The organism is Curvibacter soli, from assembly GCF_029211125.1.
Taxonomy (GTDB): Bacteria; Pseudomonadota; Gammaproteobacteria; order Burkholderiales; family Burkholderiaceae_C; genus Curvibacter_A; species Curvibacter_A soli.
The window spans coordinates 57,672-102,250 of sequence record NZ_JARGEN010000018.1; the positions used below are offsets into that span (position 1 = coordinate 57,672).

General features: G+C 67.8%; 37 protein-coding genes and 1 tRNA gene (1 of these 38 only partly in view). 27 read left to right on the forward strand and 11 right to left on the reverse strand.

Features of this window, described 5'->3' with window-relative positions; genetic code table 11:
• Positions 1-722: the 3' portion of a heavy metal translocating P-type ATPase gene (locus PY257_RS04345; RefSeq protein ID WP_275739228.1), read on the forward strand. The gene continues 1,741 nt to the left of window position 1, outside the view; only the last 722 of its 2,463 coding nucleotides appear in the window; the start codon falls outside the window, past its left edge; the stop codon is at positions 720-722.
• Entirely contained in the window at positions 719-1,198 is a 480-nt protein-coding gene (gene cueR, locus PY257_RS04350; RefSeq protein WP_275739230.1) for a Cu(I)-responsive transcriptional regulator, read from the forward strand. The genes PY257_RS04345 and cueR overlap by 4 nt, the downstream gene beginning before the upstream one ends.
• On the opposite strand, the gene PY257_RS04355 is transcribed toward cueR, so the two are convergent.
• From PY257_RS04355 to PY257_RS04375, 5 genes are all read right to left on the reverse strand, one after another.
• Positions 1,152-2,126: an LD-carboxypeptidase gene (locus PY257_RS04355; RefSeq protein WP_419095651.1), complete on the reverse strand. Its 975-nt coding sequence runs from the start codon at positions 2,124-2,126 to the stop codon at positions 1,152-1,154. The genes cueR and PY257_RS04355 overlap by 47 nt on opposite strands.
• Before the next feature lie 30 nt (positions 2,127-2,156).
• The gene (gene tadA / locus PY257_RS04360) at positions 2,157-3,290 is read right to left on the reverse strand and encodes a tRNA adenosine(34) deaminase TadA (RefSeq protein ID WP_419095656.1); all 1,134 of its coding nucleotides are present in this window, start codon (positions 3,288-3,290) and stop codon (positions 2,157-2,159) included.
• A 35-nt stretch (positions 3,291-3,325) separates the two neighbouring features.
• Complete coding sequence (locus PY257_RS04365; protein WP_419095652.1) at positions 3,326-3,568, reverse strand: hypothetical protein; 243 nt, start codon at positions 3,566-3,568, stop codon at positions 3,326-3,328.
• Positions 3,565-4,194 carry an FMN-binding negative transcriptional regulator gene (locus PY257_RS04370; RefSeq protein WP_275739234.1) on the reverse strand — a complete coding sequence of 210 codons (630 nt, stop codon included), beginning with the start codon at positions 4,192-4,194 and terminating at the stop codon, positions 3,565-3,567. The genes PY257_RS04365 and PY257_RS04370 overlap by 4 nt, the downstream gene beginning before the upstream one ends.
• A 68-nt stretch (positions 4,195-4,262) precedes the next feature.
• The gene (locus PY257_RS04375) at positions 4,263-5,579 is read right to left on the reverse strand and encodes an MFS transporter (protein ID WP_275739236.1); all 1,317 of its coding nucleotides are present in this window, start codon (positions 5,577-5,579) and stop codon (positions 4,263-4,265) included.
• A 398-nt stretch (positions 5,580-5,977) separates the two neighbouring features.
• Between PY257_RS04375 and PY257_RS04380 the strand changes: the two genes are divergently transcribed.
• The 11 genes from PY257_RS04380 (at position 5,978) to PY257_RS04430 (ending at position 21,942) form a co-directional block, all read left to right on the forward strand.
• Positions 5,978-6,054 (forward strand) — tRNA-Arg (locus PY257_RS04380).
• A gap of 179 nt (positions 6,055-6,233) precedes the next feature.
• A complete protein-coding gene (locus PY257_RS04385) occupies positions 6,234-9,614 on the forward strand; it encodes a site-specific DNA-methyltransferase (RefSeq protein WP_275739238.1) in 3,381 nt (1,126 codons plus the stop codon).
• A 10-nt stretch (positions 9,615-9,624) separates the two neighbouring features.
• Complete coding sequence (locus tag PY257_RS04390) at positions 9,625-10,785, forward strand: AAA family ATPase (RefSeq protein WP_275739240.1); 1,161 nt, start codon at positions 9,625-9,627, stop codon at positions 10,783-10,785.
• Positions 10,786-10,787: 2 nt separating this feature from the next.
• Positions 10,788-11,390, forward strand: a complete 603-nt coding sequence (locus PY257_RS04395; protein WP_275739242.1) for a hypothetical protein — start codon at positions 10,788-10,790, stop codon at positions 11,388-11,390.
• Between the two features lie 6 nt (positions 11,391-11,396).
• The gene (locus PY257_RS04400; RefSeq protein WP_275739244.1) at positions 11,397-14,231 is read left to right on the forward strand and encodes a BPTD_3080 family restriction endonuclease; all 2,835 of its coding nucleotides are present in this window, start codon (positions 11,397-11,399) and stop codon (positions 14,229-14,231) included.
• A 278-nt stretch (positions 14,232-14,509) separates the two neighbouring features.
• Complete coding sequence (locus PY257_RS04405; RefSeq protein ID WP_275739246.1) at positions 14,510-16,060, forward strand: CYTH and CHAD domain-containing protein; 1,551 nt, start codon at positions 14,510-14,512, stop codon at positions 16,058-16,060.
• Between the two features lie 540 nt (positions 16,061-16,600).
• Positions 16,601-18,466: a DNA mismatch repair endonuclease MutL gene (gene mutL, locus PY257_RS04410; protein WP_275739248.1), complete on the forward strand. Its 1,866-nt coding sequence runs from the start codon at positions 16,601-16,603 to the stop codon at positions 18,464-18,466.
• Positions 18,467-18,587: 121 nt separating this feature from the next.
• Complete coding sequence (locus PY257_RS04415) at positions 18,588-19,550, forward strand: alpha/beta hydrolase (RefSeq protein WP_275739250.1); 963 nt, start codon at positions 18,588-18,590, stop codon at positions 19,548-19,550.
• A gap of 220 nt (positions 19,551-19,770) precedes the next feature.
• Positions 19,771-20,280 (forward strand): MFS transporter, encoded by a 510-nt coding sequence (locus tag PY257_RS04420; RefSeq protein ID WP_345799234.1) that lies wholly within the window; start codon positions 19,771-19,773, stop codon positions 20,278-20,280.
• The gene (miaA, locus tag PY257_RS04425; protein ID WP_419095653.1) at positions 20,261-21,268 is read left to right on the forward strand and encodes a tRNA (adenosine(37)-N6)-dimethylallyltransferase MiaA; all 1,008 of its coding nucleotides are present in this window, start codon (positions 20,261-20,263) and stop codon (positions 21,266-21,268) included. Before PY257_RS04420 ends, miaA begins: the two co-directional genes overlap by 20 nt.
• The gene (locus PY257_RS04430; RefSeq protein WP_419095654.1) at positions 21,265-21,942 is read left to right on the forward strand and encodes an ABC transporter ATP-binding protein; all 678 of its coding nucleotides are present in this window, start codon (positions 21,265-21,267) and stop codon (positions 21,940-21,942) included. The genes miaA and PY257_RS04430 overlap by 4 nt, the downstream gene beginning before the upstream one ends.
• A gap of 290 nt (positions 21,943-22,232) precedes the next feature.
• Here the strand turns inward: PY257_RS04430 and PY257_RS04435 are convergent, their stop codons facing one another.
• On the reverse strand, positions 22,233-22,655 hold the full coding sequence (locus tag PY257_RS04435) for an Hsp20/alpha crystallin family protein (protein WP_275739254.1): 423 nt from the start codon (positions 22,653-22,655) through the stop codon (positions 22,233-22,235).
• A 145-nt stretch (positions 22,656-22,800) separates the two neighbouring features.
• Between PY257_RS04435 and PY257_RS04440 the strand changes: the two genes are divergently transcribed.
• The 4 genes from PY257_RS04440 to infA all read left to right on the forward strand — a co-directional run bounded on the left by PY257_RS04440 (position 22,801) and on the right by infA (position 28,026).
• A complete protein-coding gene (locus tag PY257_RS04440; protein ID WP_275739256.1) occupies positions 22,801-25,395 on the forward strand; it encodes an ABC transporter permease in 2,595 nt (864 codons plus the stop codon).
• Between the two features lie 99 nt (positions 25,396-25,494).
• Positions 25,495-26,352, forward strand: coding sequence for a hypothetical protein (locus PY257_RS04445; RefSeq protein ID WP_275739258.1), 858 nt, complete (start codon positions 25,495-25,497; stop codon positions 26,350-26,352).
• 38 nt (positions 26,353-26,390) lie between these two features.
• Complete coding sequence (locus PY257_RS04450) at positions 26,391-27,461, forward strand: lipocalin-like domain-containing protein (RefSeq protein ID WP_275739303.1); 1,071 nt, start codon at positions 26,391-26,393, stop codon at positions 27,459-27,461.
• A 307-nt stretch (positions 27,462-27,768) separates the two neighbouring features.
• Positions 27,769-28,026 carry a translation initiation factor IF-1 gene (gene infA / locus PY257_RS04455; protein ID WP_275739261.1) on the forward strand — a complete coding sequence of 86 codons (258 nt, stop codon included), beginning with the start codon at positions 27,769-27,771 and terminating at the stop codon, positions 28,024-28,026.
• Positions 28,027-28,053: 27 nt separating this feature from the next.
• Here the strand turns inward: infA and PY257_RS04460 are convergent, their stop codons facing one another.
• Positions 28,054-29,085 (reverse strand): trypsin-like serine peptidase, encoded by a 1,032-nt coding sequence (locus tag PY257_RS04460; RefSeq protein ID WP_275739263.1) that lies wholly within the window; start codon positions 29,083-29,085, stop codon positions 28,054-28,056.
• Between the two features lie 85 nt (positions 29,086-29,170).
• Positions 29,171-29,383, reverse strand: a complete 213-nt coding sequence (gene cspE, locus PY257_RS04465) for a transcription antiterminator/RNA stability regulator CspE (RefSeq protein ID WP_275739265.1) — start codon at positions 29,381-29,383, stop codon at positions 29,171-29,173.
• A gap of 714 nt (positions 29,384-30,097) precedes the next feature.
• Between cspE and PY257_RS04470 the strand changes: the two genes are divergently transcribed.
• The 9 genes from PY257_RS04470 to PY257_RS04510 all read left to right on the forward strand — a co-directional run bounded on the left by PY257_RS04470 (position 30,098) and on the right by PY257_RS04510 (position 37,253).
• Positions 30,098-30,730, forward strand: coding sequence for a hypothetical protein (locus PY257_RS04470; protein ID WP_275739267.1), 633 nt, complete (start codon positions 30,098-30,100; stop codon positions 30,728-30,730).
• Between the two features lie 2 nt (positions 30,731-30,732).
• Positions 30,733-31,272, forward strand: coding sequence for a peptide deformylase (gene def, locus PY257_RS04475; RefSeq protein ID WP_275739269.1), 540 nt, complete (start codon positions 30,733-30,735; stop codon positions 31,270-31,272).
• 111 nt (positions 31,273-31,383) lie between these two features.
• Entirely contained in the window at positions 31,384-31,938 is a 555-nt protein-coding gene (locus tag PY257_RS04480; RefSeq protein WP_275739271.1) for an NADPH-dependent FMN reductase, read from the forward strand.
• Positions 31,939-32,091: 153 nt separating this feature from the next.
• Positions 32,092-32,733, forward strand: a complete 642-nt coding sequence (locus PY257_RS04485) for a peroxiredoxin (RefSeq protein ID WP_275739273.1) — start codon at positions 32,092-32,094, stop codon at positions 32,731-32,733.
• 22 nt (positions 32,734-32,755) lie between these two features.
• Complete coding sequence (locus PY257_RS04490) at positions 32,756-33,328, forward strand: RBBP9/YdeN family alpha/beta hydrolase (RefSeq protein WP_275739275.1); 573 nt, start codon at positions 32,756-32,758, stop codon at positions 33,326-33,328.
• Complete coding sequence (locus PY257_RS04495) at positions 33,325-34,326, forward strand: sulfate ABC transporter substrate-binding protein (RefSeq protein ID WP_275739277.1); 1,002 nt, start codon at positions 33,325-33,327, stop codon at positions 34,324-34,326. The genes PY257_RS04490 and PY257_RS04495 overlap by 4 nt, the downstream gene beginning before the upstream one ends.
• Before the next feature lie 8 nt (positions 34,327-34,334).
• Entirely contained in the window at positions 34,335-35,213 is an 879-nt protein-coding gene (gene cysT / locus PY257_RS04500) for a sulfate ABC transporter permease subunit CysT (RefSeq protein ID WP_275739279.1), read from the forward strand.
• A complete protein-coding gene (cysW, locus tag PY257_RS04505) occupies positions 35,210-36,112 on the forward strand; it encodes a sulfate ABC transporter permease subunit CysW (RefSeq protein ID WP_275739281.1) in 903 nt (300 codons plus the stop codon). The genes cysT and cysW overlap by 4 nt, the downstream gene beginning before the upstream one ends.
• 16 nt (positions 36,113-36,128) lie before the next feature.
• Entirely contained in the window at positions 36,129-37,253 is a 1,125-nt protein-coding gene (locus PY257_RS04510) for a sulfate/molybdate ABC transporter ATP-binding protein (RefSeq protein ID WP_275739283.1), read from the forward strand.
• A 155-nt stretch (positions 37,254-37,408) separates the two neighbouring features.
• Here PY257_RS04510 and PY257_RS04515 read toward each other — a convergent pair whose 3' ends face one another.
• Genes PY257_RS04515 through ettA form a run of 3 tightly spaced genes read right to left on the reverse strand, consistent with a single transcriptional unit; the run spans position 37,409 to position 42,432 of the window.
• Positions 37,409-38,320, reverse strand: a complete 912-nt coding sequence (locus PY257_RS04515) for a DUF808 domain-containing protein (RefSeq protein ID WP_275739285.1) — start codon at positions 38,318-38,320, stop codon at positions 37,409-37,411.
• Positions 38,320-40,728, reverse strand: a complete 2,409-nt coding sequence (locus tag PY257_RS04520) for a DUF1631 family protein (protein WP_275739287.1) — start codon at positions 40,726-40,728, stop codon at positions 38,320-38,322. Before PY257_RS04520 ends, PY257_RS04515 begins: the two co-directional genes overlap by 1 nt.
• A gap of 42 nt (positions 40,729-40,770) precedes the next feature.
• Positions 40,771-42,432 carry an energy-dependent translational throttle protein EttA gene (gene ettA / locus PY257_RS04525; protein WP_275739289.1) on the reverse strand — a complete coding sequence of 554 codons (1,662 nt, stop codon included), beginning with the start codon at positions 42,430-42,432 and terminating at the stop codon, positions 40,771-40,773.
• Positions 42,433-42,945: 513 nt separating this feature from the next.
• On the opposite strand from ettA, the gene PY257_RS04530 reads away from it, so the two are divergent.
• The coding region (locus PY257_RS04530; RefSeq protein WP_275739291.1) for a DEAD/DEAH box helicase at positions 42,946-44,579 on the forward strand (1,634 nt) is incomplete at its 3' end.

Genomic DNA, 44,579 nt, shown 5'->3' on the forward strand with positions numbered 1-44,579 from the left:
AAGGGCGCGCGCTGCGCCTGGGCAGCACGCGCTTCATGCATGAACTGGCGGTGGATACCGCCGTACTCGACGCCGCTGCCGCAGAGCAGGAGGCGCAGGGCCGCACCGTCTCGTGGCTGGCCGACGTGGACGCCACGCCGCCGGCGTTGATCGGCATGCTGGCCTTCGGCGATACGCTGAAGGCGTCCGCCACCCAGGCCGTGCGGGCACTGCACGCCCAGGGCGTCGCCACCGTACTGCTGACGGGCGACAACGCGGGCAGCGCCCAGGCCGTGGGCCGGCAGTTGGGCATCGGCGACATTCGCGCCCAGGTGCTGCCCGAGGACAAGGCTGCCATCGTGGCCGCGCTGCGCGCAGGCGGACACCGCGTCGCCATGGTGGGCGACGGCGTGAACGACGCACCCGCGCTGGCCGCCGCCGACGTGGGGATCGCCATGGCCACGGGCACCGGCGCGGCCATGCAGGCCGCCGGAGTGACGCTGATGCGCGGCGACCCGGCGCTGGTGGCCGACACCATCGATATTTCGCGCCGCACCTACGCCAAGATTCGCCAGAACCTGTTCTGGGCCTTCGCCTACAACGTCATCGGCATACCGCTGGCCGCCTGCGGGCTGCTGAGCCCGGTATTGGCAGGCGCGGCCATGGCCTTCAGCAGCGTGAGCGTGGTGGGCAACGCGCTGCTGCTGCAGCGCTGGCGCCCGCGCCCGAGGAGCCCGGAATGAACGAATCCATCGCCGCCGATGCCGGCCCCTTCGCCATTGGCCAGGCCGCGCGCCTGTCTGGCGTGACCGCCAAGATGGTGCGGCACTACGAAAGCCTGGGCCTGCTGCCGGCGGTGAACCGCACCGATGCGGGCTACCGGCAGTACACGGGGCGCGAGGTGCACACGCTGCGCTTCATCCGCCGCGCCCGCGACCTGGGCTTTGGCATGCGCGAGATCGCCGAGCTGCTGCGGCTCTGGCAGAACCAGGGGCGCTCCAGCGCCAGCGTGAAGGAGATCGCCCTCGCGCACATCGCCGACCTGGACCGCCGCATGGCCGAGATGGCTGCGATGAAGCGCACGCTGGAACACCTGGCCCGCTGCTGCCACGGCGACCAGCGGCCCGACTGCCCCATTCTCGAAGAGCTGGCAGCACCGCAGCCCATCCCCGTCAATGGGCATGCTCCCAGACCACGAGTGCGTCCCGGCCCTCGCTGACCAGCGATACCTTGGCACCCACGGGCAGCAGCACCTTGGTGGGCACGTGGCCGAACGGCAGGTGCGTGAGCACGGATGCCTTGACCCGCGCGCGCAGCCACTCCACCACGCTGCGCATGCCGAAGCCCTTGTCGTGCGGCGTGGCCGCGAAGCCCGTGAACTGCCCCATCAATATGGCCTTCTGCCGCCCCAGCACCCCCGCCAGCAGCAGTTGCGTGAGCATGCGCTCGATGCGGTAGGGGTGCTCGTTCACGTCTTCGAGGAACAGCACACCGCCGCGCACGTCGGGCAGGTAGGGTGTGCCGGCCAGCCCGGCCAGCACCGCCAGGTTGCCACCCCAGAGCACGGCCTTGCGCACCTGCACGGGCGCGTGCCCCTCGCATTCCTTTGGCAGCCGCCAGCCCGCGCCTTCGCCCTGGCCGCACAGCAGGTCGTCGAAGCAGGCTTCCATGATGTCGTCGGGCGCGCCTTCCACGCCGAAGTCCGCGCACAGCGCGGGGCCGGCCCAGGTGGTGGCGCCGGTGCGCGCCAGCAGCGCGCACTGCAGCGCGGTGAAATCGCTCAGGCCCACGAAGCGCGTGCCGCGTTCCGCCGCCTTGGCAAGCGCCTTGTACGGCAACGCCGGCAGCAGCCGCGTGATGCCGTAGCCGCCGCGCGAGATCAGCGCCACATCGGCCCCGCTGGTGGCGGCGCGCCCGATGGCGGCCAGCCGCGTGGCGTCGTCGCCCGCGAAACGCTGGCTGCTGGCGAGCGCGTCGGGGTCCACTTCCACGTCATGGCCCAGCGCCTTCAGGCGCGCCACGCCGCGCTTGAACGCGGCCTTGTCGCGCACGGCGCCCGAAGGGGAATAGATGTAGATGTGCCGCGCGCCTTGGCCGGAGCTGTCGGCGTGGCGGCGGTGCGCGTCGTGATGGTGGGGGTGTGGCAAAGTGTCCGGGCCGCGCGGCCCGCTCCGAAATCAAGGCCGGAAGTATTCCACAGCCCGCCGCGCCACATCCTCGCCGGGCTCGGCCACCGGCACCGGCCACGCCAGCGTGCGGCCCTGCCAGTCCGGGGGCGGCGCGTAGACGGGTGCGGCGAAGGACGCGAACGCAAGCGGCGCGGCGCGGTGGCCCGCGTCGGGATACGGCGCCGCGTAGGCCGGGGCATCCAGCCCGCCGTCGTCCGGCGCGCCGGGAATGAACAACGCCCCGCTCCAGCGCTGCGGCTGTGCCGCCAGCAGCGCTCGCGCCAGCGGCGCCGCGCCGCCATGGGCTACGAGCACGGCGTCCCGCAGACCGAGCCGCTCCGCCAGTTCGCCCAGCACCCGGACATGCCAGTCCAGGCCATGGCCCGCCGCCTTCTTGGGCTTGTCGCTGCGGCCAAAGCCGACCAGGTCCGGCACCACCACGCGCGCGCCGGCAGCAACCAGCACTGGCAGCATGCGGCGGTAGAGGTAGCTCCAGGCCGGTGCGCCGTGCAGGCACAGCCAGGCCGGCTGGCCCGGCGCGGGCTGGGCGGACGCTGCATCGAGGTAGTGCAGGCGCAGCCCCGCCAGCGCGGGCAGGTCGCTCACGTAGTGCGGCGGCCAGGGATAGCCGGGCAGCGCCTCGAAACACGCGTCGGGCGTGCGCAGTGCATCGGGCCGCAGCGGGTGGGCGGCCCGGGCCTCGTCGCGTTGCGCAGCCCGGCGCTGCTGGAAGAAGCCTGCGAGCAGCGCCGCGCTTTCGCCGGCCAGCACGCCGCCGCTGACCTGCGTATGGTGGTTGATGCGCGGCTCGGCGAACAGATCGAGCACCGAGCCCGCGGCGCCGGTGCGCGGGTCTGCCGCGCCGTACACCACGCGCGCCAGCCGCGCGTGCAGCATGGCACCCGCGCACATGGCACAGGGCTCCAGCGTGACGTAGAGCGTGCAGCCTTCGAGCCGGTAGTTGCCCAGCGTCTGCGCAGCGGCGCGCAGGGCGGCGATCTCGGCATGCGCGGTGGGGTCGTGCCCGGCGATCGGGGCGTTGCGGCCCGTGGCGACGATGCGTCCATCCTTCGCCACCACCGCGCCCACGGGCACCTCGCCGGCCTGCGCGGCCTCGCGCGCCAGCGCCAGGGCGCGGGCCATGCAGGCGGCGTCTTCGGCGCTGACGGTGCCGGCGGTCACTTGGCCTCGTCCGGCTCCTGGCGCTGCGGCTGCATGGCCGCCTCCACCGCCTGCTTGTACTGCTGCTGGATCTGCTGGCTCTGCGCGCGCACCGTGCCCGTCGCGGGCGCGGCGCCGGGCACTTGCGCCTGCAGCGCGGGCACCGGTGCGGTCGTGGCCGCGAGTTGCTTCTTCACCAGCACGCCCACGATGAGCAATGCCAGCACCAGACCGATCAAACCGAATCCGCCACGCATCATCCGTTCTCCTTCACCATGTCCAGCGTCCGCATCCATGCCGCCAGGGCCTGCTCCTGCGCGCCGCCCCGGGCGTAGGCCGCGTGCATGGCCGCATGCGACTCGGGGCGGTGCTGGTTGAGCTTGAGCTTGCTCTGCAAGGCGGTCACCTGCAGTTCGAACCCGACGATACCCGCGAGCATCTTGCGGGCGAAATCATCCCCCAGGCCGCGCCACTGGGCGGCGTAGGCGGGCTCGTGGTCGGCGATGAGCTTCTTGAGCAGCGCGTCCTTGGCCTCGGCATCTTCGACCAGGCGCGCCTCCACCGTGCAGTGCACGGCCAGGTAGTTCCAGGTGGGCACGCGCGCGAGATCGGGATAGACGCCGGGCGAAAGGTAGGCATGCGGGCCCATGAAGGCCGCCACCGCGCGCGGGCGGCTTTGCAGGTAGCGCCACTGCGGGCTGGGCCGGGCGCAGTGGCCCCAGAGGGTGAGCGCCCCCGCCGCGCCCTGCTCCGCATGCAGCGGCAAATGGGTGATGAAGGGCAGCCCCTCGTCGTCGGTGGAGACGAGCGAGGCGAACGGGTGCGCGCGCATGAGCGCCAGCGCATGGGCATGTTCGCGGTCGTCGAATTGCGGCGGCAGGTACATATGGCGAGCTACTCTATCCGCAATCCGGCCATACGGTCGGCTACCGGGGCGAGTTCTTGGCGCGCGCTTTACTTACTGGTAGCGCAAGAGGAAGGCGCGGACAGCCCTGCGGCCACCGGCAACGCGCGCTTTTGCGCACGATCACTGGCCAGCGCCGCACCGAACACCACCATACCGCAGAGCGCCAGCAAGGCACCGACCCAGCCCGTGGACGTCCAGCCCAGCCCCGCCGCGATGGCCAGGCCGCCGAGCCAAGCGCCCAACGCATTGGCCAGGTTGAAGGCCGAATGGTTGAGCGCCGCGGCCAGCGACTGCGCGTCGCCAGCCACGTCCATGAGCCGTATCTGCAACGCCGGGCCGATGGCCACCACGGTGCCGATCAGCAGCACGTTGATCGCCGCCGCCGCCGCATGGTGCGCCGTGAAGCAGAACGCCAGCAGCACCAGCGCCGACCACGCCAGCACCCCGCCGATGGTGGGCATGAGCGCCTTGTCCGCCAGCCGCGAGCCCACCAGATTGCCCAGCACCATGCCCACGCCGAACAGTGCCAGCACGAACGGCACCCCTTGCAGCGGCATGCCCGCCACCTCGATCAGCGTGGGCTTGATGTAGCTGAACACCGCGAACATGCCGCCGAAGCCGATGGCGCCGATGCCGAGCGTGAGCCAGACCTGCCCGCGCCTGAGCGCCCCCAGCTCGCGCAGCGGGCTGGCCCCCTGCACGGGCGGCATGGAGGGCACTTCGCGCCGCACCAGCACGACGGCGAACAGCGCAACCGCAGCCACGAACACGAAAGCCGCGCGCCAGCCGAACAACTGGCCCAGCCAGGCGGCGATGGGCACGCCCGCGAGCGTGGCGGACGTGAGCCCGAGCATCACCAACCCCACGGCGCGCGCCCGCTGCGTAGGCGGCGCGAGCGCCGCCGCCACCAGCGACGCCACGCCGAAATACGTGCCGTGCGGCAGCCCCGCCATGAAGCGCAGCAGGTTCAGCGACAGATAGCCCGGCGCCAGGGCGCTGGCTAAATTGCCCAGCGCATACAGCCCCATGAGCGCCATGAGCAGCCGGCGCCGGCCCCACCCCGCGGTGAGCACTGCAAGCACGGGGGCGCCGACCACCACGCCCAGCGCGTAGGCGCTGATGACGTGGCCCGCCTGCGGAATGGTGACGCCGAGGCTGCGCGCCACCTCGGGCAGCAGGCCCATGATGACAAACTCGCCCGTGCCGATGGCAAAGCCACCGACACCCAGCGCCAGCACCGCGCGCAACAGCACCCGCTGGCTCCGGGCCTCATCGGCCAGCGTGACGGCGGCAGGTGAATGGAGCGCCGCTCCACCGATGCGTGGCGGCGTGGTGGCGGGTACAGGGGGGATGCCGTGGCTCATGCTTTGAACCTAGAAACGGCAGTTGACCGCTTTGTATCCCTTGACAAGCCGCATGAAATCAAGCGTTGACGGCTTCAATGGCGTTCACCTCGTGGGTGAGAGCGCTATGCACCTGCCAGCACCGCGCTCGGCGCGCCATGCGGCGTTGCTCCTCCTTGCGGGCAGTAGCCCGCCGCGTCGTCGCGCCTTGCCTGGCACCCCGATCACGGCACCGGCAGGCGCATCCAACTGCCGTTTCTAGGTTGAACGGATTGAACGGGAAATCGAAAAGACTTGCCGCAAGGTCGGTTACCAGACGGATACAGCCATTGCCGGATGCCCGCACCCGCACGTGAATCGCATGGCACTGCGGCTATGATGCGGCAGCCGCGCCATGCCCTTGCGCATGGTCATCCCACCTGCCCGTAGCTCAACTGGATAGAGCAACGGCCTTCTAAGCCGTAGGTCGGGGGTTCGAGTCCCTCCGGGCAGGCCAAAAGCGACTGCACGACGCCAGTTGACCGATGCAGAGCGTGCGGTGTGTGCGACCCACATCCTCAACCATCCCGAGTCTTCGCCCGCGTATGGGCCCTTGAGGGAATTTCTGAAACGGGCTTTGGGCCGTGATGTCCTGCTATAACTTCCCTCTTATCGAGATCAGAGGGGATGGGGCGAATGACCAACGAACAACAACAGCTTCCAACGCTGTTGCTCAACCTGCTGCCGGCAGACCACACCACCGTGGGCAACATCACGCTGCTGGAGCAGTTTTTGGCAGCCGCCCGGGCCGCCGGGTACCAGCCGCCCGCCACTGAAGACGACTTCAAAACCGCGCGCGAAGCGCTGGTGGCCGCGGGCCTGGCCGTCAAAGGCAAAGGGCGCGGCGGCTCCACCGCCCGGGCCACGGGCGCGCAGCGGCCTGACTTTGCACTCGACACCCCCGCAGCGCCCTCACCCGCCCCGGCTGCTGCCACCAAGCCAGCCAAACCCGCCAAAGCCAAAACCACACCCAGCCAGAGCGACACCGGCAGCGCCCAGGTGCTGGCCTACCGCCACCCCGACCGGCGCAAGAACAACCCCGAAGTGGGCCTGGTCAACACCGAAAGCGACCCCGAGCAGCCCAAAACCCGCTGGGCCTACGACCCGCACCTGGACCCCGCGCTGCAGTTCGACAGCGCCCGCGCCCAGGCCGACGGCCTGATTGCCGACGCCCTGGCCGGCAACGACCTCGCCGCCATGCGCCACGCCTTGCAAACGCTGCAGCGCATGGGCGCGCCCTACCTGCAATGGACGGGCAAGGCCGAGCGCACCGCGTTTGAGGTGGACACGGTGAGCCTGCACGTGCACGAGCGCATCGACGCCATGAGCATCTTGAGCAGCGTGGGCAAGCGCCATAATGCTACTAATTCCATAGCTGCCAGCGCAGGTGGGACGGGCGCTAGAGGCCAAAAACACCAAAACTTTTTCCAGCCCGGCCTGTTTGAGGCACCGTTCGAGAACGTGCCCCTGCGCTCGGCGCTGGACTTCTACAAACACGACCGCGGCTGGGCCAACCGGCTGGTCGCCGGCGACAGCCTGCTGGTGATGAACAGCCTGCTGCACAAGGAGGGCATGGCCGGGCAGGTGCAGATGATCTACATCGACCCGCCCTACGGCATCAAATACGGCAGCAATTTTCAGCCCTTTGTGGGCAAGCGCGACGTGAAAGACCGGGCCGACGCGGATTTGACGCAAGAGCCGGAAATGATCAAGGCCTTCCGCGACACCTGGGAGCTGGGCATTCACTCGTACCTGACCTATTTGCGCGACCGGCTGTTATTGGCGCGCGAGTTGTTGAGTGAATCGGGCAGCGTGTTTGTGCAGATTTCGGATGAGAACTTGCATCATGTGCGGGAGTTGTGTGATGAGGTTTTTGGGGTACAGAATTTCGTTTCTTTGATTACGTTTCGTAAGAAGACCATGCCTCTTGGGGCAACACACTTGGAAGGCATGGCGGACTATTTAGTCTGGTATGGAAAAGACAAGACGAAACTTAAGTACCGTCAGCTGTATTCATACCAAGATGTAGAAGGTGACGGTCACTGGAGTTGGCTCGATAAGGACGGAGCTCGGCGCAAGCTTGTTGCTATCGAAAAAGGAAACCACTCGTTGCTTCCAGAGGCCAGCCGACTAGGAAGGCTAGTTTCAATGGCACCGCCTACGTTCTCTCCAGCCAGTGTTTTCCCGATTTCATTTCGGGGAAAAGAACGGCTTCCGAGAGGCAATGGATGCTGGATCACTGGCGTTGAAGGAATGCAGCGATTAATCAAAGCTAATCGTATCGAAGCAGAGGGTGAGTCGCTTCAATTTTTGCTGTTCCTCGATGACTACCCTCTTTCCAAAATCACAAATTTGTGGGACGAAACTATTGGAGCCAGGGACAGAAGTTACGTCGTCCAGACATCCAATGACGTGATAGAACGCTGCCTCCTCATGACCACCGACCCCGGCGATTTGGTGCTAGACCCCACCTGCGGCTCCGGCACCACGGCCTATGTCGCCGAGAAATGGGGCCGCCGCTGGATGACCTGCGACACCTCGCGCGTGGCCATCACGCTGGCCAAACAGCGGCTGATGACGGCCAGCTTTGATTACTTCGCCCTGCGCTACCCCAACGAGGGCTTGCGCGGCGGCTTTGTCTACAAAACCGTGCCCCACGTCACGCTCAAAAGCATTGCCAACAATGCCGAGATTGACGCAATCTACGAGCGCCTGCACCCCGGCATCACCACTGCGCTGGCCGGCCTGAACGCCGCGCTGGGGGCAGCGGCTTCGACAAGCTCGGCCCGAACGGATGGAGGCCCAGCCCGAACGGGTTTTGCCTTCACCGTGACCGAGGGCGCCCGCAAGGGCCAGAAGCTGGTGCTGGGCCTGAAGGGCCAGGACTTGCTCGAATGGGAAGTGCCCTTTGACCTGCCCCCCGACTGGCCCGCCACCTTGCAGGCGCCGCTGGCAGCCTTCCACACCGCGCGGCAAAAGATGCAGGCCGAGATGGACCGCAGCATTGCCGCCAACGCCGACAACGAAACCCTGTACGACCAACCCGAGCGCGACAAGGCCAAGCTGCGCGTGTGCGGCCCGTTCACCGTAGAGGCCGTGCCCTTCCCCACAGTGCTATCACTTGAGGAGCTGCCAGCGCAGTCTGCGCAAGGGCTGGAGGCCAATTTGACCAATATTTCCGATAGGGCCGATTTGGCAGACAGCAGCCTGGCCCGCAGCGGCCACACCAGCCGCCAGCACACCTGGCGCGATGAACTGTTGAAAACCGGCATCCGTGGCAAGGGCGGGCAGATGCTGCGCTTTGCCGAGCTGGAGGTGCTGCCCGGCACCGCCAGCCTGCACGCCAGCGGCAGCCTGGACACGGGCGAGCGCGTGGTGGTGAGCTTTGGCCCCGAGCACGGCGCGCTGGAGCAGCGCCAGGTGGAGCGCGCGCTGAACGAGGCAGGCGAGCTGTTCCCCCGGCCCAAGATGATCGTGTTCTGCGCCTTCGCCTTCGACCCCGAAGCCGCCAAAGACATTGACGCGCTGCGCGGCATCACCGCCCTGAAGGCGCAGATGAACACCGACCTGCTGACCGAAGACCTGAAAAAAGCGCGCAGCAGCAACCAGAGCTTCTGGCTCATGGGCCAGCCCGATGTGCTGCTGACCGCACTGCCCGATGGTTTGTGGCAGGTGGAGGTGAACGGCTTTGATTACTTTGACACCGCCAAGGGCGAACTGGTGTCGGGCGGCAAGGCCAGGATTGCGGCCTGGCAACTGGATACGGATTACGACGGGCGCAGCCTGTTCCCGCACCAGGTGTTCTTTCCCATGGCGGGCAAGGACGAGGGCTGGATGAAGCTGAAAAAAGACATCCGCGCCGAGCTGGACGCCGAGCTGCTGCAAGCGTTTACCGGCACCGTGTCGCTGCCTTTTGCGGCGGGTGATAACCGCATGGTGGCAGTAAAAATTGTGGATGACCGGGGCATCGAGTCGCTGAAGGTGATGCGGCTGGATGCGTTGGAAACTACGGCTTGAGGAGAGCGAGTTGCTGATTTCAAGACTCAAACTGCAGAACTGGCGCAACTTCAAAAAAATCGAGGTGGATTTGCGCGACCGGGTGTTCGTGATTGGACCCAACGCTGCAGGCAAATCAAACCTGCTCGATGTTTTCCGGTTTTTGCGTGATGTGGCCCAACCCAAGGGCGGTGGCCTGCAGCGCGCCGTGGAGGCGCGCGGCGGGATGACCAAGGTGCGCTGCCTGTTGGCGCGGCGCGACCCGGAGGTGCTGATCGAGGTCGATCTGGCAGAAAAAATAGATACGCCTGCCATCTGGCGTTACTGCCTGGCTTTTCGCAGCGAGGGCAAAGGCAAGCAGCGGGTGGTGGTGAGCAAGGAGCGGGTGGAAGATTTGCGCACAGGCGCAGTTTTGCTGGACCGGCCCCACAACCCGGAAGACCAGGCAGACCGTGAGCGCTTGACGGAAACCAGCCTGGAGCAGGTCAACGCCAACAAGGACTTTCGGGATATTGCGCAGTTTTTTGGTGCACTGACCTATCTGCATCTGGTGCCGCAATTGCTCAAACATGCCGAGCTGGGCGCCAGCGTGTTACTGGAAGGCGACCCTTTTGGCCAGTCGTTTCTGGAGCGCATTGCCAAAACCCCGGACCGCACCCGTGATGCCCGGCTGAAAAAAATCGAATCAGCCCTGCGGGCCTGTGTGCCCAATATGCGCGACCTCAAATTCAGCCGGGACAGCACCACAGGCACGCCCCACCTGGAAGCGCTGTACGAACATTGGCGGCCCGACGCGGGCTGGCAGCGTGAAGACCAGTTTTCAGATGGCACGCTGCGCCTGCTGGGCATCATGTGGAGCCTGCTCGATGGCGACTCTTTGCTGCTGCTGGAGGAGCCCGAGTTGTCGTTGAACGAGTCGATTGTTCGGCAAATTCCGCCCCTGCTGTGGCAAATGCAGCGCCAGGCCAAGCACCGCCGCCAGGTGTTTGTGACCACCCACAGCGAGGCCTTGCTGGAGCACAGCAGCGTGGACCCGCGCGACGTGCTGCGGCTGGTGCCATCGGCGGAAGGAACGCGTGTTGTGCCTGCCACCGCCCAGGAGCTGGAACTGGTAGCGGCAGGCTACAACGTGGCCGATGCCATGGTGCGCAAGGCGCCGCCGGGCGAGTTAACCCAGCTTTCCATTTTTTAACCATGACCGAGCCGCTGGAAATCGCCTTGGTGGTGGAAGACGTGTTGAGCCTGGTCTTGATGGAAAAGCTGCTAGCCCATTGCGGGCGCAGCTATACGGTGCTGCGCCCGCTGGTGGAGCGCGGGGTGGGCAATATTTACAAATCCATCGCCAAGTACCTCAGCGCCAGCCGGGCGTTGCCCCATGTGGTGCTGGTGGACCTGGACCAGAGCGCGTGCGCCCCGCAGCTGCGCGAGCAGTGGGGGGTTGCCAGCGTGCCCAAGTCCATGCTGTTTCGGGTGGCGGTGCGCGAGGCGGAGGCCTGGGTGCTGGCCGACCGGGAAGGTTTTGCTGGCTTTGCGGGCATACCCGTCAACAAAATTTCAGCGGCGCCCGAGTCTTTGGCCGACCCCAAGCAAGAACTGATCAACCTGGTGCGCCGCAGCCGCAACAAGCGGCTGGCGGCCGAACTGGTGCCGGTGCAAGGCAGCGCGGTGTCCATGGGGCCGCTGTACAACGAGCGCCTGGGCCAGTTTGTCCGTGAGGGCTGGAGTGTGGACGCTGCCATGGAGCACTCCCCCAGCCTGGCGCGCACTTTGAATCGCCTGCAAACCTTTATGAAGTGAAGCGCCTTGACTGCCCCCACCTCCCTCATCATCAATTCGGCCTTCACCGAGCCGCAGCAGTATTGGGCCGAGAACCTCGACCGCACGCTGCGGCGCGAGCCCACGCGCCGCCCGGCAGGCTACGAGATCATCGACACGCGTGAGAACACGCGGCGGCAGGTTTCCATACCGCTGGTGGACACCATCCGCGACCGGGTGCGCCTGTGGCGGGCTGATGGCTGGCCGGGCACCACGGCTGTGACGCTGGGTCTGCTGCAGCACTGGTGGGATGCAGAAAAGGTGTCGCGCCGCCAGTACCCTTTCTACTTCTGCCAGCTCGAAGCCATCGAGACGCTGATCTGGCACCTGGAGGCGCTGCCCGAATACCGCCAGGGCATCTACATCCAGGGCGACGGCGGTGAGTTTGAGCGGCTGTGCAACAAAATGGCCACGGGCAGCGGCAAAACCACGGTGATGGCCATGATCATCACCTGGCAGGTGCTCAATGCGCTGACCTACCCCAAGTCGCCGCGCAAGTATTCGAGCGCCATTTTTCTGGTGGCGCCGGGCCTGACGGTGAAGTCGCGCCTGCAGGTGCTGATGCCGGGCCATGAGAACAATTACTACGACCAGTTCGAGCTGTGCCCCTCCGAGGCGCTGCGGCAAAAGCTCAACCGCGCCGACATCCTGATCGAGAACTGGCACACCCTGATGCCGCTGAAAGAGCCAGAGCGCTCGGTGGTGAAAAAGGGCAAGGAGAGCGACGAGGCTTACACCCGGCGCGTGCTGGGCCCGCTGGCCAACGCCAAGAACCTGGTGGTCATCAACGACGAGGCGCACCATGCCTATCGCAAGCCCGCCGACATCAAAGTGAGCAAGGCCGAGGCCGAAGCCTTTGGCATTGACCTGGACGAGGCCACCCGCTGGGTGGAGGGGCTGGACCGCATCCACAAAACCCGGCGCATTGCGCGCTGCTTTGACCTGTCAGCCACGCCGTTTGCCCCCACGGGCCGCAACAACACCGAAGCGGGCTTGTTCACCTGGGTGGTGTCTGACTTTGGCCTGAACGATGCCATCGAGGCCGGGCTGGTGAAGACGCCCCGCGTGGTGGTGCGCGACGATGCCCTGCCCAACGCGCAGACGCTTCGCCCCAAGCTCTATCACCTGTACCGCGAGCCGGATGTGGCCGAAGACCTGAACCGCAAGGCCGAGGCCCACGAGCCCCTGCCTGCGCTGGTACAGCAGGCGTACACCCTGCTGGGCGCGGACTGGCGCGCCACCGCAGCCGAATGGGCGGCCCAGGGGCACCTGTCCCCACCGGTGATGCTGACGGTGTGCAACCGCACCGAAACAGCGGCGCGGGTGGAACATTACTTCACCAGGGGCCACGCGCAGTGGAACGAGTTGCACGATGCCAACCGCACGCTGCGGGTGGACTCCAAAGTGCTGGAAAAGGCCGAGTTGGGCGAGGCGGCCAGCGCCGACAAAGACTATGACGCGCGCCTGCGCAGCATCGTGCAGGCGGTGCGCACCGAGCCACTGGTCAAGGAGCACTGGCTGGCCAGCAGCACCAAGAAGGAAGAAGTGCTGCGCGAGCTGGTGGACACCGTGGGCAAGCCAGGCCAGATCGGGCAAGACCTGCAAAACGTGGTGTCGGTGGCCATGCTGTCGGAGGGCTGGGATGCCAAGACAGTGACGCACATCATGGGGCTGCGCGCCTTCACCAGCCAGTTGCTGTGCGAGCAGGTGATTGGCCGGGGCCTGCGCCGCGTGGCCTACGACATCGACCCTGAAACGGGCTTGTATGCGCCGGAGTTTGTGAACGTGTTTGGTGTGCCGTTGTCGGTGGCCCTGCCGCCCGGCGGTGAGGGGCCGCCACCTCCACCGCCCAAGCCCAGCGTGCAGATAAAGACGCTGCCCGAACGGCAGGTGCATGAAATCAAATGGCCCAACATCCTGCGGGTCGATGAGGTGGTGCGCCCGCAACTGGTGGTGCAGTGGAGCCAGGTGCCGGTGCTCACCATCGACCCGGCCAAAGTGGCGCTGCACGCGGACATTGCGCCCGCGCTGGGCGGCGCGGCCGACTGGAGCCAGATCACCACCATCAACCTGGAGCTGCTGCCCGACGAGTTCCGCCAGCAAAGGCTGGTGTTCAAGGCCGCACAGAAGGCGTTTGAGCAGTTGCAGTACCAGTTCAAAGGGCAGCGCGAATACCTGCTGTTCCAGTTGGTGCGGCTGGTGGAAACTTTGCTTGCGTCAAACAAAATCGATATTCCGTCGCTGTTCCACCAAGACCCGCTGCGCAAGCGGATTCTGTTCTCCATGCACATGGACGCCATCGTCCAGCACCTGATGGCCTATGTGATCGAGCAAAACACCTTGCGGCTGGAGGCGGTGTTTGATGGCGAACGGCCCGTGGGCAGCACGCGCGACATGCGCACCTGGTACACCACGCGGGTGGCCGAGCCCACGCAGCGCTGCCAGATCAGCCATATCGTGGTGGACAGCGGCTGGGAAAAATACGCCGCCAACGTGGCCGAGACGCACCCGGATGTGGCTGCCTGGGTGAAGAACGACCACCTGGGCTTTCACATCCTGTATTTGTGGAATGGCACGAAGCGCAAGTACATCCCCGATTTTCTGGTGCGATTCAAATCGGGCAAGACCCTGGTACTGGAAATCAAGGGCGAGGATTCACCACAGGACCAGGCCAAACGACGCGCAATGGACCAGTGGGTGCAGGCCGTGAATGCGCAAGGCGGTCTTGGCACCTGGGCGTGGGATGTCGTCGTGGGCAGCATGTCTGCCATGCAAGACGTGATGGGCAAGCATGCCTCACACGCTGGAGTGAGTGAGACTTAGCCTGCCGCTTTGCCTCGTTCCATCACACCAAACCAGACCTAGGGCGGCCGACTTATGAAACAGCACCGTGAGAGGCCCCTAGTCGCTGCGGTGCGAAACACCGCACTGTCTCCCGAAACTCGTCGCGCTCTGAAAGTGACTGGTATCGGCGCGACAGCGGGTGTTGCGATGGGTGCAGCAGTCGGAGGCTCCACCCCACGGCGCCGGGTCTGCGTCCGCGGCCCTGGTGTCCGGCAGCGAACCCCGCCATGAGGCCGTGACAAGGAGATACAAGCACCATGCCATCTGCCACCCACCCGGGCCCGGGAGTAGAACTCGAAATCAAGCTGGCCTTGCCCCTGTCCGACCCCACAGGACTGGCCGAGCAGTTGGCGCGCCTGCCGGCCCTTGCGCAGCACAAGCCCGTGCACAAGCAGGTGGACAACATCTATTACGACACCCCCGCAAAGTCCTTGCAGGCCCAGCGCATGGCCCTGCGCCTGCGGCGTGTGGGCGGGGACGACGCACCGCAATGGCTGCAAACCTTCAAGACCAGCGACAGTGGCGATTCCGCACTGAGCCTGCGCGGTGAATGGGAGGTGCCGGCGCCAGGGGGTGCGCTGGTGCAGGCTGCCCTGCAGGCCGCGCCGCCCTGGCAACGCCTGGACCCTGATGGCGCAGTGTTCGCCGCGCTGCAGCCGTGCTTTCGCACGGCCTTCGAGCGAACGGCATGGACGGTGCGCCAGAGCGATGGCAGTGCCATCGAGGTGGCGCTTGACCTGGGGCAGATCACCTGCGGGCAGCGTAATGCGCCCATTTGCGAGCTGGAACTGGAGCTGCTGGCCGGTGCGCCCGCCGCGCTGTGCGATCTGGCGCAGCAGATTGCGCAGCATATCGCCGTGCTGCCGCTGGCGGCCAGCAAGGCGCAGCGCGGTTATGCGTTGTGCGATGGCACGCTGGACGCCCCGGTGCGCGCCCGCCCGCAGCAACTGGGCCGCGAGGTCTCGTTGCGCGGCATGGTGCAGCCCGTGCTGGGCGAGATGTTTGCCCAGTTCACCGCCAACCTGAACGCCTGGGTCCATAGCGACGATCCGGAACTGGTGCACCAGGCGCGCGTGGGCTGGCGGCGCTTTCGCAGCGCCTTGCGCCTTTTCAAGGCGGCCGTGCCGGTGCAGCAGATACCCGCGTGGCCGCAGATGCAGCCCATGCTGGTCTTGCTGGGCGAGTTGCGCGACCTGGATGTGGCGTGCACGCAGACCCTGCCCATGCTGCAAAGCGCCTATGTGGCTGGTGATGCCGGGCGGGCAGAGCTGTGGCAGGCGATGGAGCAGGCATTCCAGCAGGCCGTGCTGCGCCAGCGCCAGGCGCTGCGCAGCGCATTGCAGGAGCCGGCGGTGGGTGCCGCTTTGCTGGCCATCACGCTGTGGCTGGACGAGCTGAGTCGGCCGCAGGCCTGGGGGGAATCGCAGGACCTCCCAGGTAAAACCGTGCGCCACTGGGTGCGCCAGCGCATCACGCGGCTGCATGCGCAATGGAAAAAGGCGCTGCGCGACAGCACCCATGCCGAAAGCCAGCACCGTGCGCGCATTCTGGCCAAACGCCTGCGCTACAACATCGAAGCGTTGCGCCCGCTCTTGCCCGCCCGCACACAGCGCTGGCTGCAGCAGGCAGCCCAGGTGCAGGCGGGAATTGGCGCATCGCGCGATGTGCTGCAGGCCGGTGTGCTGGCCCAGCGGCTGGCGGTGGACCGGGGCATCGTGGAGTTTCTGCGCGGCTATGCTGCCGGCCGGGCCGGTGTGCCAGCGGTGCCGCCGGCCCCGCCGGCCCCGCCGGCGCAGGGTGGCGTATAGGAGAACATGTTCACGATCTATTGATCGCTAAAAACCGCAGTTGAATCCCCAAAATTCGAGCAAGTGCCTGTCTCGCATTGAGTTTCCATGCCTTTCAGACCCACCCATTGGAACTGCTCTGCTGTCACTTGAAGTCTTGGGAAACCCGCATGGATATTGGGCTTCTTCAGTTTTTCGGTTGACTCAACTGCGGTTTGGCGTTCTTCAACCTGGAAACGGCAGTTGGATGCGCCTGCCGGTGCCGTGATCGGGGTGCCGCGCTGCGGCTCCAACAGCACCTGCGTGCTGTTGGACAGCGCGAAGAAGGCCTGTCTCCGGCAGGCCTGCGCCCTGCAAGGGAGACGGCGCGGCGGGCTACTTACTGCCCGCAAGGAAAAGCAACGCCGCATGGCGCCCCGAGCGCGGTGCTGGCAGGCGCATGGCGCTCTCACCCACGAGGTGAACGCCAACCTTGCAGCCCGCTTCACCTGCGCGCAACCCTGAATCTGGGCTGACTTGGAAACCCCTGCATGGAGCACAATCCCTGCCGTGAACGCCGCCATGCCCCCCCTGACGCCGCCCGCCGTCCGCCGTCCCATCCGCGACCTGCCTGACGAATTGGTCAGCCAGATCGCCGCCGGCGAAGTGGTGGAGCGCCCCGCGTCCGTGGTGCGCGAGTTGGTGGACAACGCACTCGATGCCGGCGCCGCGCAGGTCACCGTTCGGCTGCTGGCGGGCGGCGTGCGGCTCATCAGCGTGGAGGACGACGGCGACGGCATCGCGCGCGAGGAACTGCCGCTGGCCCTGCGCCGCCACGCCACCAGCAAGATCGCCAGCCTGGCGGATCTCGAATCCGTGGCCACCATGGGTTTCCGCGGCGAGGCGCTGGCGGCCATCGCCTCGGTGAGCGAGATGTCCCTGCTTTCGCGCTCCGAAGGCCAGGCCAGTGCCTTTCTGCTCGACGCGCGCAGCGGCGAGCTGCGGCCCGCCGCGCGCGGCACCGGCACCACGGTGGAGGTGAAGGAGCTGTTCTTCTCCACCCCCGCGCGGCGCAAGTTCCTGAAGACCGACGCTACCGAGCTGGCCCACTGCGTCGAATCCGTGCGCCGCCACGCGCTGGCGCGGCCCGATGTGGGTTTCGCCATTTGGCACGAAGGCCGGTTGGTGGAGCAGTGGCGCGCCCAGCCGCTCGCGGGCGGCGATGCGCTGGCGCGGCGGCTGGCCGACGTGCTGGGCGAGGAATTCATCGCGCAATCGGTGCCGCTGCGCCACAGCGCGGGCCCGGTCACGGTAACGGGCCGCGTGGGCATCCCGGACGCGGCGCGCGCGCGCGCCGACTGGCAGTTCTGCTACGTCAATGGCCGCTACGTGCGCGACAGGGTGCTAACCCACGCCGCGCGCAGCGCCTACGAGGACGTGCTGCACGGCCAGCGCCAGCCGGTCTACGCGCTGTACGTCGACATCGACCCCGCGCGCGTGGACGTGAACGTGCACCCCACCAAGATCGAGGTGCGCTTTCGCGACAGCCGCGAGGTGCACCAGGCCGTGCGCCACGCCGTGGAAAACGCCCTGGCCGCGCCGCGGGCTGGCGCGGGCGTGCCGCTGCTGCCCACCGCCGCGCCGCCGCAGGAATATGAACAAAAAACGGCTCCAGCGCAGGAAAAATGGGCGCAGGCAGCTATCAATCTAAGAGCATACGAGCCTCCCTCCGCCATCGGCAACAGGGTGGAAGACCTGGCCGCGCTGTGGCAGCCGCGCGGCGTGCCCGATGGCGATGCCGGCAGCAGCGCGCACCTGGGCCGCGAAGGCGCAGAAACCGCCCGCGAGGACAGCGACGGCGCTTGGCCATTAGGCCGCGCGCTGGCCCAACTGCACGGCATCTACATCCTGGCCGAGAACACGCAGGGCCTGGTCATCGTGGACATGCACGCCGCGCACGAGCGCATCGTCTACGAGCGGCTCAAGACGCAGGTGGACACGGCGCAAGGACTGGCGAGCCAGCCGCTGCTGATCCCGGCCACCTTCGCCGCCACGCCGACCGAGGTCGCCACCGCCGAGGCCGGCGCCGAAGTGCTGCACACGCTGGGGCTCGAAGTGGTGCCGTTCTCGCCCAAGACCCTGGCCGTGCGCGCCGTGCCCGCCACGCTGGCGCAGGGCGACCCGGTGGCGCTGGCGCGCAGCGTGCTGGCCGAACTGGCCGCGCACGACGCCAGCACCGTGGTGCGGCGCGCGCGCAACGAGATACTCGGCACCATGGCCTGCCACGGCGCCGTGCGCGCCAACCGCCGCCTGACCATCGACGAGATGAACGCCCTGCTGCGGCAGATGGAAGTAACCGAGCGCTCCGACCAGTGCAACCATGGCCGGCCCACCTGGCGGCAGTTGAGCATCGGCGACCTCGACACGCTGTTCCTGCGCGGGCGTTGACGGCGGCGCCGCGCCAACGGGTGCGATTCTTGCAGCAGTTTCCGCCGACGCACATGTAAAACAGCGTCGCAGTCCTGCCCGCGGGCGAACTTTTTATCGGCCCAACGACTCACTCCACACCATGAAACGCTGGCATTGGCCCGTCACACTCGGCTGCTGCGCGGTCGCCGTGGCGGCGCTCGCGGGCTGCGCCACGCTCGACGACAAGCAGCGCGAATGGATCTTCCAGCCCAGCGACACCGCCTGGGGCAACAGCGCCGCCGATGCCGAGGGCATGGATGGCGTGTGGATCGACTTCCACTCCCAGGCCACTGGCCAGGACGCACGGCTGCACGCGCTGTGGATCGCCGCCGCCGCGCCCGCCGCCGCCGAAGGCACCGACCTGATGTCCGCCGTGGGCAGCGAGGCCACGGCGATCCTGCCCGGCGGCACCGCCACGACTACCCAGGCCAGCGCCCCGCTGCCGCCCACGCCCGCGCAGACCCCCGTGCTGCTGTACCTGCACGGCGCGCGCTGGAACGTGGAAGGCTCCTCGGGCCGCATGCGGCGCATGCAGCAGATGGGCTTTTCGGTGCTGGCCATCGACTACCGCGGCTTCGGCAAAAGCTCGCCGGGTCTGCCCTCCGAGGCCACCGCCGCCGAGGACGCCCGCGCCGCCTGGGACTGGCTCGCCACAAAGTACCCCGGCCGGCCACGCTACATCTTCGGCCACTCGCTGGGCGGCGCCATCGCCATCGACCTGGCGTCCAGCGTGCGCGACGAGGCCGGCGTGATGGTGGAAGGCACGTTCACCAGCATTTCCGACGTGGTGAGCAGCTATAAGTGGGGCTGGCTGCCGCTGTCGCCGCTGATCACGCAGCGCTTCGACTCGCAGAGCAAGGTGCGCGGCATCGGCTCGCCACTGCTCGTGGTGCACGGCACGAACGACTCCACCATTCCCCCATCGCTGGGCCGCAAGCTGTTCGACGCGGCCACGGGGCGCAAGCAGTTCCTGCTGGTGGAAGGCGGCTCGCACTTCAACACCAACGCGGTGGGGCAGTCGCAGTACCGGCAGGCGATCACGCAGCTTTTCGGCATGCGCTAGTGCAGTGCTCAACGCTAAGCAGCACATAAAACCGCGCCTTTTGACGCATGGCGGCGTTGCAAATCCTCGCGACTATGGAATCCATATCCATGGATATCGTTGTCTCGCATCCATTGGCACCGCGAAGCCTGACGTTCCGGGGCTGCCGCACCGAAGCCTATGAGCAGGCCCCAAACAACAGCGGGCCGGTCGACATGCCGCGTCTGCTACCCTCCCGCGCATGTCCCCCGTGTCCCCCACCGCCGGTGAACGTCCGGCCGCCGCCATGCCGCCAGGGCTCGTCATCCTCGTGCTGGCGCTGCTGCTGGGCATCCAGCCCATCACCACCGACATCTACCTGCCCGCGCTGCCGCAGCTCACCGAAGGGCTGGGCACCACGGTGTCGCAGGCGCAGCTCACGCTCAGCGCACTGATGCTGGCCTTCGGCGTCTCGCAACTGGCGTGGGGGCCGCTGTCGGACCGTTTCGGGCGCCGCCCCATCCTGCTCTGGGGCGTGGCCGCCTATACCTTTGCATCGCTGGGCTGCGTGCTGGCGCCCGGCATCGGCGCGGCGGTGATGTGCGGGCGCGCCATCGTGTGCGACGACCTGTACCAGCCCTGCGGCCAGAGCGGCGTGGTGGGGCCGTTCCCGCGGGCGGCGGGCACGGCGTCGGCGCGCAACGGCTTCTTCATGATGCTCACGGCCTGCGCCTGGACGCTCGTGCAGCAGCATGGCGAGCCGCGTGACTGAGCCGGGGCTGCCGGCCATCGCGCTGGCCGGGCCGACGGCCTCGGGCAAGACGGCGGCGGCGCTGGCGATCGCCGAGCGGCTGGGCGCGCGCGGCATGCCGGTGGAGATCGTCAGTGTCGATTCGGCCCTGGTGTACCGCGGCATGGACATCGGCACGGCCAAGCCCACGCCGGCAGAGCGCGCGGCGGCACCGCACCACCTGATCGACATCCTGGACCCGCGCGAGCGCTACAGCGCAGCGGAGTTCGCGGCCGACGCGCGGCGGCTCATCGCAGAGATCCGCGCGCGCGGCGCGCTGCCGCTGCTGGTGGGCGGCACCATGCTGTACTTCAAGGCGCTGACGGAAGGCCTGCACGACATGCCGCCCGCCGACCCCGCCGTGCGCACCGCCATCGACGCCGAGGCCGCCCTGCGCGGCTGGCCCGCGCTGCACGCCGAGCTGGCGCGCGTGGACCCGTCCACCGCCGCGCGGCTGGCCCCCGGCGACAGCCAGCGCATCCAGCGCGCGCTGGAGGTCTGGCGCATCGCAGGGCAGCCGTTGTCGCACTTCCATGCTATCGAAAAAAGAGCTGCTAGCGCAGGTTCTGCAAGCGCTGGAGCCATTTTTTCCTTGGAGCCCGCGAGCCGCGCCTGGCTGCATGAGCGCATCGCGCGGCGCTTCGACGCCATGCTGGCCGAGGGCTTTCTCGACGAAGTGCGGGCGCTGCGCGCGCGCGGCGATTTGTCCGCGGCCCTGCCGTCGATGCGCTGCGTGGGCTACCGCCAGGCTTGGGAATTCCTGGACACCCACGGGGCGCGCGGATTGGACGGCCCGTGGCCGATGGAGGAGCTGCGCGAGCGCGGCATCGCCGCCACGCGTCAGTTGGCCAAGCGCCAGATCACCTGGCTGCGCGGCATGCCGCAGCGCACCGTGATCGCCAGCGACGCCGACGACGCGGTGGCGCAAACGGTGCATGCCGTGGAGCGCCTGCTGGAGCAGCGCGCATGACGGCGATGGCGCCGCACTCACTGCAGGTGCGGGGCCTGGCCAAGCGCTATGGCGACGCCACGGTGTTCGCCAATGTCGACCTGGACGTGGCGCCCGGCGAGTTCGTCGCCATCGTCGGTGACTCGGGCGTGGGCAAATCCACGCTGCTCAACTGCCTGGCCGGGCTGGACACCTGGGACGCGGGAACGGTCGCACATGGCGGCACCGGCATCGGCGCGCTGGACGGCGACGCCCGCGCCCGCTGGCGCCGTGCACACGTGGGCTTCGTGTTCCAGGCCTTCCACGTGCTGCCGCACCTCGACGTGGCGCAAAACGTGGCGCTGCCGCTCCTGCTGCTGCACCGGCCCGACGACGCGCGCGTGCAGGCCATGCTCGACGCCGTGGGTCTGCATGGCCTGGGCGCGCGCCTGCCGCAGCAGTTGAGCGGCGGGCAGTTGCAGCGCGTGGCGATCGCCCGCGCGCTGGTGCACCGCCCCGCCCTGCTGCTGGCCGACGAGCCCACGGGCAACCTCGATCCCGGCACGGCGGCGCAGGTGATGGACCTGCTGGTGCGCGAGACGCGCGGGCACGGCGCGGCGCTGGTGCTGGTTACGCATTCGGGCGCCGCAGCGCGGCGCGCGGACCGCGTGCTGCGGCTGCGCGGTGACGGCATCGTGCCCGCCACGCCAGCCTGAGCCCGCCACGCTTGCCGGCAGGGCAGTTCGGCTTCCACCAGGTGAGCGATATGGTGACCACCTGCACCAGCTTCGGCGGCGACATCGTGCGATCACCATGGGCCTGCGCGTCATGGGCATCGCCAACGAAATCGTGCAGGCGGCCTTCGGCCTTACGCTCGGCGCGCCATCGCGGTGGCGGTGGCGCTTTCGTTCGGCCTGGGTGGGCGCGAGGCCGCGGACAGGCTCATGGAACCCTGGGGCCGCCCAAGCTGCGCCGCTGACCCCGCGCCCGGGCAGTGTGCCGGTGGCTACTGGATCTCCAGGCGCTGCCTGCCGCCGCCGACCTTCTTGGGCAGCGTGAGCGTGAGCACGCCATTGTCATACTTGGCCGATGCATGGGCCGTGTCAATGTCGGCGGGCAACTGCAGCGTGCGCGAGACGGCGCCGTAGTAGCGCTCGCTGCGCAGCACCTTGTCGCCCTGGGTCTGACTGTCCTGCTGCTGCACCTCGGCGCGCAGAGTGACCACGTTGCCGTCGAGCGCAACGTCGATGTCCTCCTTCTTCACGCCGGGCACTTCGGCATGCACGGTGTAGGCATCGGCGCTTTCTTTCACGTCCACGCGGATCTGCGCGGGCAGCGGCTCGCCATGCAGCGGGCGCACGTAGAAGCCAGGGGAAAAGTCGCGGAAGAACTCGTCGAGGAAACCGCCACGGGATGTCAATGCATTCATCGATAATCTCCTTTTCAATCTGAAAAAACGCAAGAGCACGACGCTCCTGCATGCCTCATATATGGCTGCATCCGCTCGGTTTATCAAGGGTCAGGCGACTTGCGTTTGACGCAGCGCAAACATGCGGGCGGCACAATGGCCCGCCATGCTCGCGCTCCTTCGCACTTTCTCCTGGCAGGAACTGCGCCGCCACCCCTGGCGCAACGGCGCCGCCGTGGCGGCCATCATGCTGGGCGTGGCGCTGGCGCTGGCGGTGCAGTTGATCAACGCCTCGGCGCTCGACGAATTTGCCAGCGCCGTGCGCACCACGGGCGGCCAGCCCGACGTGGTGCTGCGTTCCGCGCAGGGCTCGTTCGACGAGCGGTGGTTCGCCGAAGCGGCGCGCCAGCCGCAGGTGGCATGGGCCGCACCCGTGCTCGACATTGCGGTGTGGGCATCCGCTGTTGCCGCCACCGGCCCAGCCGCAACCAGCGTGCCGCTGCGCCTGGTGGGCGCCGACGCGCTCGCCCTGCCCGCGCTGGCGCCCGAGTTGCTGCCGCGCCCGGTGGCGAACGCGGGGCGCTACGCCCTGTTCGCGCCCGCCACCGTCTTCCTCAACGCGCCCGCCATCGCCGCCCTGGGCCTGGACGCGGCGCGGCTGCCCGCACTACTGGATCTGCGGGAAGGCACCGGCCCCGCCCACGCGGTGCAGGTGGCAGGCACGGTGGCCGCGAGCGGCGCGCCGCTCGCGGTGATGGACATCGGCGCCGCGCAGGACCTGTTTGGCCGCCTGGGCCGGCTTTCGCGCATCGATGTGCGGCTCGCGCCCGGCGCCGACGGCGCGGCCTTTGCCGCCGCGCTGCGCGCGCAGCCGGGCTGGCCGCGCGAGATCGACTTCGATGCGCCCGGCGCGGCGGTCGAGCGCATGGACAACCTCTCGCGCGCCTACCGCGTCAACCTTACGGTGCTGGCGCTGGTGGCGCTGTTCACGGGCGCGTTCCTGGTGTTCTCGGTGTTGTCGCTGGGCGTGGCCAAGCGTGCGCAGCAGTTCGCGTTGTTCGCGGTGCTGGGGCTCACGCCACGCGAGCGGCTGCGGCTGGTGCTGGCCGAATCGCTGGCGCTGGGCGCGTCGGGCAGCCTGCTGGGCGTGGCACTGGGAACGGCGCTGGCCGCGCTGGCGCTGCGCCTGCTGGGCAGCGACCTGGGCGGCGGCTACTTCCAGGGCGTGGCGCCACGCCTGCACTGGAGCGCCGGCACTGCGGGCCTGTACGCCGCGCTGGGCCTGGCCGCCGCGCTGGCGGGCGGCTGGTGGCCCGCGCGCCGTGCCGCGCGGCTGCCGCCCGCGCAGACGCTCAAGGGGCTGGGTGCCACGGATGCCGGCAGCGCAGCGGGCACGGCGCACGGCGCGGCGCTGGGCTCCGCGCTCATGGCCACGGGCGCGCTGCTGGCGCTGGCGCCGCCCATATACGGCGTACCGCTGGGCGCCTATCTGTCGGTCGGTCTGCTGCTGGTAGGCGGCATAGCGGCGCTGCCGCCGCTGGTGGCGCTGGTGTACGACCGTCTCGCCCCCCACGTCGCGCAGCGCCCGCTGCCGCTGCTGGCCGTGGAGCGCGCCCGCCGCATGCGCGAAAGCGCCGCCGTGGCCGTGAGCGGCGTGGTGGCCAGCCTGGCGCTGGCCGTGGCACTGACGGTGATGGTGGCAAGCTTCCGAGACTCGGTGGCGCGCTGGCTCGATGTGGTGCTGCCCGCCGACCTGTACGTGCGCGACACCGCAGCCGATGGCCCCGGCTTCGCCCCCGCGTTCGTGGACGCGCTGGGCCGCCTGCCCGGCGTGGCGCGCACGGCCACGCTGCGCGTGCGCGCGCTGCAGCTCGACCCCGCGCGCCCCACCGTGGCGCTGGTGGCGCGCGCGCTGGACGACCCGGCGCGCACGCTGCCGCTGCAGGGCGCGCCGCTGCCCGTGCCGCCGGGGCGCATCGGCATCTACGTGAGCGAGCCCATGGTGAGCCTGTACGGCGCCCGGCCCGGCGCGGACTGGCCCGAAATTTCCAAGGCTTTTGGGCCTCCAGCGCAGGCGATACAAGCGGGGGCAGCTATTTTTTTCGTAGCAGGCGTATGGCGCGACTATGCGCGGCAGTTCGGCGCCATCGCCATCGATGCGCGCGACTACCAGCGCCTGAGCGGCGATGCGCGCGCCACCGACGTGGCACTGTGGATCGCGCCGGGCGCGGATGCGGCGCGGGTGCAGTCCACCGTGCGCGCCGCCGCAGCCGGTGCCGGCCTGGACGGCGATGCGCTGGAACTGACGTCGAGCGCGGCAATCCGCGCGAATTCGCTGCGCATCTTCGACCGCAGCTTCGTCATCACCACCTGGCTGCAGTTCGTGGCCATGGGCATCGGCCTGTTCGGGGTGGCGGCGAGCTTCAGCGCGCAGGTGCTGGCGCGGCGCAAGGAGTTTGGCCTGTTGGCGCACCTGGGCCTCACGCGCGGGCAGATCCTGGCCGTGGTGGCCGGCGAAGGTGCGGCCTGGACGGCCATCGGCGCGCTGGCCGGCCTGGGCCTGGGGCTGGCCGTGAGCGTGGTGCTGGTGCATGTGGTCAACCCGCAGAGCTTCCACTGGACCATGGACCTCGCCCTGCCCTGGCCGCGCCTGGGCGCGCTGTGCGTGGCCGTGGTAGCCGCCGGTACGGCCACGGCCTGGGCCGCCGGGCGTGCGGCAGCGGGACGGGATGCGGTGCTGGCGGTAAAGGAGGATTGGTGAACACGGGGCCTGCCCAATTGGGACTTACACGCAAACAAGGCCCTTGGGCAGACGCCTTGCATGAACCCGCTTTGCGTAAGCCGTGCCAATAATGGCCCCATGTCTTCCTCGTCCCCGTATTCCGCGGCACCCGCATGCTGGCGCATTCCGCTCGCCATGGCGCTGGCCGTCTGCGTGCTGGCCGCATGGCTCGGCGCGCTCGACGCCGCCGCCGCGCGCCAGACCGATGCGGGCTTGCAGCGCGCGCTGGCCAGTTTTGCCACCGCGCGCGCGCTGAACGCCGTGGTGTCCGTGGCGCAGGGTACGCAACTGGCCGTGCAGCCCGCGGGTGTGGGCACGACGCTGGCGGTGGGCCAGGCGCTCGCGCCGGTGAAGGATCTGGTGGAGCAGTTCTCCAGCGTCATGCTGGTGGCCAGCGTGTCGTTCGGCGTGCAGAAGCTGCTGATCGCCATCGGCGGGTATTGGGCCGTGTCGCTGGCGCTGACGCTGCTGGCCTTGGCCTGGGCCGCCTGCCTGTGGCGGCGCGCGGTGGGCGCGCCGGCGTGGCTGTCGCGGCTGCTGCTGGGTCTGCTGCTGGTGCGCTTTGCCGTGCCGGTGGCGGCGCTGGGCAGCGATGCGGCGTTCCGGCTTTTCATGCACGAGCGCTACGAGGCGGGTCAGGCGGTGGTGGCGCAGTCGCAGCAGCGGATCGGCGCGCTGCAGACGCAGGACGCGCCGCCCGAAGCCGGCGGCCTGGGCCAGCGCCTGCGCCAGTGGTGGGACCGCGCCGCCGAAGGCATGGACATGGGCCAGCGCTATGCACAGCTCAAGCAGGCCGCGGAACAGGCAGTGGCGCGCATGGTGGACCTGATCGTCGTGTTCGTGCTGCAGACGGTGGCCCTGCCGCTGCTCCTGCTGTGGCTGCTGGGCCGGTTGGCGCGCGCACTGCTGGTGCCGCGGGCGCGCGGGGCGCCGTGAACCGCCTGCCCTGGCACCGGCGCGCCGTGCTCGCGGGCATGGCGCTGGGCGGGCTGGGCCTGGCGCCATCCGCCCAGGCGCTGCCGGCCCGCGCGCTGGCCTTTCCGCGCGACTTCGGCAGCCACCCCGGGCTGCGCACCGAGTGGTGGTACCTGACCGGCTGGGCCGCGGCGCGGCAGGAGCCGCAGCGCCTGTTCGGCTTCCAGCTCACGTTCTTTCGCGCGCGCGTGGATGCGGCGCAGGGCCTGCGCTCGGCGTTCGCGGCGCGGCAGTTGCTGTTCGCCCACGCCGCGCTGACGGACGTGCAGGGCCGCCGGCTATGGCACGACCAGCGCATCGCGCGGGCGGGCTTCGGCGTGGCCGAAGCGGACGAAGCCGACACGGCGGTGCGGCTGCGCGACTGGTCGCTGGCACGCACGATAGATGTCGGGGGCCGCAGCCGCTACCGGGCGCTGCTGCCGGCGCAGGATTTCACGCTCGACCTGGCATTCGACGCCACGCAGCCCGTGCTGCCGCAAGGCGAGGCTGGGCTCTCGCGCAAGGGACCTCAGGCGGCGCAGGTCAGCTATTACTACAGCGAGCCCCAACTGGTCGCGAATGGCGCGGTGACGCTGCGAGGCCAGCGGTTCGCGCTGGCCGGGGTCGACCACGGCCGCGCCTGGCTGGACCATGAATGGAGCGAGGAACTGCTGCACCCCGAGGCAGTGGGCTGGGACTGGATCGGCATGAACCTGCAAGGCGGTGGCGCGCTGACGGCCTTTCGCCTGCGCCGCCGCGACGGCACGGCGCTCTGGGCCGGCGGCTCGTTTCGCGCTGGCGCGCAGGCGGCAACGCAGGTATTCGGACCTGCAGATGTGGCCTTCACCCCACGCCGGCACTGGATCAGCGCGGCCACCGGCGCGCGCTACCCGGTGGCCTGGGTGGTGGCAACGCCCGCTGGCACGTTCGCCGCGGAGGCGCTGCTCGACGACCAGGAACTCGACAGCCGCGCCACCACGGGCGCGGTCTACTGGGAGGGCCTGAGCGATCTGCACGACGCGCAAGGCCGCGCCGTGGGGCGGGGCTACCTGGAAATGACCGGCTACGCCCAGCCACTGCGGCTGGGCTGAACGGCGGGGCCTGGGTGGGCGGAGCAACGCGGATATGCGAGCAATGGTAAAATCCCGCGCTTGCGTCTGCGACCTTGCCCTCCCGTTTCCTCGCACGAGGATGATGCCCGCTCCGTGGCGGCACCGGCCAGTCAATCTCTCTCATCGCGTAGCGGATCGCGCCTTGCCCGGTTGTGGAGGCAGATCTTTTTTATCCCCGCCCTTTCCATCGCCGTACTCCACGGTGTTCAGGCTGCCCCGCGCAGCCTGTCCAGTGACCGGGCGGACCCAGGCATCCCCGATGCCCATACCCATGAAAGCGGCACATATGGCCAAAGAAGATCTGATTGAAATGCGCGGCGTCGTCGCCGAAGTGTTGCCCGACTCACGCTACCGCGTGAAGTTGGAGAACGGCCACGAACTGGTGGCCTATACGGCGGGCAAGATGCGCAAGCACCGCATCCGTATCCTCGCGGGCGACAAGGTATCGCTCGAACTGTCGCCCTATGACCTGACCAAGGGCCGGATCAACTTCCGCCACCTCGACAACGCGCGCTCGCCCGGCCCCTTCAACTCGCAGCGCTGAATCGCCAAGCCATGTCGCTGGCTGGTTTCATGCAGCGATGCCCGCCTGCGCCGGCTCGGTCAGCGCGAGCAGGATGTCGGCATACCAGGCGCAGTTCAGCCCCAGCGACTCGTCGCGCAGCAGATCGCGGTGGCTCATGTCCATGCGCATGGAATGCACGCCCAGCAATTTCCAGGGCAGTTCATCCCCTCCAGCGGCGGATGCGCCAGCATCGCGCAGCAGCACGGGTGCGCCGCTGCTGCCCCGGTGGGTGCGGGCATCGGTCAAGAACTGCCCCTGCCCCTGGAACCGGATGCCGAACGCCGAGGCGACGGCGGCTTGCCGCACCACCGGCAAATGATGGACCGTATCGTGGAAACCCAAAGGAAACCCCACGATCGCCAGCGAACTGCCGACCTCGATTTCCGCGCCTGCCAAGGGCAGATGCGCAGGCGTGAAGGCACGCAGGACGCACGACGCAGGCAGCGCCTCCCTGTTGATTTCCACCACCGCCACATCCACCGGGCCAGCGCTGTCGCCGCCCTGGCGCCAGCCGGGCATGCCATTGCGGTAGAGCAGTATCGACAGGCTGGTGCAGCGCGTGAGGTCGTGCGCATCGTCGTGCAGTTCCACCTCGATGCGGCCGGGGAAATGGCAGCTTGCCTCGTCTCGCAGCACATGCAGGCTCGTGACCAGGTACAGGCGCTCGTCTCGCTGGAAGAAGAACCCGCTCGCGTTCGTCATGGCGCGCAGGCCGTCGAAGGTGCGCACGCGGGTGGTCGTCAACAGCACCGCCTCCACCGCAGCCCGCTGCGGGGGCATGCTGCCGGAACCTATGCCATCGAGCACCGCATTCGTGCGGCGCACGTCACGCTCGAAGGCGGCGATGGCATGCTCGGAAATGGGGGCGTGTAGCAGTGCCGTGCGGGCGGCCTCTGCATGCGCCTCGAAGAGCCGCCGCAGATCGGCATGCGCCGTCTGCGGCAATGCCTCCAGCAGAGCGGGAATCAGCGCATCGAGCGCCACCAACCCGCCCTTTATCTCGCATATCCGCTCGGTGGCTTCCTGCAGGTTCTTCATGGCGGCCCCTTCCCCAAAAAAAGAATCGCGGACATGCCGCGATTCTTGCAACTCATCAACGGGGCCGAAGCCCCGCGCATTCCACTCAGGCCGGGCGGATGTTCGACGCCTGCGGCCCCTTGGCGCCTTCGGTCACTTCGAACTGGACGCGCTGGCTTTCGACCAGGGTCTTGAAGCCCTGGTCGCTCTGGATTTCGCGGAAATGCGCGAACAGATCCTTACCGCCGTTGTCGGGGGCGATGAAGCCGAAGCCCTTGTCGTTGTTGAACCATTTCACGGTTCCTGTTTGTGTCGTCATATCGATTCCTTTCAGGGTATAGCAGCCGCTACATGCGGCTTCCACGCAGAGACGCCAAGAAAATCATCGATGGGGAATTCGACTGGAACTCGCCGGCGACGCCGGGAGATACTGAAGAGAGACCTAGGAGTGACGGTCTTGCACATGTCTACAGTGCATATGGTACACCCTTGGCGCATGGGCCCCGGCCATTTTCGCGACAGGGTCATGCATATGCGGACAAGAACATGAACCTATTTTCCTCAGTTACCCACTCTGCAATGCTGGCGGCAATGGGTTCGGTTTTGGCTGAAAGGCCAGTATTCGTTCAACGATGTAGCGCACCAAGGCGTACCAGCGCTGGGCTTTGCCCAACTGCGGCGCGGTCTCCTGGATATGGCGCAAACCGGCACGAACATTGGCGACGAGCCGTCTCACCCTCACCTTCATGCCCGCTGCGTCGTGCGGAGTCCGCGCGCGTGTCGGTGGATGACTGGCAGGACTCGGACATGCTGTTTAGATGAATGCGATGAGGAGGCGTGCGCATGGCCTGCCTTGCAATGAGCGGCAGCGCTACACTCTGCAGCCATGCCACATACCGGCTCCAAGCCAACAGCAAACAGGAGGATGGGCATGCGCCGTCGAGAATATTTCTACCGCCATTCTGCTGCCCTGGCTCTGGGTGCCGTGCTGTGCATGGGAGCGACGTGGGGCAGGGCGCAGGAAGTTCATTGCATGCCCGAGGCGCTCGCCGAACTCGATATCCGCATCACCATGGCACGCGACAGCGGCGACAAGGAAAAGCTGGCCGAAGCCACGCGCCAGCGGGCGCACTGGATGGGCCGCTGCAACTACTACAGCGACATCGTGGGCAATTGGCAGCAACTGCATGCGCTCGACCGCGAGGCTGCCGAGTTGCGGCGCAAGTTCGCGGCGTTGCGCGAGCAGTTCTCCACGAGTCGTCGACTCGCCGCCACGGGGCGCGAACGGCCCGTGGAGGGACTCGACCCCGCTGCGCTCGGACGCCTGCCTGTCACGGCGCCAGACCCCATGGTGGCGGTGTGGAACCAGCAGATACTGGCCGAGCGCCGTCAGGCCTGGGCCGAGCACCGCGGCCTGGGCGCCGAGCGCCTGCGTCTTGCCGCATTGGGCCGCGATGTGGAAGCGCGGCGCCAGGAACTGGCTGCGGTACAGCACGACATCGCGGTGCGCCAGCAAGACATCGCACGCATGGAGCAGGCCCTGGCCGTGCTCCAGAAGGCGCAGCAAGGCGGCGTGCTGAGCAGCGACGAGGCCGACTTGCTGGCCGACGATCCCAGACCATCCTCCACGCCTGCGGCGATACCTGATGCGCGCCGCACGTCCTGACCATGGCAGTGCGCGAGATTCTCAAGATGGGCGACCAGCGCCTGCTGCGCGTTAGCCAGCCGGTGCGGACATTCGGTACACCGGAACTGCAGGCGCTGGTGGCTGATATGGACGACACCATGCGTGCGGCCAACGGCGCCGGGCTGGTGGCTCCGCAGATCGGCGTGGACCTGCAGGTGGTGATCTTTGGCACCGACGAGCCCAACCCGCGCTATCCGGGCGCACCCGTCGTGCCGCGCACGGTGCTGCTGAATCCCACGATCACGCCTTTGTCCGACGAAGAGGAGGACGGCTGGGAGGGCTGCCTGTCGGTGCCGGGTCTGCGTGGCGTGGTGCCACGCTTCGCGCGCATCCGCTATGCGGGCTTCGACACCGGGGGCATGCCCGTTGATCGTGTTGCGGAGGGATTCCACGCGCGCGTGGTGCAACACGAGTGCGACCATCTAGCCGGCATGCTCTATCCCATGCGCGTGCGCGACTTCACGCGCTTCGGCTTCACCGACGTGCTGTTTCCAGGGCTGGACGCGGGCGACGACGATTGACGTACAGCGCCAGCGGCGAATTCCTACAGCGCTGCCGGCGATGTCCTCGCATAATCGCGCCGCAGTGGGCGGCGTATGGTGCGCAGCCCGGGGCATCAGGAGGTACCAAGCATGAGCCAGTTCAAAATCGCTGTCGTCATCGGCAGTTTGCGCAAGGATTCGTTCAACAGGAAGCTCGCGCTCGCGTTGGCGGCATTGGCGCCTGCGGAATTTACATTCGAGCATGTGCGCATTGACGACCTGCCGCTTTACAACCAGGACGACGATGGCAACCAGGCCGTATCCGTCCAGCGGATGAGGAGCGAGGTTGCGGGCGCGCAAGGCGTGCTTTTCGTCACGCCCGAATACAACCGCTCCATTCCCGGCGTGCTGAAGAACGCGTTGGACCATGGCTCGCGCCCCTACGGGCAGAGCGCATGGGGTGGCAAGCCAGCCGGCGTGGTGGGCATCTCGCCTGGTGCCATCGGTACGGCACTGGCGCAGCAGCATCTGCGCAACGTGCTGGCATACCTGGACATGCCGACGCTGGGCCAGCCCGAGCTTTTCCTGCAGGCCAAGGAAGACCTATTCGACGGCGCCGGGCACATCGCCAATCCCGGCACCAAGGAATTCCTGCAGAAATGGGTGAACCAGTATGCGGCGTGGGTGAAAAAGCACGCGGCCTGAGTTCTGCGGACCCGCCGGACGCAAAAAGAGCCACCGAGCTCTTTTTTTGACGGCTTTATATGCAAAAAACAAAATAAATTAACAAAAATATATTCTTTTGCGTTGTAAGCGGCTCTTGGGACAATCATCACTCATTGCATCCAAGGAGCGACCATGACAACTCTCAGACTCGGCGATACGGCCCCCGATTTCACCCAGGAATCCAGTGAAGGCACCATCCATTTCTACGACTGGGCGGGTGGTTCATGGGTGGTGCTGTTCTCGCACCCTGCCGACTTCACGCCGGTCTGTACGACCGAACTGGGCAAGACGGCGGCGCTGTCGGGCGAGTTCGCCAAGCGCAGCGTCAAGCCCATCGCGATCAGCGTGGACCCGGTGGATAGCCACAAGAAGTGGATCGGCGACATCAACGAGACCCAGCACACCACGGTCAATTTCCCGATCCTGGCCGACGCCGACAAGAAGGTCGCCACGCTCTACGATCTGATCCACCCCAACGCCTCCACCACCGCCACGGTGCGCAGCGTATTCATCATCGATCCCAAGCACGTGGTGCGCGCCACCATCACCTACCCAGCCAGCACGGGGCGCAACTTCGACGAGATCCTGCGCGTCATCGATTCGCTGCAGCTCACCGACAACTACAAGGTCGCCACGCCCGCCAACTGGAAGGACGGCGACGACGTGGTCATCGTGCCCAGCGTGCAAGACCCGGCAGAACTGGCGCAGCGCTTCCCCAAGGGCTTCAACGCCGTGCGCCCCTACCTGCGCCTCACGCCGCAGCCCAACAAATAAGCTGCCGCTGCTCACGCATCGTATGGCGCATGCTTCCATCGTCATCGTGCCGGGCTGGCGTGATTCCGGCCCCGGCCACTGGCAGACGCTGTGGGCCGAGCGCCTGCCCACGGCCCGCCGCGTGGTACAGGACGACTGGATCACGCCCACCCGCGCGGCCTGGGTCGCGGCCATCGAGCGCATGGTGCTCGAAGCGCCCGAGCCGGTGGTGATCGCGGCCCACAGCCTGGGCTGCATCGCCACGGCGCATGTGTCCGAGGCGGTGGCGCGGCGTGTCCGCGGGGCACTGCTCGTGGCGCCCGCCGACCCCGAACGCCGTGCGGTGCTCAATGACTTCGCTCCCGTGCCTTACGCGCGCCTGCCGTACCGCAGCATCGTCGTCGGCAGTACGAACGATCCGTACTGCCCCATCCGGCTTACGGGCGCCTACGCGCGGGCCTGGGGCAGCGAGTTCGTGCGCCTGCCCGATGCTGGCCATATCAACGTCGAATCCGGCCACGGCGAATGGCCGCTGGGCCAGGCGCTGCTGCAGTCGCTCGCCGGCGACGAGCGCGTGGCCGCCTCTCTTTTCTCTCCCCCTCTGGAAACAGCATGAATCCTCGATTGAAGACACTCCTTGCCACCGTGTTGCTGGCAGCCGGCACCGCTGCGTCCGCCCAGGGCACGCCGCTGCTCAACGCCTCCTACGACGTGGCGCGCGAGTTCTACAAGGACTACAACGCAGCCTTCATCGACCACTACAAGAAGACCACCAGCAAGGATATCAAGATCGACCAGTCGCACGGCGGCTCCAGCGCCCAGGCGCGTGCCGTGGCCGACGGACTCGATGCCGACGTGGTGACGATGAACACCACCACCGACATCGACTTCCTCGCCAACGCTGGCGTGGTGGCCAAGGATTGGAGCAAGCGCTTCCCCGACAATGCCGCGCCCACCACGTCCACCATGCTGTTCCTGGTGCGCAACGGCAATCCCAAGGGCATTAAGGACTGGGACGACCTGACCAAACCCGGCATCCAGGTCGTGGTGGTCAACCCCAAGACCGGGGGCAATGGCCGCTACGCCTACCTGGCTGCCTGGGGCTATGTGAAGAAGAAGGGCGGCACCGACGCGCAGGCGGCGGAGTTCGTGGGCAAGCTGTTCAAGAACGTGCCCGTGCTCGGCAAGGGCGGTCGCGACGCCACCACCATCTTCCTGCAGCGCAACATCGGTGACGTGCTGATCACGTTCGAGTCGGAAGTGGTGTCCATCGACCGCGAATTCGGCACCGGCAAGGTCGATGCCATCTACCCGTCGATCAGCGTCCAGGCCGAGAATCCGGTGGCCGTGGTGGAGCGCACCGTGGCCAAGAAGGGCACGGGCGAAGTCGCCAAGGCCTATCTGGACTACCTCTATTCCGAGGAAGGGCAGGAGATCGCCGCCAAGCATGCACTGCGCCCGCGCTCGTCGGCGGTGCTGAAGAAATACGCCAAAACCTTCAAGCCGCTGCAGCTCTTCACGGTGCAGGAACTGTTCGGAAGCCTGGGCGAGGCGCAGAAAGTCCACTTCAACGACGGTGGCCAGTTCGATCAGCTCTACGTGCCCGCCAAGTAAGGCAGCGAATGACCGCCATCACCTCCACGGCGCCGCCCCTGCGGGCGGCGCCCACCCGGCAGCGTGCCCGCAAGGTGCTGCCGGGCTTCGGCCTGACGCTGGGCTACACGCTGTTCTACCTCAGCCTCATCGTGCTGCTGCCGTTCCTGGCGCTGTTCCTCAAGACCTTTACCCTGACCTGGGAACAGTTCTGGGTGGCGGTGACGTCACCGCGCGTACTGGCCTCGTACCGGCTGACCTTTGGCGCATCGCTGATTGCGGCGCTCGTCAATCTGGTGTTCGGCCTGCTGGTTGCATGGGTGCTGGTGCGCTACAAGTTTGCCGGCAAGAAGATCGTCGATGCCCTGGTGGACCTGCCGTTCGCGCTGCCCACCGCCGTGGCGGGCATTTCGCTCACCGCCTTGCTGGCCGGCAACGGCTGGGTCGGCCAATACCTGGAGCCGCTGGGCATCAGGCTGGCCTTCACGCCCGCGGGTGTGGTGATCGCGCTGATCTTCATCGGGCTGCCTTTCGTGGTACGCACCGTGCAGCCCGTGCTGGAAGATTCCGAGAAGGAGTTGGAAGAAGCCGCCACCTGCCTGGGCGCTACGCGCTGGCAGACTTTCACCAAGGTCATCCTGCCCTCCATCACGCCGGCTCTGCTCACGGGCTTCGCCATGGCCTTCGCTCGCGCCATCGGCGAATACGGCTCCGTCATCTTCATTGCCGGCAACATGCCGATGATTTCCGAAATCACGCCGCTCATCATCATCGGCAAGCTCGAACAATACGACTACGCCGGCGCGACCGCCGTAGCCGTGGTGATGCTGGTGTTTGCCTTCGCGCTGCTGCTCGTCATCAATGCGCTGCAGGCCTGGCAGCGCCGCCATGCCGGGGGCCTGGCATGAGCCGCACGCGCACCGTCCGGCGCAGCCAGGCCGGCACCACCGAGGCCCCGTGGGTACGCAATACGCTGATCGGCGCGGCGCTGCTCTTCCTGGGGCTGTTCCTTGTGCTGCCGCTGGCCGCCGTGTTCACCGAGGCGCTGCGCAAGGGCGCCGGCGCCTACTTCGACGCGTTGCGCGAGCCCGATGCCTGGAGCGCCATCCGCCTCACGCTCATCACGGCGGCCATTTCCGTGCCGCTGAACCTGGTGTTCGGCGTGGCGGCGGCCTGGGCCATCGCCAAGTACGAGTTCCGCGGCAAGGCGCTGCTGACCACGCTGGTGGACTTGCCGTTCTCGGTCTCCCCTGTGGTGGCGGGCCTGATGTATGTGCTGCTGTTCGGCGCCCAGGGCTGGCTGGGTCCATGGCTGCAGGCGCACGACACCAAGATCATCTTCGCCATACCGGGCATCGTGCTGGCGACCGTGTTCGTGACCTTCCCGTTCATCGCGCGAGAACTGATCCCGCTGATGCAGGCCCAGGGCAGCGAAGAGGAGCAGGCCGCCATGGTGCTGGGCGCCACGGGCTGGCAGACATTCTGGAAAGTCACGCTGCCCAATATCAAGTGGGGCCTGCTGTACGGCGTGATCCTGTGCAATGCGCGCGCCATGGGAGAGTTCGGCGCCGTCTCGGTGGTGTCGGGCCACATCCGCGGGCAAACCAACACCATCCCGCTGCACGTGGAAATTCTCTACAACGAATACCAGTCGGTGGCCGCGTTCGCCGTGGCTTCGCTGCTGGCGATCCTGGCTCTGGTCACGCTGGTCATCAAGTCGGTGGCCGAGTGGCGCAGCGAGCAGGAGCTGAAGGCCGCGGCCAACCTGCCGCCCGAGCGCCCCACCGCGCTGCAGCCGGCGGCATGAAGAAGAAAGAACCGACATGAGCATCGAAATCCGCAACGTCAGCAAGCAGTTCGGCGAATTCAGGGCGCTGCGCGACGTGAGCCTGGACATCCACTCGGGCGAACTCATTGCGCTGCTGGGGCCGTCGGGCTGTGGCAAGACCACGCTGCTGCGCATCATTGCCGGCCTGGAAGTGCCCGATGCGGGCAGCATCCTGTTCTCGGGCGAAGACACCACCGACGTGCATGTGCGCGACCGCCAGGTCGGCTTCGTGTTCCAGCACTACGCGCTGTTTCGCCACATGACGGTATTTGAGAACGTTGCGTTCGGCCTGCGCGTCAAGCCGCGCGGCCAGCGCCCGAGCGAAGAACAGATCAGGAAGAAAGTGCATGACTTGCTCAAGCTCGTGCAACTCGACTGGCTGGCCGACCGCTTCCCCTCGCAGCTTTCAGGTGGCCAGCGCCAGCGCATCGCCCTGGCGCGCGCGCTGGCGGTCGAGCCCAAGGTGCTGCTGCTCGACGAACCCTTCGGAGCGCTGGACGCCAAGGTGCGCAAGGAACTGCGCCGCTGGCTGCGCCACCTGCACGACGAACTCCACGTGACCAGCATCTTCGTCACCCACGACCAGGAAGAAGCGCTCGAAGTGGCCGACCGCGTGGTGGTCATCCACAAGGGCCAGATCGAGCAGGTCGGCTCGCCGCAAGATGTGTGGGACCATCCTGCGAGTCCTTTCGTCTACGGCTTCCTGGGCGACGTGAACCTGTTCCACGGACGCGCCCGCGAAGGGGAGGTGGAGGTCGAAGGCATCCGCATCAAGTCGCCCGAATACGACGGCGTGCGCGACGCCAAGGCCTATGCCTACGTGCGCCCGCACGACCTGGACGTGCAGCGCTATGCGCCCGGCGCCAACATCGACGCCGAGGGGCAGCCGCGCGGCATCGTGGCGCAGCTCACGCGCGCCATCGTCGTCGGCCCGATAGCACGGCTGGAACTTACCGCCGCGGACGACAACAAACTGGCGGACAATCCCGCCAGCGAGTCCCTGATCGAAGCGCAGATTCCAGCGCAGCAGTTCAGGGATCTCGGTTTGCGCGAGGGCGAGACGCTGGTGTTGACACCGCGCAAGGCCCGCGTTTTCATTGAACCTGGAAACGGCATCTGAGCATCGATAGCCCGCGCTGCTTTCCCCCGAATGCTGTTGGCGGGCAAGGGATGCGCAGAGCCACGCCATGGCCAAACCCATCGCCATCTCCTCACGTCATATCGATGTGAGGGATTGTCGAAACCGATCAGGCGCAGGGGAAGGACGCCGGCGGCTTACCGGTTACGGCGCAGGCGCTGGGCCAGCGCCACCATGCCCAACAGCGTGGCGCCAGCCAGCATGCCGAACAGGCCACTGAGAACCGGGGCAGCCATAGCACCCACCGGATCGCCAGCGCGGGCGGCCAGTGCCTCGATGGCATGGTGCAGCGGCGCGATGCCATGCGTGAGAATGCCGCCACCCACCAGGAACATTGCTACCGTGCCCGCTACGGACAGGCCTTTCATGAGCCAGGGCGCCGCCGCCACGATGGCGCGGCCAAGGCCGCGCGCAGCGGCGGTGGCGCTGCGGCTCAGGTATAGCCCCAGGTCGTCGAGCTTGACGATCCCCGCCACCAGTCCATAGACGCCCAGGGTCATGGCAACCGCCACGCCGGCCAGCACCAGTATCTGCGACGCCAGCGGCTGCCCCTGCACCACGCCGAGCGTGATGGCGATGATTTCGGCGGACAGGATGAAATCCGTACGCACCGCGCCCGCCACCTTGTCCTTTTCGAGCGCCACGCGGTCGGCGGGCTCGCGCGCCAAGTGCTGCGCGTGCTCGGCATGCCGGGCCTGGTCCTGTGCCGCGCTGTGCATGAAGCGGTGGGCCAGCTTCTCGAACCCCTCGAAGCACAGGTATGCGCCGCCCAGCATCAGCAGCGGCGTGACGGCCCAGGGGGCGAACGCACTGATGGCCAACGCCGCCGGAACCAGGATGGCCTTGTTGCGCAGCGAACCCTTGCACACCGCCCACACCACGGGTAGTTCGCGGTCGGCCTGCACGCCCGTGACCTGCTGAGCGTTGAGCGCCAGGTCGTCGCCCAGCACGCCTGCCGTCTTCTTGGCGGCAACCTTGGTCATGACGGACACGTCGTCGAGCACCGTGGCGATGTCGTCGAGCAAGGCCAGCAAGCTGCCCGCAGCCATCAACGCCCCAGGGTATTGCGCATGGCGGTCTGGGCCACGGCGTCTAGCGCGCCTTCCACCACCGTCTGGCGTGACACGACGCGCAGCGCGCCTTCGGTGGCCAGCTTGTCGCGCATGCGCTTGGTCATCGACTGCGTGCTGCCGTCCGCACCCGTGAAGAGGAACAGCGTGCCATGCGGGCTGGCCCAGGTGAGCTGGGTACGCACCACGCGGCCGTGGGTCAGCAGTTCGACCCACGCCCCGACCTCCAGCGACAAGGTGGGCAAGGTCGCCGGGGCCGTCGCTGCGGGCGCCGCCGTTTCCGGCTCGGCCACAGGAACCACCGAAGGCGCTTGGGGAGGGGGTACTGCCTGCGCCGCCTCGGCTGCGGGAGCAGGCACGGGCTCCGCGACGGGCGGCGGCTCGTCCTCGACCAGTCCGGCTTGCAACACCTCGTTGGGGGCGAGCCAGGGGCCGGAACTCTCGGTCGCAGGCGGTGCCGGCAGCGTGGCGGAAATCGTGGCAGCCGGCGCGGCGATGGGCGCAGTCGCCGCGGGTGCCGACGGCGACTGGAAGGCCTGCTGGTGCAGGCCGATGAGGTGCTCGAAGAATGCACTGGCCTGCATCGGCGGGTAGTCGATGGTCTTGAGCCCTTCGCGCAGCTTGGCCAGCAGGCCGGGGATGAGCTTGGTCAGGCGCGGCAGGTTGTTGCGCGCCAGCACCGGCTGGGCGCTCCAGAACAGGTTGGGCACCAGGCCCAGATAGCCGCCGGGGTCCGCCGCACCCGCGCGGTCGCCCAGGCGGGCCTGGGCGACCACCTGCACCCAGGGGCCGATGACGAACGCCATGATGGGCGCGGGCACGTTGCCGGCATCGGGCCATTCCTGGATGTCGCCGGCAATCTTCTCGGCCAGCAGGTTGCGCTGTTCCGCCTGCAGCAGCGCCTGCACTGCCTTTTCGCGGTGGGCGCGCTCCGCATCGCTCTGCGCATCCCACACCTTCTGCAGTGACTCCAGCTCCTGCTCGAAAGGCGCCGCATCCACCACCACCGACGTCGCCAGATGGTCGACCGACGTGCGCATCACCCGCATGAACTCTGGAAAGCCCGGCGCGCTCGTGGTGTCGAAAGCCAGGCTGCGCTGCGTCATCTCGTCGAGCAGGCGGCGCGCGGGATGATCCTTGTCGCTGAAGAAGCGCGGATCGGCCAGCACGAGCTGGATCAGCGCGGGCTCCAGGTCCTGTACCGCCTTCTGCACGGGAGGCAGCAGGCGCGCGTCCTGCGCGATGTTCTCGATCATGAGGCTGACCACCTCCACCCCCACCGACTGCCCTGCCCCGCGCGCCGCAGCGCCCGCCGCGGGAGCCGGAATGCCCGCCGCCCGGTGCAGCGCGGTGAGCGGCGGTGGCGCGACCGGCTGGCGCTGGGCCAGGCGCTCCACCACCTGCTCGATCTGGCGCATGTCCTCGATCATGTCGAACGCCGCAGGCACCGTGTGCTGGAAATCGGGCCGGCCCACCGCCGCCGGCGCGGCGGCGGCCCCGGCCAGGCCCATGGGACGCAGGCCGCCGCCCATGTCGAGCTCGCCCGACAGCAACTGGCGCAGGCGGCCCACGGTGAGAAGCGCCTCGTCGCCCTCGCCCGCGGGTGCCGCTCCTGCGGACTGCTGCTGCGCGCCTGCATGCGGCTGAGGCTGAGGCTGCTGCAGCATGGCCGCCATGGCCGCCGCGCCGCCGCCGCGCGCAACGGCCAGCGTATCGGCATGGCTGGGCGCCACCGCATAGCCCACGGGCGCTATGCCCTGCTGCTGCAGAAAGGTGCAAATGCCTTCGTAGATGCCCACGAGTTCCTTGCCGAGTACGTCGCACATGGCCTGCATCCAGGCCAGCCGCACTGCGGAGGAGACGTTCGTCTGCGTGATCGCGTCCTGCAGGGCGCGGATGTACGACTCGGGCCGCAGGGGATTGCGCTCGGGCTGCACATTGCGCAGGCCCTGCGCCGCGCAGATGTAGGTGTTGAGCTCGGCCAGGGGCGATTCCGCCGCATGCAGCGCGATCTGCTGCGCCCGCGCCAGCTCGACCTTGTCCTGCACCTCGGACTCGTCCATCAGCTCCAGTTGGTCGAAGCTCAGCGCGCTCGCCCCGCCGGGCTTGGCCCTGGAGGCCGGGCCGCCTTCGATGAACACCGCGCGCAGCGTGGCCGGGTAGTTTTCCACCAGGGCTCTCTCGTGCTGCGCCAGCAGGCGGTGCGCGTCGCTCATGGTGTTGCGCACCTGCAGGTTGCCGCCGTGCACCGCGCTGTCCTGCGGCTGCAGCGCCTGCAGCGCCGAGCGCGCCAGCCGCTGCATGAGCGGGCCGCCGTCTCGGGCGGCCTGCGCGATGCAGTCGCGGTAGACGGCCTGATAGCGGAGGATTTCAGGAGATCTGGACATGGCTGGCAACCCGGTCGCGATGGCGATGGAGGAGGATACGGCTTACTGGAGCGCCTTGAAGCGCATGCGCCGGGGCTTGGCGCCTTCCTCGCCCAGGCGCTTCTTTTTGTCGGCCTCGTATTCCTGGTAGTTGCCGTCGAAGAACACCCACTGGCTGTCGCCCTCGGCGGCCAGGATGTGGGTGGCGATGCGGTCGAGGAACCAGCGATCGTGGCTGATCACCAGCACCGAGCCCGCATATTCGAGCAGCGCATCTTCGAGCGCGCGCAGGGTTTCCACGTCGAGGTCGTTGCTGGGCTCGTCGAGCAGCAGCACGTTGCCGCCGGCGATCAGCGTCTTGGCCAGGTGCAGACGGCCGCGTTCGCCGCCGGAGAGCAGTCCCACTTTCTTCTGCTGATCGCTGCCGTTGAAGTTGAAGCGGCCCGCGTAGGCGCGACTGGCCATCTGGAACTTGCCGACGTTGATGATGTCGAGCCCGCCGGAGATGTCCTCCCATACGGTCTTGTCGTTGGCCAGCGCATCGCGCGACTGGTCCACGAAAGCCATCTTCACGGTCTGGCCGATCACCACTTCGCCGCTGTCGGGCTGCTCGCGCCCGGCGATGAGCTTGAACAGCGTCGACTTGCCCGCGCCGTTGGGGCCGATGATGCCGACGATGGCGCCCGCCGGGATGCTGAAGCTCAAGGAATCGATCAGCACCCGGTCGCCGAAGCTCTTGCTCACGTCCTTGAACTCGATCACCTGGCTGCCAAGCCGGTCGGCCACGGGGATGAAGATCTCCTGCGTCTCGTTGCGGCGCTGGTATTCGTAGTCGCTCAGTTCCTCGAAGCGGGCGATGCGCGCCTTGCTCTTGGCCTGGCGGCCCTTGGCGTTCTGGCGCACCCACTCCAGTTCCTTCTTCATGGCCTTGGCGTGGGCTTCCTCGCCCTTCTGCTCGGCCTCCAGGCGGGCTTCCTTCTGCTCCAGCCAGGTGCTGTAATTGCCCTTCCACGGAATGCCGCGTCCGCGGTCGAGTTCCAGAATCCATTCCGCCGCGTTGTCGAGGAAGTAGCGGTCGTGGGTGATGGCCACCACGGTGCCGGAGAAGCGGTGCAGGAACTGCTCCAGCCATTCGACGCTCTCCGCATCGAGGTGGTTGGTGGGTTCGTCGAGCAGCAGCATGTCGGGCTTGGACAGCAGCAGCTTGCACAGCGCCACGCGGCGCTTCTCGCCGCCCGACAGCAGGCCGACCTTGGCGTCCCACGGCGGCAGGCGCAGTGCGTCGGCGGCGATCTCGATCTGGTGCTCGGAATCGGTGCCCGCCGTGGCGATGACGGCCTCCAGCTCGCCCTGCTCGGCGGCCAGGGCGTCGAAGTCGGCATCGGGCTCGGCGTAGGCGGCGTAGATTTCCTCCAGCCGCGCGCGGGCCTGGTTGACCGCGCCCAGCGCCTCTTCGATCGACTGGCGCACGGTGTGCTCGGGATCGAGCTGCGGCTCCTGCGGCAGGTAGCCGATGGTGAGCCCCGGCATCGGAATGGCCTCGCCCTCGATTTCCTTGTCGATGCCGGCCATGATCTTCAGCAGCGATGACTTGCCGGAACCGTTGAGGCCGAGCACGCCGATCTTGGCACCGGGAAAGAAGCTGAGGGAGATGTCTTTCAAGATCTGCCGCTTGGGCGGCACGGTCTTGCAGACCTTGTTCATGGTGTAGACGTATTGGGCCATGCGCTGGGGTTCCTTGAATTGCGATGCATCCCGTAGCCGCCGCAGGGGCGGCGCGATGCCGCGGGCGATGCTCTGGCATGCATTATCGGATGCTTTGCGCCCGCGCCTCAGCGCAATGGGCTGCCAACCGGCCCAGCTTCCTGCCCCGGCGCACCTCGTGGGCCCATTCGGCGGCGCTGCGGGTCAGCTCGGCCTGGATCAGGGCGTCGTCGAGGCCCGCCAGTGCGCGAAACAGCGAGCCCCTCCATGTTCACGATGTCGAGCTGAAACGTGGGGACGGACGGGTTGGCAGACTAGTCCTCACGCCCGTCCGTGGATCGTGCGACAATGCATCCCACGCGCCCGGTTCCAGTTGCCGGCCGCATCAGCACTCTGCTGGGGACGAAGAGTCTGCCATACCGGCGCTCCGGCTCCCATCCATGAACCGCATCAGCCTATGACTGGCCGCAACCCCTTCTCGGGACTTGCGACTGGCCGATGCCCCCCCAGTGCCCGGACGGGCGCTTCCTGTGCATGAACTTTGACGAACTCCAACTCGCACCGGCGATCCTGAAAGCCGTATCCGAACAGGGCTATGAAACGCCCACCCCCATCCAGGCCCAGGCCATCCCGCTCGTGCTGCAAGGCCACGACCTGCTGGCCGGCGCGCAGACCGGCACCGGCAAGACCGCCGCGTTCACGCTGCCCATGCTGCACCGGCTGAGCCAGGCCGAGGCCATCGCCGGCCCGCGCCGCGTGCGCGCCCTGGTGCTCACGCCCACACGAGAACTGGCCGCGCAGATCGAGGAATCGGTGCGCACCTATGGCAAATACGTGGGCCTGACCTCGTGCGTCATCTTCGGCGGCGTGGGCATGAACCCGCAGATCGACCGCCTCCAGCGCGGCGTGGACATCCTCGTCGCCACCCCCGGGCGCCTGCTCGACCTGCAACAGCAGGGCCACCTGGACCTGTCGGCCGTGCAGATCCTCGTGCTCGACGAGGCCGACCGCATGCTCGACATGGGCTTCATCCACGACGTGAAGAAAATCCTCGCGCTGGTGCCCAAGAGCCGGCAGAGCCTGCTGTTCTCGGCCACCTTCAGCGACGAGATCCGCGAACTCGCGGGCACTCTGCTGCGCAACCCGCAGAGCGTGCAGGTCACGCCGCGCAACACCACGGTGCAGCGCATCAGCCAGGTGATCCACCCCGTGGGCCGCGGCAAGAAGAAGCAGGCGCTGCTGCACATCATCGAGGGCAACGACTGGAGCCAGGTGCTGGTCTTCACGCGCACCAAGTTCGGCGCCAACAACGTGGCCGAGTTCCTGACCAAGAACGGCGTCTCTGCCATGGCGCTGCACGGCAACAAGAGCCAGTCGGCGCGCACACAGGCGCTGGCGGGCTTCAAGAGCGGCGACATCCGCGCCCTGGTGGCCACCGACATCGCCGCGCGCGGCATCGACATCGATGAGCTGCCGCACGTCGTCAACTACGAAATCCCCAACGTCTCCGAAGACTACGTGCACCGCATCGGCCGCACGGGCCGCGCCGGTGCCAGTGGCCACGCCGTGAGCCTGGTGTGCATGGACGAGGAAGGCTTCATGCAGGAGATCGAGCGCTTCACCAAGCAGGAGATCCCAGTGCAGGTGATCGAGGGCTTCGGGCCCGAGCCCGGCGAGCACGCCGAGCCCATCGCCATGGGCCGCCAGACCCTGTGGGGCGGTGCCGGCAAGCCGCCGAGCCGCGAAGTCATGGCCGCCGCCGCCAAGGCCGCGCGCCAGGACATGATGGAACGTATCCGCACCAACAAGACCGCGCAGCCGCAGGGTGGCCAGGGCGGGCAAGGCGGACAGGGCAGCCGCAACGGCGGCGGCCAGGGCCGGCGCGCCAATGGCGGCGGCAACGGTGCCCAGGCGCGCGGCCCGGCGCAGAACGGCAACGGCTACGGCGGCAACGCGGGTGGCCGTGGCGGCCCGCCGCGCGGCAACCGGGCGCGCCCCGACGACAGCGCCAGCATTCCGCGCGACGAACGCCAGCCGCGCCACCACGGCAACGCCGTGAGCCCTTCGCAGGCCAACGTGGTGGCCCATCGCCGCGCCGAATCGCTGGGCGGCGCCGCCGCCGGGCAGCCGGACCCGCTGCGCACCAGCGTCGACAGCATGGCGGGCCG

Bases quoted from the DNA above. Each gene is read 5' to 3' on its own strand.
- cspE (WP_275739265.1), bottom strand. From the start codon at position 29,383: ATGACGACACAAACAGGAACCGTGAAATGGTTCAACAACGACAAGGGC.
- PY257_RS04395 (WP_275739242.1), top strand. From the start codon at position 10,788: ATGACCGAGCCGCTGGAAATCGCCTTGGTGGTGGAAGACGTGTTGAGC.
- tadA (WP_419095656.1), bottom strand. From the start codon at position 3,290: ATGGCCCGCGCCCTGGCGCTGGCGCGCGAGGCCGCGCAGGCCGGCGAG.
- miaA (WP_419095653.1), top strand. From the start codon at position 20,261: ATGGCGAGCCGCGTGACTGAGCCGGGGCTGCCGGCCATCGCGCTGGCC.
- PY257_RS04405 (WP_275739246.1), top strand. From the start codon at position 14,510: ATGCCATCTGCCACCCACCCGGGCCCGGGAGTAGAACTCGAAATCAAG.
- PY257_RS04510 (WP_275739283.1), top strand. From the start codon at position 36,129: ATGAGCATCGAAATCCGCAACGTCAGCAAGCAGTTCGGCGAATTCAGG.
- PY257_RS04375 (WP_275739236.1), bottom strand. From the start codon at position 5,579: ATGAGCCACGGCATCCCCCCTGTACCCGCCACCACGCCGCCACGCATC.
- cysW (WP_275739281.1), top strand. From the start codon at position 35,210: ATGAGCCGCACGCGCACCGTCCGGCGCAGCCAGGCCGGCACCACCGAG.
- PY257_RS04430 (WP_419095654.1), top strand. From the start codon at position 21,265: ATGACGGCGATGGCGCCGCACTCACTGCAGGTGCGGGGCCTGGCCAAG.
- PY257_RS04370 (WP_275739234.1), bottom strand. From the start codon at position 4,194: ATGTACCTGCCGCCGCAATTCGACGACCGCGAACATGCCCATGCGCTG.
- PY257_RS04365 (WP_419095652.1), bottom strand. From the start codon at position 3,568: ATGATGCGTGGCGGATTCGGTTTGATCGGTCTGGTGCTGGCATTGCTC.
- PY257_RS04470 (WP_275739267.1), top strand. From the start codon at position 30,098: ATGCCCGAGGCGCTCGCCGAACTCGATATCCGCATCACCATGGCACGC.
- PY257_RS04520 (WP_275739287.1), bottom strand. From the start codon at position 40,728: ATGTCCAGATCTCCTGAAATCCTCCGCTATCAGGCCGTCTACCGCGAC.
- PY257_RS04485 (WP_275739273.1), top strand. From the start codon at position 32,092: ATGACAACTCTCAGACTCGGCGATACGGCCCCCGATTTCACCCAGGAA.
- cysT (WP_275739279.1), top strand. From the start codon at position 34,335: ATGACCGCCATCACCTCCACGGCGCCGCCCCTGCGGGCGGCGCCCACC.
- PY257_RS04440 (WP_275739256.1), top strand. From the start codon at position 22,801: ATGCTCGCGCTCCTTCGCACTTTCTCCTGGCAGGAACTGCGCCGCCAC.
- PY257_RS04415 (WP_275739250.1), top strand. From the start codon at position 18,588: ATGAAACGCTGGCATTGGCCCGTCACACTCGGCTGCTGCGCGGTCGCC.
- mutL (WP_275739248.1), top strand. From the start codon at position 16,601: ATGCCCCCCCTGACGCCGCCCGCCGTCCGCCGTCCCATCCGCGACCTG.
- ettA (WP_275739289.1), bottom strand. From the start codon at position 42,432: ATGGCCCAATACGTCTACACCATGAACAAGGTCTGCAAGACCGTGCCG.
- def (WP_275739269.1), top strand. From the start codon at position 30,733: ATGGCAGTGCGCGAGATTCTCAAGATGGGCGACCAGCGCCTGCTGCGC.
- PY257_RS04420 (WP_345799234.1), top strand. From the start codon at position 19,771: ATGTCCCCCGTGTCCCCCACCGCCGGTGAACGTCCGGCCGCCGCCATG.
- PY257_RS04385 (WP_275739238.1), top strand. From the start codon at position 6,234: ATGACCAACGAACAACAACAGCTTCCAACGCTGTTGCTCAACCTGCTG.
- PY257_RS04460 (WP_275739263.1), bottom strand. From the start codon at position 29,085: ATGAAGAACCTGCAGGAAGCCACCGAGCGGATATGCGAGATAAAGGGC.
- PY257_RS04445 (WP_275739258.1), top strand. From the start codon at position 25,495: ATGTCTTCCTCGTCCCCGTATTCCGCGGCACCCGCATGCTGGCGCATT.
- PY257_RS04450 (WP_275739303.1), top strand. From the start codon at position 26,391: ATGGCGCTGGGCGGGCTGGGCCTGGCGCCATCCGCCCAGGCGCTGCCG.
- infA (WP_275739261.1), top strand. From the start codon at position 27,769: ATGGCCAAAGAAGATCTGATTGAAATGCGCGGCGTCGTCGCCGAAGTG.
- PY257_RS04495 (WP_275739277.1), top strand. From the start codon at position 33,325: ATGAATCCTCGATTGAAGACACTCCTTGCCACCGTGTTGCTGGCAGCC.
- PY257_RS04435 (WP_275739254.1), bottom strand. From the start codon at position 22,655: ATGAATGCATTGACATCCCGTGGCGGTTTCCTCGACGAGTTCTTCCGC.
- PY257_RS04490 (WP_275739275.1), top strand. From the start codon at position 32,756: ATGGCGCATGCTTCCATCGTCATCGTGCCGGGCTGGCGTGATTCCGGC.
- cueR (WP_275739230.1), top strand. From the start codon at position 719: ATGAACGAATCCATCGCCGCCGATGCCGGCCCCTTCGCCATTGGCCAG.
- PY257_RS04515 (WP_275739285.1), bottom strand. From the start codon at position 38,320: ATGGCTGCGGGCAGCTTGCTGGCCTTGCTCGACGACATCGCCACGGTG.
- PY257_RS04480 (WP_275739271.1), top strand. From the start codon at position 31,384: ATGAGCCAGTTCAAAATCGCTGTCGTCATCGGCAGTTTGCGCAAGGAT.